This window comes from Pseudoxanthomonas sp. SGT-18 (assembly GCF_003931645.1).
In the GTDB taxonomy this organism is placed as follows: Bacteria; Pseudomonadota; Gammaproteobacteria; order Xanthomonadales; family Xanthomonadaceae; genus Pseudoxanthomonas.
In genome coordinates this window covers 1-54129 of the sequence record NZ_RRYJ01000013.1, presented here as the reverse complement: position 1 = coordinate 54129, position 54129 = coordinate 1, and the positions used below count along the sequence as shown (strand labels likewise).

Annotated in this window: 59 protein-coding genes (1 of these 59 only partly in view); 34 read left to right on the top strand and 25 right to left on the bottom strand. The window is 71.1% G+C overall.

Features of this window, described 5'->3' with window-relative positions; translation table 11 throughout:
- The 6 genes from EIM47_RS14970 to EIM47_RS14945 all read left to right on the top strand — a co-directional run.
- Positions 1-385 carry the 3' end of a response regulator gene (locus EIM47_RS14970; protein ID WP_019397307.1) on the top strand. 440 nt of this gene lie to the left of the window's left edge, so 385 of the gene's 825 nt are visible here — the last part of the coding sequence; the start codon falls outside the window, past its left edge; the stop codon is at positions 383-385.
- Between the two features lie 33 nt (positions 386-418).
- Positions 419-1159: a uracil-DNA glycosylase gene (gene ung, locus EIM47_RS14965; RefSeq protein ID WP_019397306.1), complete on the top strand. Its 741-nt coding sequence runs from the start codon at positions 419-421 to the stop codon at positions 1157-1159.
- A 97-nt stretch (positions 1160-1256) separates the two neighbouring features.
- Complete coding sequence (locus tag EIM47_RS14960; RefSeq protein ID WP_019397305.1) at positions 1257-1631, top strand: hypothetical protein; 375 nt, start codon at positions 1257-1259, stop codon at positions 1629-1631.
- Positions 1628-2341, top strand: a complete 714-nt coding sequence (locus tag EIM47_RS14955; RefSeq protein WP_125077358.1) for a pirin family protein — start codon at positions 1628-1630, stop codon at positions 2339-2341. Before EIM47_RS14960 ends, EIM47_RS14955 begins: the two co-directional genes overlap by 4 nt.
- Positions 2342-2521: 180 nt before the next feature.
- A complete protein-coding gene (rpoH, locus tag EIM47_RS14950; protein ID WP_019397303.1) occupies positions 2522-3400 on the top strand; it encodes an RNA polymerase sigma factor RpoH in 879 nt (292 codons plus the stop codon).
- 126 nt (positions 3401-3526) lie between these two features.
- Entirely contained in the window at positions 3527-4150 is a 624-nt protein-coding gene (locus EIM47_RS14945) for a trimeric intracellular cation channel family protein (RefSeq protein ID WP_019397302.1), read from the top strand.
- Positions 4151-4159: 9 nt separating this feature from the next.
- On the opposite strand, the gene EIM47_RS14940 is transcribed toward EIM47_RS14945, so the two are convergent.
- A complete protein-coding gene (locus tag EIM47_RS14940; protein WP_026010226.1) occupies positions 4160-5452 on the bottom strand; it encodes an NAD(P)/FAD-dependent oxidoreductase in 1293 nt (430 codons plus the stop codon).
- A gap of 23 nt (positions 5453-5475) precedes the next feature.
- Complete coding sequence (locus EIM47_RS14935; RefSeq protein WP_019397300.1) at positions 5476-6786, bottom strand: MFS transporter; 1311 nt, start codon at positions 6784-6786, stop codon at positions 5476-5478.
- An 89-nt stretch (positions 6787-6875) separates the two neighbouring features.
- Here EIM47_RS14935 and EIM47_RS14930 point away from each other — a divergent pair, with 89 nt between their 5' ends.
- Positions 6876-7628, top strand: a complete 753-nt coding sequence (locus tag EIM47_RS14930) for an NYN domain-containing protein (protein ID WP_125077357.1) — start codon at positions 6876-6878, stop codon at positions 7626-7628.
- Between the two features lie 13 nt (positions 7629-7641).
- Here the strand turns inward: EIM47_RS14930 and EIM47_RS14925 are convergent, their stop codons facing one another.
- Positions 7642-9867, bottom strand: a complete 2226-nt coding sequence (locus tag EIM47_RS14925) for a primosomal protein N' (RefSeq protein WP_026010225.1) — start codon at positions 9865-9867, stop codon at positions 7642-7644.
- A gap of 445 nt (positions 9868-10312) precedes the next feature.
- On the opposite strand from EIM47_RS14925, the gene EIM47_RS16035 reads away from it, so the two are divergent.
- A complete protein-coding gene (locus tag EIM47_RS16035; protein WP_240626254.1) occupies positions 10313-11662 on the top strand; it encodes a hypothetical protein in 1350 nt (449 codons plus the stop codon).
- 3 nt (positions 11663-11665) lie between these two features.
- On the opposite strand, the gene EIM47_RS16130 is transcribed toward EIM47_RS16035, so the two are convergent.
- Positions 11666-12781: a DUF3667 domain-containing protein gene (locus EIM47_RS16130; RefSeq protein ID WP_261793090.1), complete on the bottom strand. Its 1116-nt coding sequence runs from the start codon at positions 12779-12781 to the stop codon at positions 11666-11668.
- A gap of 64 nt (positions 12782-12845) precedes the next feature.
- Here EIM47_RS16130 and EIM47_RS14910 point away from each other — a divergent pair, with 64 nt between their 5' ends.
- Both EIM47_RS14910 and sppA read left to right on the top strand, forming a co-directional pair.
- On the top strand, positions 12846-14240 hold the full coding sequence (locus EIM47_RS14910; protein WP_028915171.1) for an MATE family efflux transporter: 1395 nt from the start codon (positions 12846-12848) through the stop codon (positions 14238-14240).
- A 70-nt stretch (positions 14241-14310) separates the two neighbouring features.
- Complete coding sequence (gene sppA / locus EIM47_RS14905; protein ID WP_028915170.1) at positions 14311-16218, top strand: signal peptide peptidase SppA; 1908 nt, start codon at positions 14311-14313, stop codon at positions 16216-16218.
- 21 nt (positions 16219-16239) lie between these two features.
- Here the strand turns inward: sppA and EIM47_RS14900 are convergent, their stop codons facing one another.
- Complete coding sequence (locus tag EIM47_RS14900; protein WP_125077356.1) at positions 16240-16464, bottom strand: hypothetical protein; 225 nt, start codon at positions 16462-16464, stop codon at positions 16240-16242.
- 43 nt (positions 16465-16507) lie between these two features.
- Here EIM47_RS14900 and EIM47_RS14895 point away from each other — a divergent pair, with 43 nt between their 5' ends.
- Positions 16508-17284 carry an SDR family oxidoreductase gene (locus tag EIM47_RS14895; protein ID WP_125077355.1) on the top strand — a complete coding sequence of 259 codons (777 nt, stop codon included), beginning with the start codon at positions 16508-16510 and terminating at the stop codon, positions 17282-17284.
- Positions 17285-17296: 12 nt separating this feature from the next.
- Here the strand turns inward: EIM47_RS14895 and EIM47_RS14890 are convergent, their stop codons facing one another.
- From EIM47_RS14890 to EIM47_RS14875, 4 genes are all read right to left on the bottom strand, one after another.
- A complete protein-coding gene (locus EIM47_RS14890; RefSeq protein WP_026010609.1) occupies positions 17297-18037 on the bottom strand; it encodes an endonuclease/exonuclease/phosphatase family protein in 741 nt (246 codons plus the stop codon).
- A 110-nt stretch (positions 18038-18147) separates the two neighbouring features.
- Entirely contained in the window at positions 18148-18957 is an 810-nt protein-coding gene (locus EIM47_RS14885) for a thiol:disulfide interchange protein DsbA/DsbL (protein ID WP_028915168.1), read from the bottom strand.
- A gap of 39 nt (positions 18958-18996) precedes the next feature.
- Positions 18997-19644, bottom strand: coding sequence for a thiol:disulfide interchange protein DsbA/DsbL (locus tag EIM47_RS14880; RefSeq protein ID WP_125077354.1), 648 nt, complete (start codon positions 19642-19644; stop codon positions 18997-18999).
- Positions 19645-19766: 122 nt separating this feature from the next.
- Positions 19767-20555 (bottom strand): c-type cytochrome, encoded by a 789-nt coding sequence (locus EIM47_RS14875; RefSeq protein ID WP_019399010.1) that lies wholly within the window; start codon positions 20553-20555, stop codon positions 19767-19769.
- A gap of 147 nt (positions 20556-20702) precedes the next feature.
- Here EIM47_RS14875 and yihA point away from each other — a divergent pair, with 147 nt between their 5' ends.
- Positions 20703-21305: a ribosome biogenesis GTP-binding protein YihA/YsxC gene (gene yihA, locus EIM47_RS14870; RefSeq protein WP_019399011.1), complete on the top strand. Its 603-nt coding sequence runs from the start codon at positions 20703-20705 to the stop codon at positions 21303-21305.
- Positions 21306-21321: 16 nt separating this feature from the next.
- On the opposite strand, the gene EIM47_RS14865 is transcribed toward yihA, so the two are convergent.
- Both EIM47_RS14865 and EIM47_RS14860 read right to left on the bottom strand, forming a co-directional pair.
- A complete protein-coding gene (locus tag EIM47_RS14865; RefSeq protein ID WP_125077353.1) occupies positions 21322-22017 on the bottom strand; it encodes a VIT family protein in 696 nt (231 codons plus the stop codon).
- A gap of 99 nt (positions 22018-22116) precedes the next feature.
- Complete coding sequence (locus EIM47_RS14860; RefSeq protein ID WP_125077352.1) at positions 22117-23970, bottom strand: glycoside hydrolase family 13 protein; 1854 nt, start codon at positions 23968-23970, stop codon at positions 22117-22119.
- 248 nt (positions 23971-24218) lie between these two features.
- Between EIM47_RS14860 and EIM47_RS14855 the strand changes: the two genes are divergently transcribed.
- Positions 24219-25598 carry a glutamate--cysteine ligase gene (locus tag EIM47_RS14855; RefSeq protein WP_125077351.1) on the top strand — a complete coding sequence of 460 codons (1380 nt, stop codon included), beginning with the start codon at positions 24219-24221 and terminating at the stop codon, positions 25596-25598.
- Positions 25599-25631: 33 nt separating this feature from the next.
- Here the strand turns inward: EIM47_RS14855 and EIM47_RS14850 are convergent, their stop codons facing one another.
- Together EIM47_RS14850 and EIM47_RS14845 are read right to left on the bottom strand one after the other, a co-directional pair.
- Entirely contained in the window at positions 25632-26054 is a 423-nt protein-coding gene (locus EIM47_RS14850; protein WP_125077350.1) for a hypothetical protein, read from the bottom strand.
- 124 nt (positions 26055-26178) lie between these two features.
- A complete protein-coding gene (locus EIM47_RS14845; RefSeq protein ID WP_125077349.1) occupies positions 26179-27420 on the bottom strand; it encodes an HD-GYP domain-containing protein in 1242 nt (413 codons plus the stop codon).
- A gap of 134 nt (positions 27421-27554) precedes the next feature.
- Between EIM47_RS14845 and frmR the strand changes: the two genes are divergently transcribed.
- The 5 genes from frmR (at position 27555) to EIM47_RS14820 (ending at position 31217) form a co-directional block, all read left to right on the top strand.
- The gene (gene frmR / locus EIM47_RS14840; protein ID WP_019399016.1) at positions 27555-27830 is read left to right on the top strand and encodes a formaldehyde-responsive transcriptional repressor FrmR; all 276 of its coding nucleotides are present in this window, start codon (positions 27555-27557) and stop codon (positions 27828-27830) included.
- Positions 27831-27889: 59 nt separating this feature from the next.
- On the top strand, positions 27890-28999 hold the full coding sequence (locus EIM47_RS14835; protein WP_125077348.1) for an S-(hydroxymethyl)glutathione dehydrogenase/class III alcohol dehydrogenase: 1110 nt from the start codon (positions 27890-27892) through the stop codon (positions 28997-28999).
- Positions 29000-29002: 3 nt separating this feature from the next.
- Entirely contained in the window at positions 29003-29704 is a 702-nt protein-coding gene (locus EIM47_RS14830) for an NAD(P)H-binding protein (RefSeq protein ID WP_019399018.1), read from the top strand.
- Between the two features lie 12 nt (positions 29705-29716).
- Positions 29717-30568, top strand: coding sequence for an S-formylglutathione hydrolase (fghA, locus tag EIM47_RS14825; protein ID WP_019399019.1), 852 nt, complete (start codon positions 29717-29719; stop codon positions 30566-30568).
- A gap of 82 nt (positions 30569-30650) precedes the next feature.
- Positions 30651-31217, top strand: coding sequence for a hypothetical protein (locus EIM47_RS14820; protein WP_083852434.1), 567 nt, complete (start codon positions 30651-30653; stop codon positions 31215-31217).
- A gap of 3 nt (positions 31218-31220) precedes the next feature.
- On the opposite strand, the gene EIM47_RS14815 is transcribed toward EIM47_RS14820, so the two are convergent.
- The 4 genes from EIM47_RS14815 to EIM47_RS14800 form a co-directional block, all read right to left on the bottom strand.
- Positions 31221-31898 (bottom strand): ATP-binding protein, encoded by a 678-nt coding sequence (locus EIM47_RS14815; RefSeq protein ID WP_125077347.1) that lies wholly within the window; start codon positions 31896-31898, stop codon positions 31221-31223.
- Positions 31899-31911: 13 nt separating this feature from the next.
- A complete protein-coding gene (locus EIM47_RS14810) occupies positions 31912-32250 on the bottom strand; it encodes a hypothetical protein (RefSeq protein WP_125077346.1) in 339 nt (112 codons plus the stop codon).
- A gap of 67 nt (positions 32251-32317) precedes the next feature.
- Positions 32318-33259 (bottom strand): DegV family protein, encoded by a 942-nt coding sequence (locus tag EIM47_RS14805; protein WP_125077345.1) that lies wholly within the window; start codon positions 33257-33259, stop codon positions 32318-32320.
- 85 nt (positions 33260-33344) lie between these two features.
- Complete coding sequence (locus EIM47_RS14800) at positions 33345-33971, bottom strand: 2-hydroxychromene-2-carboxylate isomerase (RefSeq protein ID WP_019399024.1); 627 nt, start codon at positions 33969-33971, stop codon at positions 33345-33347.
- A gap of 134 nt (positions 33972-34105) precedes the next feature.
- Between EIM47_RS14800 and EIM47_RS14795 the strand changes: the two genes are divergently transcribed.
- On the top strand, positions 34106-34642 hold the full coding sequence (locus tag EIM47_RS14795; RefSeq protein WP_125077344.1) for a DUF924 family protein: 537 nt from the start codon (positions 34106-34108) through the stop codon (positions 34640-34642).
- 59 nt (positions 34643-34701) lie between these two features.
- On the opposite strand, the gene grxD is transcribed toward EIM47_RS14795, so the two are convergent.
- Positions 34702-35628: a Grx4 family monothiol glutaredoxin gene (gene grxD, locus EIM47_RS14790; RefSeq protein WP_019399026.1), complete on the bottom strand. Its 927-nt coding sequence runs from the start codon at positions 35626-35628 to the stop codon at positions 34702-34704.
- 62 nt (positions 35629-35690) lie between these two features.
- Here grxD and EIM47_RS14785 point away from each other — a divergent pair, with 62 nt between their 5' ends.
- Positions 35691-36467, top strand: a complete 777-nt coding sequence (locus tag EIM47_RS14785; RefSeq protein ID WP_125077343.1) for a polysaccharide deacetylase family protein — start codon at positions 35691-35693, stop codon at positions 36465-36467.
- A gap of 44 nt (positions 36468-36511) precedes the next feature.
- Here the strand turns inward: EIM47_RS14785 and EIM47_RS14780 are convergent, their stop codons facing one another.
- From EIM47_RS14780 to EIM47_RS14770, 3 genes are read right to left on the bottom strand one after another with little or no spacing between them, the layout of a single operon-like run.
- The gene (locus tag EIM47_RS14780) at positions 36512-37183 is read right to left on the bottom strand and encodes a class I SAM-dependent methyltransferase (RefSeq protein WP_026010615.1); all 672 of its coding nucleotides are present in this window, start codon (positions 37181-37183) and stop codon (positions 36512-36514) included.
- Between the two features lie 29 nt (positions 37184-37212).
- The gene (locus tag EIM47_RS14775) at positions 37213-37848 is read right to left on the bottom strand and encodes an SGNH/GDSL hydrolase family protein (RefSeq protein WP_028915157.1); all 636 of its coding nucleotides are present in this window, start codon (positions 37846-37848) and stop codon (positions 37213-37215) included.
- 2 nt (positions 37849-37850) lie between these two features.
- Complete coding sequence (locus tag EIM47_RS14770; RefSeq protein WP_026010616.1) at positions 37851-39122, bottom strand: pyridoxal phosphate-dependent aminotransferase; 1272 nt, start codon at positions 39120-39122, stop codon at positions 37851-37853.
- A 172-nt stretch (positions 39123-39294) separates the two neighbouring features.
- On the opposite strand from EIM47_RS14770, the gene rsgA reads away from it, so the two are divergent.
- From rsgA to EIM47_RS15725, 6 genes are all read left to right on the top strand, one after another.
- The gene (gene rsgA, locus EIM47_RS14765; RefSeq protein WP_019399031.1) at positions 39295-40404 is read left to right on the top strand and encodes a ribosome small subunit-dependent GTPase A; all 1110 of its coding nucleotides are present in this window, start codon (positions 39295-39297) and stop codon (positions 40402-40404) included.
- A gap of 59 nt (positions 40405-40463) precedes the next feature.
- Positions 40464-41705, top strand: a complete 1242-nt coding sequence (locus EIM47_RS14760) for a flavohemoglobin expression-modulating QEGLA motif protein (RefSeq protein WP_125077342.1) — start codon at positions 40464-40466, stop codon at positions 41703-41705.
- A 173-nt stretch (positions 41706-41878) separates the two neighbouring features.
- Positions 41879-44173 (top strand): NADP-dependent malic enzyme, encoded by a 2295-nt coding sequence (locus EIM47_RS14755; protein WP_125077341.1) that lies wholly within the window; start codon positions 41879-41881, stop codon positions 44171-44173.
- 222 nt (positions 44174-44395) lie between these two features.
- Positions 44396-44626, top strand: coding sequence for a hypothetical protein (locus EIM47_RS14750; RefSeq protein ID WP_125077340.1), 231 nt, complete (start codon positions 44396-44398; stop codon positions 44624-44626).
- A 46-nt stretch (positions 44627-44672) separates the two neighbouring features.
- Positions 44673-45137, top strand: coding sequence for a hypothetical protein (locus EIM47_RS14745; protein ID WP_028915152.1), 465 nt, complete (start codon positions 44673-44675; stop codon positions 45135-45137).
- A 44-nt stretch (positions 45138-45181) separates the two neighbouring features.
- Entirely contained in the window at positions 45182-45322 is a 141-nt protein-coding gene (locus tag EIM47_RS15725; protein ID WP_019399036.1) for a hypothetical protein, read from the top strand.
- A gap of 106 nt (positions 45323-45428) precedes the next feature.
- On the opposite strand, the gene EIM47_RS14740 is transcribed toward EIM47_RS15725, so the two are convergent.
- Positions 45429-45842, bottom strand: a complete 414-nt coding sequence (locus tag EIM47_RS14740) for an STAS domain-containing protein (RefSeq protein ID WP_019399037.1) — start codon at positions 45840-45842, stop codon at positions 45429-45431.
- A gap of 763 nt (positions 45843-46605) precedes the next feature.
- Here EIM47_RS14740 and aceE point away from each other — a divergent pair.
- Positions 46606-49296: a pyruvate dehydrogenase (acetyl-transferring), homodimeric type gene (aceE, locus tag EIM47_RS14735; protein WP_019399038.1), complete on the top strand. Its 2691-nt coding sequence runs from the start codon at positions 46606-46608 to the stop codon at positions 49294-49296.
- Between the two features lie 80 nt (positions 49297-49376).
- Here aceE and EIM47_RS15720 read toward each other — a convergent pair whose 3' ends face one another.
- From EIM47_RS15720 to EIM47_RS14725, 3 genes are read right to left on the bottom strand one after another with little or no spacing between them, the layout of a single operon-like run.
- On the bottom strand, positions 49377-49901 hold the full coding sequence (locus EIM47_RS15720) for a hypothetical protein (RefSeq protein ID WP_164514627.1): 525 nt from the start codon (positions 49899-49901) through the stop codon (positions 49377-49379).
- Complete coding sequence (locus tag EIM47_RS14730; protein WP_019399039.1) at positions 49870-50082, bottom strand: hypothetical protein; 213 nt, start codon at positions 50080-50082, stop codon at positions 49870-49872. The genes EIM47_RS15720 and EIM47_RS14730 overlap by 32 nt, the downstream gene beginning before the upstream one ends.
- Positions 50083-50104: 22 nt before the next feature.
- Positions 50105-50368: a helix-turn-helix domain-containing protein gene (locus tag EIM47_RS14725; RefSeq protein WP_019399040.1), complete on the bottom strand. Its 264-nt coding sequence runs from the start codon at positions 50366-50368 to the stop codon at positions 50105-50107.
- A 229-nt stretch (positions 50369-50597) separates the two neighbouring features.
- Here EIM47_RS14725 and EIM47_RS14720 point away from each other — a divergent pair, with 229 nt between their 5' ends.
- From EIM47_RS14720 to EIM47_RS14690, 7 genes are all read left to right on the top strand, one after another.
- Positions 50598-51068 carry an Rrf2 family transcriptional regulator gene (locus EIM47_RS14720; RefSeq protein ID WP_019399041.1) on the top strand — a complete coding sequence of 157 codons (471 nt, stop codon included), beginning with the start codon at positions 50598-50600 and terminating at the stop codon, positions 51066-51068.
- Positions 51058-51951: an NAD(P)/FAD-dependent oxidoreductase gene (locus EIM47_RS14715; RefSeq protein WP_019399042.1), complete on the top strand. Its 894-nt coding sequence runs from the start codon at positions 51058-51060 to the stop codon at positions 51949-51951. The genes EIM47_RS14720 and EIM47_RS14715 overlap by 11 nt, the downstream gene beginning before the upstream one ends.
- Before the next feature lie 85 nt (positions 51952-52036).
- Positions 52037-52249: a ParD-like family protein gene (locus EIM47_RS14710; RefSeq protein ID WP_019399043.1), complete on the top strand. Its 213-nt coding sequence runs from the start codon at positions 52037-52039 to the stop codon at positions 52247-52249.
- Entirely contained in the window at positions 52246-53013 is a 768-nt protein-coding gene (map, locus tag EIM47_RS14705) for a type I methionyl aminopeptidase (protein WP_125077339.1), read from the top strand. The genes EIM47_RS14710 and map overlap by 4 nt, the downstream gene beginning before the upstream one ends.
- 34 nt (positions 53014-53047) lie before the next feature.
- Positions 53048-53428, top strand: a complete 381-nt coding sequence (locus tag EIM47_RS14700) for a DUF3817 domain-containing protein (RefSeq protein WP_125077338.1) — start codon at positions 53048-53050, stop codon at positions 53426-53428.
- Positions 53425-53850 carry a CopD family protein gene (locus EIM47_RS14695; RefSeq protein ID WP_083852436.1) on the top strand — a complete coding sequence of 142 codons (426 nt, stop codon included), beginning with the start codon at positions 53425-53427 and terminating at the stop codon, positions 53848-53850. Before EIM47_RS14700 ends, EIM47_RS14695 begins: the two co-directional genes overlap by 4 nt.
- A gap of 41 nt (positions 53851-53891) precedes the next feature.
- A partial coding sequence (locus EIM47_RS14690) for a glutathione S-transferase N-terminal domain-containing protein (protein ID WP_205948733.1) occupies positions 53892-54129 on the top strand: 238 nt, incomplete at its 3' end.

The following is a 54129-nucleotide window of genomic DNA, read 5'->3' as shown; positions in this document are numbered from 1 at the left end:
CAGCCGGGTGGTGGCCGAGGCCACCAAGCGCATGCTCGAGCGCCAGCAGCTGGAGGTGGTGCACGTGCTCACCGCCGAGGAGGCGTTCGCGCTGCTGACCGCCGAGTCGCTGGGCCGGGTGCCGCGCATCGACCTGGTGCTGACCGACGTGACCCTCAAGGGCGAGCTGAGCGGCCGCGACGTGGTCGAGCGCATCCGCATCGACTTCGACTACGGCAAGCGCCGCCTGCCGGTGCTGGTCATGACCGGCGATGCCAACCGCCACAACCAGTCCGAGCTGCTGCGCGCCGGCGCCAACGACCTGGTGCAGAAGCCGATCGAGGAACGCCTGCTGGTCACCAAGGTGCTGTTCCAGCTGCGCCTGGCGCGGCTGGAAGACCGCTAGCGGCGCGCCGCGCGGCAGGAGATGCAGTCCCCCATGGCCGACGAACCCGTCATCCGCCTCGAGCCGTCCTGGAAGGCGCGCATCGGCGACTGGCTGCTGCGCCCGGAGATGCGCGAGCTGTCGGCGTTCCTGCGCCAGCGCAAGGCCGCCGGGGTGCAGGTGTATCCGCCCGGGCCACGCCTGTTCGCCGCGTTCGACGCCACCCCGTTCGACCAGGTCAAGGTGGTGATCCTGGGCCAGGATCCGTACCACGGCCCGGGCCAGGCCCATGGCCTGTGCTTCTCGGTGCTGCCGGGGGTGCCGGTGCCGCCGTCGCTGGAGAACATCTTCAAGGAGATCGGCGACGAGCTGGGGCTGCCGCGCCCGGACCACGGCTGCCTACTGCCCTGGGCGCGGCGCGGGGTGCTGCTGCTCAACGCCGTGCTGTCGGTGGAACAGGGCCGTGCCGGCTCGCACCAGGGCAAGGGCTGGGAAGGCTTCACCGACCACGCCATCGAGACCCTGGCGCGCGAGCGCGAGGGCCTGGTGTTCATGCTCTGGGGCAGCTACGCCCAGGCCAAGGGCCGGATCATCGATTCCCGCCGCCACCGGGTGCTGAAGGCCCCGCACCCCTCGCCGCTGTCGGCCTATCGCGGCTTCTTCGGCTGCGGCCACTTCGCCGCGGCCAACGAGTACCTGGTCCGCCGCGGCCAGGCACCGGTGGACTGGTCGCTGCCGCCGCGGGCCGAGGTCGAGGTCATGCTGCGGGCCGAAAAGTCATCGGTAGAACAATAAGTATTCCATTGGCGGGTTTATCCCGCCGGTGAAAGCAATCATGCTGGCCGCCATCCGGAGCCCCGCTTTCCCCGCGGGGCATCCCCACGAGGCCGCCATGCACCATCTATATGCACTGCTCGCGCGCATCGCCCTGGCCCTGGTGCTGGGCGGCGAGGCCTGGGCCATGCTGGCCGATGCCGGCGCCCTAGCGGGGCTGGCCGGCCTGGCTGCCGCCTTGGCGCTGCTGGCCGGCGCCTGGACCCGGCCGGCGGCGCTGGCGCTGGCCGTCCTCGTGCTGGCGCCGGCCCTGGGCGTGCCCGCCCCGGGCGAACCGCAACAGGTGATCGAGCTGGCGCGCAGCCTGTTCCTGGGCGGCGGCCTGGTGCTGCTGGCGGCGCACGGCGCCGGCGATTTCAGCTTCGATGCCTGGCGCCGCGCCCGCGCCAGCCAGGCCCATCCTTCCCGCCTGCACCCCGGAGGTGCCCATTGATCACCCTGCGCCCGGCCCGCGAACGCGGCCACGCCAACCACGGTTGGCTGGACTCCTGGCACAGCTTCTCCTTCGCCGGCTATTTCGACCCCGAGCACGTGCACTGGGGCCCGCTGCGGGTGATCAACGAGGACCGGGTCGCCGGCGGCCAGGGCTTCGGCACCCACGGCCACCGCGACATGGAGATCATCAGCTACGTGCTGGAGGGCGCGCTGGCGCATCGCGACTCGATGGGCAACGTCGAGCGCATCCTCCCGGGCGAGGTCCAGTGCATGAGCGCCGGCACCGGGGTCACCCACTCCGAGTTCAACCCGGACCCGGAGCGGACCACCCACTTCCTGCAGATCTGGATCCTGCCCGAGCGCACCGGGATCGCCCCCGGCTACGAGCAGAAGCGCTTCGCCCCGGAGGAGAAGCGTGGCCGCCTGCGCCTGCTGGTGTCCCCGGACGGGGCCGAAGGCTCGCTGCGCATGCACCAGGACGCGCGCCTGTACGCGGGCCTGTTCGACGGCGCCGAGCAGGCGCGGCTGGCCCTGGCCCCCGGGCGGCTGGCCTACGTCCACCTGCTTCGCGGCGCCGCCACCGTCAATGGCCAGCGCCTGGCCGCCGGCGACGCCCTGCGCTACCGCGACGAGGCGGAGGTCCGGATCGAGGCCGGCGAGGGCGCCGAGGTCCTGGTGTTCGACCTGCCACCGCTGCCGTCGGAGTGAGACCGGGGTCGCATCCGGGGAACTCACGGCCCCGTGGCGGAGTCTGGGGCATGCTTCCCGGCTCGTCCAAGTGCCTGTTTTTCCTTGCGATTCGCTGAACGGAATCGTTCCACCACCGCAATGCTGGGGAACCAGTCCCGGCGTTAGCAGTCCAACCCCCCGATTGCTAAGATGCCTGCCATGACCCAGACCATCCGTTCCACCGCGCTCGTCGCCAACAACCTGCCGGTTCCCAGCCCGCTCGGCTCGCTCGACGCCTACATCAGCGCCGTGCACCAGATCCCGGTGCTGAGCGTGGAGCAGGAACAGGCGCTGGCGCGCCGCTACCGCGACCAGAACGACCTGGATGCCGCGCGCGAACTGGTGCATTCGCACCTGCGCTTCGTGGTGCACGTCGCCCGCGGCTACAACGGCTATGGCCTGCAGCTGGGCGACCTGATCCAGGAAGGCAACATCGGCCTGATGAAGGCGGTCAAGCGCTTCGACCCCGACCTGGGCGTGCGCCTGGTCAGCTTCGCCGTGCACTGGATCCGCGCCGAGATCCACGAGTTCATCCTCAAGAACTGGCGCATCGTGAAGGTCGCCACGACCAAGGCCCAGCGCAAGCTGTTCTTCAACCTGCGCAAGGCCAAGACCCGCCTGGGCTGGATGAACGCCGCCGAGGTCAGCGCGGTGGCGAAGGACCTCAACGTCTCCGAGCGCGAGGTGCTGGAGATGGAGGCGCGCCTGTCCGGCCGCGACATCGGCTTCGACGCGCCCGTCGACGAGGACGAGGACCACGCCCTGCCGTCGCCGGCCGCCTACCTGGTGGCGCACGACGAGGATCCCTCGCAGGCCTACGAGCGCGAGGACAGCGAAGGCCACCAGCTGGAACTGCTGCGCGAGGGCCTGGCCAACCTCGACGCGCGTTCGCGCGACATCATCGCCCGCCGCTGGCTGGACGACGAGAACAAGGTGACCCTGCAGGAGCTGGCCGACGAGTACGGCGTGTCCGCCGAGCGCATCCGCCAGATCGAGGCCAACGCCATGAAGAAGATGCGCGCGCTGCTGGCGGCCTGAAGCCGCCAACCAGCGCGCCACGCCGACGGCCCGGGTTTCCCCGGGCCGTTTTGTTTGCGCGGCGCCGGCATGACACCGCCGCCGGCCGCTGCGATGCTTCCCCTGGATCCCGGGACCTGACACGCCGTGAGCCTGCTCCTGCTGCTGTTCGACCTGCTCGGCACCTTCGTGTTCGCCCTCAGCGGCGGCACCCTCGCGGTGCGCTACCGCCTGGACGTGTTCGGCGTGCTGGTGCTGTCCTGCGCCGCGGCGGTGTCCGGCGGCCTGGCGCGCGACGTGTTGATTGGCGCACAGCCACCGGCGGCGCTGGCCGACTGGCGCTACCTGGCCGTGGCGATGCTTGCCGGCGTGGTGACGTTCTACCGCCACCAGGCCATCGAGCGCATGCGCAACCCGGTGCAGGTGTTCGATGGCGCCGGCCTGGCCCTGTTCGCGGTGCTGGGTACCAGCAAGGCACTGGACTACGGGCTCTCGCCATTTGCCGCGACCCTGCTGGGCATGCTCAGCGGCATCGGCGGCGGCGTGGCCCGCGACGTGCTGGTGGCGCGCATCCCGGTGGTGCTCAAGGCCGAGCTGTACGCGGTGGCGGCCCTGGCCGGCGGCGGCGTGGTCGCGCTGGCCGATGTGTTCGACCTGCCGCGTACGCCGGCGATGGCGGTGGGCGCGCTGGTCTGCTTCGGCCTGCGCTACATGGCCATCCGCCACGGCTGGCATCTGCCGGCGGCGCACCTGCCCGACGACCGCGGCTGAGGAGGAACGCTACGGCGGCGGTGGCGCGCCGGGTTCGCCGCCAGGCTCGCGGCCGAGGATGATCCGCGCCGCGCGCTGGTGGCTCCAGTAGGCCCAGGCCCAGTTGAGCAGCACCACCAGGCGGTTGCGGAAGCCGATCAGGAAGAACACGTGCGCGGCCAGCCAGAACCACCAGGCCAGCACGCCCGATAGCCGCAGGCCGTGGATGTCGACTACCGCGGCCATGCGCCCGATCGTGGCCAGGTTGCCGAAGTCGCGGTAGCGGAACGGCCGCGCGGGCACGCCCTGCAGCCGCGCCTGGATCGCGCGGGCGACATGCCGGCCCATCTGCTTGGCCGCCGGCGCCACGCCCGGTACCGGCGAACCGTCGGCCTGTTTCACCGCGGCCAGGTCGCCGGCCACGAAGATCTCCGGATGGCCCGGTACCGACAGGTCCGGCCCGACCGGCACGCGCCCGGCGCGATCCAGCGGCACGCCCAGCGAGCGCGCCAGCGGCGAAGCGGCCACGCCGGCGGCCCAGACGATGGTGCGTGAACGCACGTAGGTGTCGCCCAGCCGGTAGCCGCCGGCGTCGATACCGGTCACCGGCACGCCGGTGCTGACTTCCACGCCCAGCTTCTCCAGCTGGCGCCGCGCCTTCTGCGAAAGCGCCTCGGGGAAAGAGGCGAGCACGCGCGGTCCGGCCTCGATCAGGCGCACGCGCGCGCTGGCCGGATCGATGTTGCGGAACTGGTCGCGCAGGGTATGGCGCGCGATCTCGGCCAGGGTGCCGGCCAGCTCCACCCCGGTCGGCCCTCCGCCGACGATGGCGAATTCCAGCCAGGCCGCGCGCTCGGCCGGATCGTCGCAGGCCTCGGCGCGCTCGAACGCCAGCAGCAGCTTGCGCCGCAGTTCCAGCGCATCGTCCAGCGACTTCAGGCCCGGCGCGTGCCTGGCCCACTGTTCGTTGCCGAAGTAGGCGTGGGTCGCGCCGGTGGCCAGCAGCAGGTAGTCGTATTGCAACCGGGTTCCATCGGCGAGGGCGACGCAGCGCGCCTGCGGATCGATCGCGTTGGCCTCGGCCAGGCGGATCTCCACGTTGCGCTGGCGGCGCAGGATATGGCGCAGCGGCGCGGCGATGTCCGGTGCCGAGAGTCCCGCCGTCGCCACCTGGTACAGCAGCGGCTGGAACAGGTGGTGGTTGCTGCGGTCGACCAGGGTGATGCGCAGCGGCGCCCGGGCCAGCGCGCGGGTGGCCCAGAGCCCGGCGAAGCCGCCTCCGATCACGACCAGATGGGGGCGATCGGGAGGGGCTGCGCTCATGGGGGCTCCGGTGGGGTGGGCCGTCAGGCGGGATCCTGGTCGATGCGCGAATGCCGCCGGGTATCGGGCATCCACAGGTACACCAGCAGCGAGCATGCAATGCAGGCGGTGACGTACCAGTAGAAGCCGCGCTCGATGCCGTGCTGCTTGAACCACAGGGCGATGTATTCGGCGCTGCCGCCGAAGATCGCCACGGTCAGCGCGTAGGGCAGGCCCACGCCCAGGGCGCGGACCTCCACCGGGAACAGCTCGGCCTTCACCACCGCATTGATCGCGGTGTAGCCGCTGACCACCGCCAGCGCCAGCAGTACCAGCCAGAACGCCTCGCCGGCGGTCTGCACCGTCTGCAGGCGGTCGAGGATCGGCACGGTGAGCAGGGTGCCGAGCACGCCGAAGGCGATCAGCACCGGGCGCCGGCCGATGCGGTCGGACAGCGCGCCCACCAGCGGCTGCAGCAGCATGTACACGAACAGCGTGCCGGCGTTGACCCGCGCCGCGCTCTCGCTGGAAAGCCCGGCGCTGTTGACCAGGAACTTGTGCACGTAGGTCGTGTACGTATAGAAGGCCAGGGTGCCGCCCATGGTCAGGCCGACCACGCTCAGCAGCGCACGCGGGTGCCGCAGCAGCAGGCGCAGCGTGCCCTGGCGGCGCTGGTGCGCCGGCGAGCCGTCGGCCTCGCTGCGCACGAACGACTCGGTCTCGAGCATGGTCCGCCGCAGCCATAGCGCCGCCAGCGCGGCCAGGGCACCGATCGCGAACGGGATGCGCCAGCCCCAGGCGCGCAGCTGCTCCGCGTCGAGCAGCTGCTGCAGGGAAAGCAGCACGCCCAGTGCCAGCAGGTGGCCCAGCACCAGGGTCACGTACTGGAAGCTGGACCAGAAGCCGCGGTGCTCGCGGCTGGCCATCTCGCTGAGGTAGGTGGCCGAGGTGCCATACTCGCCGCCGACCGAAAGGCCCTGAAGCAGCCGCGCCAGCACCAGCAGCACCGGCGCGGCGATGCCGATGCTGGCGTAGCCGGGGGTCAGCGCGATCAGCAGCGAGCCGCTGCACATCATCCATACCGAAAGCAGCAGCGCGGCCTTGCGCCCGTGGCGGTCGGCGTAGCGTCCCAGCAGCCAGCCGCCCAGCGGCCGCATCAGGAAGCCGACCGCGAAGATCGCCGCGGTCTTCAGCAGCTGGCTGGTGCGGTCGCCGCCGGGGAAGAACACCTCGGCGAAGTACAGCGAGAACGCCGCGTAGACGTACCAGTCGTACCACTCCACCAGGTTGCCGACCGAGCCGCTGAAGATGCTGCGCAGGCGCCGGGCGGGGGTGAGTTCGCGGGTCGCGGCCATGGGCGGATGATGGCACGGCGGGCGCCGCGTTGGCGGCGTGGCGATCCCCCCTGTGCCAGACTGCCGCCGGTCCACATCGAGGCGCCGCCATGGCCGAACCGGAAAAACGCATTGCCCTGCTGATCGACGCCGACAACGCGCCGGCCTCGAAGATCGACCTGGTCCTGGCCGAGGTGGCGCGCCACGGCGTGGCCAACGTGCGCCGCGCCTACGGCAACTGGAAGAGCCCCAACCTCAAAAGCTGGGAAGCGGTGCTGCACGAGTACGCGATCCGGCCGATCCAGCAGTTCGCCTATTCCAGCGGCAAGAACGCCTCGGACATGGCCATGGTGATCGACGCCATGGACCTGCTGTACGCGCGCAACCTCGACGGCTTCGCCATCGTCTCCAGCGACGCGGACTTCACCCCGCTGGTGATGCGCCTGCTGACCGACGGCATGAAGGTCTACGGCTTCGGCGAGAAGAAGACGCCGTCGCCCTTCGTCAATGCCTGCTCCAAGTTCACCTACGTCGAGGCCCTGGGCACGCCGGCCGCCGACAACGGCCAGGCCAGCTCCACCGCGCCGAAGGACCCGCAGGAACTGCGCAACGACGCGCGCCTGGTGCAGATGCTGCGCAGCGCGGTGGATGCCGGCAGTGGCGACGACGGCTGGACCCGGCTGGACGTGGTCGGCAGCCAGATCGGCAACCAGGCCTCGTTCGACCCGCGCAACTACGGCTACCGCAAGCTCTCGGACCTGGTGAAGGCCACCGGCCTGTTCGAGATGCGCGAGGAGGGCAAGACCCTGTGGGTGCGCGACAAGCCCCGCCGCCGGGCCCCGGCCCGGAAGAAGGCCGGCTGAGCCGGCGCCGCGCTCAGTACAGGTCCACCGGGTCCACGTCCAGCGACCAGCGTGCGCGACGCGCTTCCGGCAGCGCATACAGCGCCGGCAGCGCGGCATCCAGGCAGGCATGCAGGGCGCCGCGCCGCGCCGAGGACACCAGCAGCTGCATGCGGTAATGGCCGGCGCGGCGCGCCATCGGCGCGGTGATCGGACCGTGCAGCTCGACCTCCGGGGCCTTGCCGCCGGCGAACGCGGCGTCCTCCAGCACGTGCCGCGCCGCGCGCAGGAACGCGCTGGCGGCCTCGACCTGGCCGGCCTCGGCGCGCAGCATCGCCAGGTGCGCATAGGGCGGGAACGCCGCGGCCTCGCGCTGGACCAGCTCGGCCGCGGCGAAGGATTCGTAGCCGCCGTTGATCAGCGCGTGCAGCAGCGGATGGTCGGGGTGGTGGGTCTGCCACCACACCTCGCCGGGCTTGCGCGCACGGCCCGCGCGGCCGGCGACCTGCACCAGCAGCTGGGCCAGCTTCTCGCCGCCGCGGAAGTCGGAGGAGAACAGGCCCTCGTCCACGCCGACCACCACCACCCGGGTGAGGTTGGGCAGGTCGTGGCCCTTGGCCAGGATCTGGGTGCCGACCAGGATGCCGGGCTTGTCGCCCAGTTCGGCCAGCAGCTTCTGCAGGCCGTCGCGGCGCGCGGTGGTGCCGCGGTCGATGCGCAGCACCGGCCAGCCGGCGAAGCGTTCGGCCAGCAGCTCCTCCAGGCGCTCGGTGCCCACGCCCTGCGGCTGCAGCGCCAGGCTGGCGCAGTCCGGGCAGGCCAGCGGGCGCGACTGGCGGTGGCCGCAGTGGTGGCAGACCAGGCGCCCGCCGCCGGCGTGCACGGTCATTGGCGTGGACTGCACCTCGGTACTGCAGCGCGGGCAGTGCGCGCTCCAGCCGCAGTCGTGGCACAGCAGCACCGGGGCGTAGCCGCGACGGTTCTTGAATACCAGCACCTGGCCGCCGTCCTTGAGCGCGGCCTCGACCATCTGCAGGGTCTCCGGCGCCAGCCCGGCCTGCAGCGGGCGCTTGCGCACGTCGAGGATGCGCACGGCCGGCGGGCGCGCATCGCCGGCGCGGCGGCGCAGGCGCAGGTAGCCGTAGCGGCCGGCGCAGGCGTTGTGCAGGGTTTCCAGCGAGGGCGTGGCGCTGCCCAGCAGCACCGGCACGTCCAGTGCCTTGCCGCGCACCAGGGCGAAGTCGCGGGCGTGGTAGCGGATACCGTCCTGCTGCTTGTAGCTGCCGTCGTGTTCCTCGTCGACCACGATCAGCCCGGCCTCCGGCAGCGGGGTGAACACCGCCGAGCGGGTGCCGACGATCACCCGCGCCTCGCCGCGCCAGGCCGCCGCCCATACCCGCGCGCGCTCGCCATCGGCCAGGCCCGAGTGCAGCGCGTGCACCGGTACGCCCAGGCGGGCGCGGAAGCGGGCCAGGGTCTGCGGGGTCAGGCCGATTTCCGGGACCAGCACCAGCGCCTGGCGGCCGCGGGCCAGGCATTCGGCGATGGCGTGCAGGTAGACCTCGGTCTTGCCGCTGCCGGTCACGCCTTCCAGCAGCACCGGGCTGAAGCCGCGCGCGGCCCGCAGGGTGGAGATCGCCTCGGCCTGCTCGGGGTTGGGCTCCGGGCCGGGCTGCGGCGCCGGGGCCATGGCGCTGGCCGGTACCGCGACCCGTTCCACCAGGCCGCGCTTGAGCAGCCCGCGCGCGGCCTCGCGCCAGCCGTCGATCTCCAGTGCCAGGCGGTCCTCGTCCACCGGGCCGTCCTGCAGCAGGGCGGCCAGCCGTTGCGGGCGGGTGCCGCGGCGCAGGCCGGCACTGGCGGTGCGCCCGGCCTCGGTCAGCTGCCAGGCCCAGGCATGGGTGTCCGGCAGCGGCTCGCCGCTGCGCAGCGCGCTGGGCAGGGCGGTGGCCAGGACCTCCCCCAGCGGGGCATGGGTGTAGCGCGCCAGCCAGCGCAGGGAGTCCAGTAGCTCGCCCTGCAGCAGCGGCTCGGGGTCGAGCACGGCCAGGGCCTGGCGCAGGCCGTCGCCGACCTCGGCCGGCCCGACCGCGGCCACCACCCCGACCAGCTCGCGCTGGCCGAACGGCACCCGTACCCGCCGGCCCACGTCGCCGGCGCCGGCGACCGTTCCCGCCGGGGGCAGGTAGTCGAACAGGCGCGGCAGGGGTACCGGCAAGGCGACCCGGAGGCAGTCTGCCGTGGGAGCGGGGAGGGACATGGCGGAAGTCTAAGCGGCCGGGCCGGGTCCCGGTTTGCTGCCCTGCGGCGGATTGCTAGCGTTACCCTTCTAAAGGCCACGTAACTCACCGCCCTGACAGGGGAAACGCCGTTATCCACACGAGCTGTGGATAACCTTGTGCATGAGGCTCTGGCTTCACGCCGCAAATGCGGCCAGAACGGGCACTCGCTCAGGTTGGTCAAAAAAACGCCATCTGAAAAAGTGCTTGTAAATCATGGGTTTGGCCGTGGAACAAGGGTGAAGGTTTGCGGTGCGTCATATCGCCTTGACACGCAAGCCTGTGCGCGCTTGCGCTGTGCACAACCGATCTGGCGCAGGCCGCATAAACACTGGGGGGAGCGCCTGATCGGGCATCCGTCAAGGCGCCATGGCGCGGCCGGGGCGCATATCATCGCGGGCCTGTCGACGCTCCACGGGATCAGAATTGCACCCCCACACCGACGTACCGCCGGCGCTGGCCGCCTTTCTCCGGGGCAGCGAACGCCGCGCATGGGTGTTCCTGTGGCTGCAGGGCGGTGACCCGGACGCGGCCGACCACGCCCTGGCCGGTGCCAGCCGCACGTTTAAGGCCGAGGCCGGGCAGTTGCCGATGGCCGAGTGGCCCGCCCGCTTCTGGCGCTTGCTGGCGACCTGCCCGCTGGAAGCCGGCTCCGGCCACTGGCCGGGTGAACTGGAGGTGCTGGCCGGCCCGGCCCCGGCCGACCGCCGCGCCCTGCTGCTGCGCCTGGCCGGCGGCCTGGACGAGGAGCCGGCCGCCGACGCGCTGGGCATCCCGCTGGAGACCTATCGCGAGCGCCTGGCCGCGGCCTGCCCGCGCGATGCCGCCGGCGAGGTGGACGTGGCCGCCTGGCACCGCCTGGCCCAGGCCATCCAGCACGCCGCGCGCGAACTGCCGGAGAGCCGGCTGGAGCGCATCGCCGCCCTGCGCCAGACCGCGCTCGCCGGCGCGGGCAGCCCGGAGGCCCCGGCCGCCGCGTCGCCCGAGCGCCCGGCGCCGCGGCGTGCCCGGCGTCGGTCGCGGTGGTGGCCGGCGCTGCTGCTCGTGCTGCTGGCCCTGCTGGCCGGTGCCGCGCTGTGGTGGTGGCGACAGCCGGGATCGCCGTTGCCGCCGGCCGCGGACGCCGACGGCGGGCCCGCGGTGGATGACCTGCGGGTGCACGATCCCGGCCCGATCCTGGTCGAACCGCTGCCGGATCCCGGGCCGCCGGCGGTGCCGGCCGAGCCGATGCCGCGGCCGCTGGAGGAACTGCCGGCCGACCCGGTGGTCGCGGACCTGGCGCTGCTGGCCTGGTATGCCGCCGGTGCGCCGGAGTCGCGGATCGAGCGCGAGGAGGACGGGCTGGCGCCGGTGCAGGCGCCGACCGCGCCGGAAGGCGGGCCGCCGCCGCAGCAGGCCTGGGCCGGGCTGCCGGCGCACGAGCAGGCGCGGCTGCGCGAGGCCGGCGCGCGCTTCCTGTCCCTGCCGCCGGACGAGCAGCAGCGGCTGCGGCAACGCTTCGCCGCGCTGGACGGCATGGAACGCCGCGGCTGGCTGTTCGGCCCGGAGCTGGGCAACGACTGGCCGCGGCTGCAGCCGTGGCTGGGCTACGTGCCGGAGGAGGAACGCGTGCGGCTGCTGCAGGTCCTGCGCGGCATGGACGGGGCGCAGCGCGCGCAGCTGGCCGAGGTGCTGCGGCGGCAGTCCCCGGCCGGCCGGATCGAGCTGCGCCGCGAGTTGCTGGCGTTGCCGCCGGCGCGGAGCGGCTCCTGGCTGGAGGAGGCGGCGCGGCGCTGAGCGCTACAGCCGCACCAGGCTCAGCAGCAGCACCACGACCGCCGCCAACAGCATCATCACCGAGTAGACCGTGCCGATCGCGCCGAAGCGCAGCAGGGTCGCCACCCAGCCGTCGCCGTAGACCCGCTTCTGCATCAGCAGCAGGTAGGTCGGCATCCACAGCCACAGCGCCAGCGCGACCATGCCCATGCCGGCGGCCACCAGCGGCACGAAGGTGCTGGTCCAGTCCGCCAGCAGCGACAGCAGCATCTCCCCGAGCAGGGCCAGGCACAGGAAGGCGTGGCTGTAGAGCGCCACCACCAGGTGCTCCAGGTACACCCGGCCGCTGCCGAGGTAGGCCAGCTTCAGCAGCAGCGCGAACACCGGTACCAGCAGGAACAGCGCGGTGGGCACGCTGCCGAGGAAGGCGTTGGTCAGCAGGTCCGGATCATCCTGCAGGCGCTCGGCGTTGCGCGCCATGCGCGCGCCGATCCGCTCGATCCAGGTGCTTGGCTCGCGCCGGGTTTCGGCCTGCGGCGTGGCCTGGGCCGGGCGCGGCGCGGGCGTGCCGCCGAGCGCCCGCACCCGCGCGTCGGCCTGCGCGTGCAGCCCGGCGATGGTGCGGTCCATGCCGACCCGCGCCGGCTCCAGGTAGGGCGGCAGCGCCTCGCGCGCCTCCTCCAGGTCGGCCACGCGCTGGCTGCGGATGCGCTCGACTTCCTCCACCGTGGTGGCTTCCTCCAGCGAGCGGTCGATCGCCTCCACCGACAGGTTCGGGCCCTGGCCGTCCGGCTCGTCGCCCAGGTGGATCACCAGGCGGCCGACGAAGAAGGTCAGCACGCACAGCACCACGAACAGCCGCATCGGCGCCACGTAGGGCGCGCGCCGGCCCTGCAGGTAGTCCAGCGCCAGGCGCCCGGGCACCAGCAGCCGGCGCAGGGTCAGGAAAATGCGCCCGTCCAGGTGCCAGAACGATTCGAACACCTCCTCCACGGCATGGGCGAAGCTGCGCACCGGGTTGTGCGCGTGCTGGCCGCAGTGGTGGCAGTACTCGCCGTGGAGCTCGGTGGAACAGTTGGCGCAGGCGCGCGGATGGCCTTCGTGCACGGCGTGGTGGCGTGGCGTGGGGAGGGGTAACATAGCCAGCCCGCGGAGCCCGGTGCCAGTGCCCCCGGCACGACCGCAGCTTCCCCGCCGATCCCCCATGTCCGCATCCTCCCCGCCGGGGCGCCGCCTCGGCCCGGAGCTGCTCGCCACGATCACGCTCGCCCTGCCGCTGGTGCTGGGGCACGTGTCCACCGGCCTGATCAGCTTCGTCGACAACGTCATCGCCGGACGCCACGGCACCCTGACCCTGGCCTCGGTGACGGTCGGGACCGCCCTGCTGTGGCTGCCGATGATGGTGCCGATCGGGACCCTGATCGCGCTCACCGCCTCGGTCTCGCAGCTGGACGGCAGCGGCCGCCGCGACGCGATCGCGCCGCTGTTCCGCCAGGCGCTGTGGCTGGGCGCGGGCCTGGGACTGCTGATGTTCGCGTTCCTGAGCCTGGCGCCGCTGGCGCTGGCCGCGTTCGGCATCGCCCCGGAAATCGTGCCCGGCGCCACCGCCTTCGCCCATGCCATCCGCTGGGGCGTGCCGGCGCTGATCCTGTTCTTCTGCATGCGCTACCTCAGCGAGGGCCTGCACTGGACCCTGCCGACCATGGTCCTGGGCTTCGCCGGGCTGGGCGTGCTGGCGCCGCTGGGCTACGTGCTGACCTTCGGCCTCGGCCCGCTGCCGGAGATGGGGCCGGCCGGCCTGGGAGCGGCCTCGGCGGTGGTGATGTGGCTGCAGGCGCTGTGCTTTGCCGGTTACCTGGCGCGCTCGCGCCGGTTCGCGCCGCTGGGGCTGTTCGCGCGCTTCGATCCGCCGCGCTGGGCCGACATCCGCGGCCTGCTCGCCACCGGCCTGCCGATCGGCGTGACCGTGCTGATGGAAGGTGGCCTGTTCATCGCCACCGCGCTGCTGATCGCGCGCCTGGGCGAGGTGCCGGCGGCCGCGCACCAGATCGCGATCAACGTCTCGGCGCTGTGCTTCATGGTGCCGATGGGCCTGGCCGAGGCGACCACGGTGCGGGTGGGGCGCGCGCTGGGTGCCGGCGACCCGATGGGCGTGCGCCGCGCCGCGCGTGCCGGATACACCATCGTCCTGGCCACCCAGGCCTGCTCGGCGCTGGTGATGCTGCTGGGGCACGACGCGATCGTCGCCATCTACACCCGCGACGCGGCGGTGGCCGCCACCGCCTCGGTGCTGCTGCTGTACGCGGCCACCTTCCAGTTCCCGGACGGCGTGCAGGTGATGTCCGCCGGCGCCCTGCGCGGGCTGCGCGACACCCGCGTGCCGATGTTCCTTGCAATGGTCTCGTACTGGGGCATCGGCATGCCGCTGGGCGCCTGGCTGGGCCTGGGCCTGGGCCGCGGCCCGCAGGGCATGTGGACCGGCCTGATCCTGGGCCTGACCGCCGCCGCGGTGCTGATGGGCTGGCGCCTGCACCACAGCCTGCGCCGCCTGCCGCCGCCGGTGGCCGCGCCCTCCGGCACGGTTACTTCAGGCGCATGAATACCCCCGGCGGCACCGTTATGCTGTCCCCTAATCGCCACCGGACCGACGTCCCCTGCCGGAGCTCCCGATGATCCCACCCCCGCTGCCCCGCCCCCGCAACCCGATCGCCACGTTCTTCGTGGGGCTGTGGGACGTGATGAACTTCGTCCGGCGGCTGGTCCTCAACCTGCTGTTCTTCGGGCTGCTGTTCCTGTTCCTGCTGGTCTTCGTGGTCGCGGTGGGCCGCGGTGGCGGCGGCGCACAGCCGATGCAGGAGCGGACCACCCTGGTGCTGGCGCCGCAGGGGCGGTTGGTGGAGCAGTACACCACCGACCCGGTGAGCCGCGCGCTGGGCCGGGCCCTGGGCGGCCAGGACGCCGGCGAGGTGCAGCTGCGCGACCTGCTGCGGGCGATCGAGGCCGCGCGCGGGGACGACAAGATCGAGCGCGTGCTGCTGCGCCTGGACGGCCTGCAGCCGTCCGGCTACGCCTCGTTGCGCGAACTGGCCGCGGCGCTGGCCAGCCTGCGCGAGTCGGGCAAGCAGGTGGTGGCGTTCTCCGAGAACCTGGGCCAGGGCCAGTACCTGCTGGCGGCGCAGGCCGACGAGGTCTACCTGGACCCGATGGGCAGCCTGCTGCTGCAGGGCATCGGCCGCTACCGCCAGTACTTCCGCCAGGGCCTGCAGGACAAGCTGGGCGTGGACGTGCACCTGTTCCGCGTGGGCGAGTACAAGTCCGCGGCCGAGCCCTACGTCCTCGATGCCGCCTCGGCCGAGTCCAAGGAAGCGGACCTGTTCTGGATGAACGACATCTGGGGCCGCTACCTGGATGACGTGGCCGCGGCGCGCAAGCTCGACCGGGCCGAGCTGGCCGCGCAGATCGACCAGCTGGCCGCGGGCATCGAGGCGGCCGGTGGCGACGTCGCCCGCCACGCGCTGGAACTGAAGCTGGTCGACGGGTTGAAGACCCGCCAGGAAGTGCTGGACCTGCTGGCCGAGCGCGGCGTGGCCGACGAGGACGAGGACCTGGGCTTCCGCAACATCGGCCTGGGCGCCTACCTGCAGCACCTGGACCGCAAGGCCCTGCCGCTGGACAAGCGCCCGCAGGTGGCGGTGGTGGTGGCCGAGGGCGAAATCATCGGCGGCGACCAGCCGGCCGGCCGCATCGGCGGCGAATCCACTGCCGCGCTGCTGCGCCAGGCGCGCGAGGACGACGACGTCAAGGCCGTGGTCCTGCGGGTGGATTCGCCCGGTGGCGAGGTGTTCGCCTCCGAGCAGATCCGGCGCGAGGTCGCGCTGCTGAAGCAGGCCGGCAAGCCGGTGGTGGTGTCGATGGGCGACCTGGCCGCCTCCGGCGGCTACTGGATCAGCATGGACGCCGACCGCATCTACGCCGACCCGTCCACGATCACCGGCTCGATCGGCATCTTCGGCCTGGTGCCCAACTTCACCCGCACGCTGGACAAGATCGGCGTGCACACCGACGGCGTCGGCACCACCCGCTACGCCGGCGCGTTCGACGTCACCCGCCCGCTGGACCCGGACGTGGCGCGGGTGATCCAGGCGGTGATCGACAAGGGCTACGCCGACTTCATCGGCAAGGTCGCCGAGGCGCGCCAGCGCAAGGTCGAGGAAATCGATGCGGTGGCCCGCGGCCGGGTGTGGAGCGGCGCCCAGGCGCTGGAGCGCGGCCTGGTCGACGCGATGGGCGGGCTGTCGGACGCGGTCGCCGACGCCGCCACCCGCGCCGGGCTGGAGGATGGCAAGTTCCGCCTGCGCTACGTGGAGAAGGATCCCTCGCCGCTGGCGCAGTTCATGGCCGGCCTGGCCGGCAGCCGCCTGGCGGCCGCGCTGCTGGACGACAGCGCGCTGGCGCGCGCGCTGCTGGCGCGCACCATGCCGGAGGCCGAGGCGCAGCTGCGCTTCGTCGAGGAAGCCATGCGCGACCGCGACGGCGCGCCGGTGAAGTCGCTGGCCTACTGCTTCTGCGGCCTGTAGCCCGGCGGGCCGCGGCCGGCGTCAGTCGTCGGCCGTGGCCGCCGCGGCGGCGGCATCGCGCCGGGCCGCGGCGTCCTGCAAGGCCTGGTCGGCCGCGCGCGCTTCCTGCGGCGGGGCCTGCATCGCATCGCGCAGGGCGGTGGCCCGCGGCTCGGGCGGCCGCTCGGGCTGCGGCGGTTCGGGCCGGCACGCGGCCAGTCCCAGCAGGACGACGGCTGCGGCCAGGCGGCTCGGTTGGCTTCGCATTGTTCGCTCCCGGTGGCAGGGACCGCAGGCTATCCTAGCGCCCATGAGCACGAACCGCTGGCGACTGGATGGACAGCTGGCCCTGGTGACCGGCGCGAGCGCCGGCATCGGCCTGGCGATCGCGCACGAGCTGGCCGCGCTGGGCGCGGACCTGCTGCTGGTGGCGCGCAACGAGGATCCGCTGCAGGACGCCTGCGAGGAGCTGGAGGAGCTGTACCCGCAGCAGTCCTTCCATGGCATGGCCGCGGACGTGGCCGACGACGAGGACCGCCAGGCGATCCTGGACTGGGCCGAGGACCACGGCGACGGCCTGCACGTCCTGGTGAACAACGCCGGCGGCAACGTCACCCGCCCGGCGGTGGACTACACCGAGGACGAGTGGCGCGCGATCTTCGAGACCAACCTGTTCTCGGCCTTCGAGCTGTCGCGCTACGCGCACCCGCTGCTGGCGCGCCACGCCGCCTCGTGCATCGTCAACGTCGGCAGCGTGTCCGGCCTGACCCACGTGCGTTCCGGCGTGGTCTACGGCATGACCAAGGCGGCCATGCACCAGATGACCCGCAACCTGGCCTGCGAATGGGCCGCCGATGGCATCCGGGTCAACGCGGTGGCGCCGTGGTACATCCGCACCCGGCGCACCTCCGGCCCGCTCTCGGACCCGGACTACTACGACCAGGTGCTGGAACGCACCCCGATGCGGCGCATCGGCGAGCCGGAGGAAGTGGCCGCGGCGGTCGCGTTCCTGTGCCTGCCGGCGTCCTCGTACGTCACCGGCGAGTGCATCGCGGTGGACGGCGGCTTCCTGCGCTACGGGTTCTGAGGCGGCGCGCGCTCAGGTGCGCAGGCTGCGCTCGGGCACCTCGATTTCCATCGCCAGCGCCAGGTGGTCGGAGAAGGCCGCCGGCAGCGCCTGTGCCCCGGCGCAGCGCAGTTCGCCGCTGACCAGGATGTGGTCGATCGCGCGCTGCGGCTTCCAGCTGGGGAAGGTCGGCACGATGCACTCCGGCGGGCGCAGGCTGGTGTTGCGGTAGAGCACTTCCATCTCCGGCACGTCGGGCAGGCAGTTGAAGTCGCCCATCAGCACCGCGTTGGGATGGTCCTGCAGCAGTTCGGCGATGAACGACAGCTGCGCCAAGCGCGACCTGGCGCCGAGGGACAGGTGCGCCACCGCCACGGTCAGGCCCTCGCGGCCGTCGCCGAAGTGGCCCAGCAGCACGCCGCGGCCGCGGATCCGGCCGGGCAGCGGGTAGTCGCTGATGCGCACCGGCTCGAGCTTGCTCAGCAGGCCGTTGGCGCTGGAGGCCACGCCGCCGACGCTGCGGTTGGGCTGGTGGGTCCAGTAGTGGAAGCCGGCGCGCTGGGCCAGGTAGTGGGTCTGGTTGGTGAAGCCCGAACGCAGGCTGCCCGGGTCGGCCTCCTGCAGGCCGACGATGTCGTGCTCCGCGGCCAGTTTGGCGATCGCATCCAGGCTGGTGCGCTTGCGCCCGGCCGGCAGCGCGTGCGACCAGCTGCGGGTCACGTAGTCGCTGTAGCGGCGGGTGCTGGAGCCGGCCTGGATGTTGGCCGACAGCACCCGCAGCCGGCGCGTGGGCGGCGCGCCGGCCTCCAGCATGGTGCCCCCCGGCTCGCCGGGTGCCAGCTCGGGGAGGGGAGGCGTGTCCATGCGCGAAACCATCGGGGCGCTCAGCGCGCCCCGCCGCGCTCCTGCGCGACCAGCCACTCGGCGGTGGCCAGCATCTTCTCGAAGCCGTACTGGTCGGCGTTGATCGTGTACTTGCCGGCCACCACCAGCGCCGGGGTGCCCTCGATGCGCGCGCGCGCGGCGAACTGGCGGGCGCGGTTGAGCTTGGCCTCCACGCCGAAGCTGTTGAAGGTATCGGCGAAGCGCTTGGCATCCACGCCGTACTGGGCATAGAACGGGGCCAGCTCGGCGGCACCGACGTTGGCGTTCACCGGCAGGCTGCGCTCCAGGTGGATGGCACGGAAGGTCGCCGCGTGGGTCTTCGGCAGCACGCCCAGGGCCTCGGCGGTGTAGAAGGCGCGCGCGTACGGGGTCCAGTAGCCACCGAACGCGCCCGGCACCAGGACCAGGTTCACGTCGGCCGGCTGGCGCTTTGCCCAGGCCTCCAGGATCGGGTCGAAGTTGGCGCAGTGCGGGCAGGTGTAGCCGAACACCTCGGCCACCTCGATCTTGCCGGCCACCGGCTGGAACGGCTGGCCGTTCTCGATCACCTGGTAGTCCACCCCGGCGACCGGGGCCGGACCGGAGGGTGCGGCCGGGGCCGGCGCCGCGGGAGCGGCGGCCTCGCCGCCGTCCGCCGCTTCCGTGGCCGGGTCAGCGCCAGCGTCCACCGCCGGCTCGGCGGCGGCGTCGCCCGCCGGGGCCTCGGTGGCCGGGGGCGCGGGCTGGCTGTCCTGCGGGGCGGCATCCTGGCCGGAGCAGGCCGCCAGGCTGGCCAGCAGGAGCAGGGTCAGGAAGGGGCGGATATTCATTTCAGGTCTCCAGGGAGGATGAGGATCGGCCAGCGGCCGTCAACGGGAAGTCTGGGATCGCATGGCGGCACGTTCGCGCGCGACCAGGGCCCCGGCGATGCGCAGCATGTCGTCGAAGTCGCGGCCGCGCACCCGGTAGCGGCCGTTGACCACCAGGCTCGGGGTGCCTTCCAGGTCGATCGTGCGGATCCAGGCGCCGGCCTTGCGCACCTGCTCGCCGACCTGCGGGTCGGCCAGCGCGGCGCGCAGCCGCTCCGGGTCGACGCCGAAGTCCTTGAAGAACTCGCCCAGTTCCTGCGGGGTGGGGTTGCGCGGCAGGCTGTGGCGCTGGTGCAGGGCCTCGAACAGCGCCGGGTGGCTGCGCGTGGCCACGCCCAGCTGCCGCGAAGCGTAGTAGGTGCGCGCCCAGGCGTCGCTGGCGCCGCCGAAGGCCGCCGGCACCTGCACCAGGTCCACGTCCGCCGGCAGGCGCCGCTTCCACTCCTGCAGCCGCGGCTCGAAGCTGGCGCAGTGCGGGCAGGTGTAGGCGAACACCTCGGCCACCTCGATCCGGCCGGCGCGCGGGTCAAGCGGGCCGGCCTCGATGCGCACGTAGTCCACGCCTTCCTGCAGCTCCGGGGTGGCCGCCGGCGCGGCCGGCACCCGGGCCAGGAAAAGCAACAGCAGTCCGGTGAGCAGGGGCTTCATCGCGGGCTTCCTCGCGGCGCCGGTTGGGCGCCTGGCGGAAATAAAGACGCCGGCCTCGGGGGCCGGCGCAAGGTAATCAGAGAGGGACCACGCTTACTCCGACCGCGGCCGGTGGCGGAAGTTCACTGCCGGCCGGCGGCCCCGGCGGCGGCCACGTCGTCGGCGCGGTCGTGCAGGCCCTGCAGGTAGCTGGACAGGGCGCCGATCTCCTCGTCGGTCAGCTTCGAGGCGACCTTGGCCATGATGTTGAACAGGGCCGGGTCGCGCTCGCTGGTCACGCCGGCGCGGAACTCCTCCAGGCGGCGGGCGGTGTACTCGGACATCTGGCCGCCGACGTGCGGGTAGGCCGGGCCCGGGTTGCCGGCGCCGCTGGGGCCGTGGCAGGCCATGCAGGCGGGGATGCCGCGCTCGGCGTCGCCGCTGCGGTACAGCTTCTCGCCGACCTCGTAGAACTTCATGCCGGCGTACGGGCCGGTGGTGATCTCGGCGTCGTCGGCCACGCCGGCGCCGGACTTCTGCCGGGCGAAGTAGGCGCCGACGTCGCGCATCTGCTGCGGGGTCAGGGACTGGGCGAACGGCACCATCACCGCGGCCAAGCCGCTGTGGCGCTCGCCGCTGGCGAACAGGGCCAGCTGGCGGGCGATGTAGCGCTCGCTCTGGCCGGCCAGGCGCGGGTACATGGGATCGGACGGGTTGCCGTCGGCGCCGTGGCAGGCCGCGCAGGTCGTGGCGGCGGTGGCACCGGCCTCGGCATCGCCCCAGTGGGTCTTGCTCAGGTCCACCTCCAGCGGCTGTTCCTGCACCGGCTCGTTGTCCGGGATCGGCACCACCGTGGTCTGTGCAGCGTAGGCGGCGACGGCGGTGACCGCGACGGCCAGTCCGGCAAGGGCGATAACGCGAGCGTGGCGCATGCTAGAGCTCCGGGAACCCGATTCGGCGCGGCCTGGACGGCCGCGAAACGTCGGGATTATCCCCGCGCCGGGCAGCGACGGTCAACGAAACCCCCGCCCGGACCGCGCCCGGCCCCGACCCGGGGCCGGGCATGCGATCCTATGCCCATGTCCAATCCCCTCGAGAAGGCCCGCTACCTGGGCTCGGCGCACACGCCCGCGCAGCTGCCGCCGGATGGCGGCTTCGAAGTGGCGTTCGCCGGCCGCTCCAACGCGGGCAAGTCCAGCGCGCTCAACGCCCTGACCCGGCAGAACGCCCTGGCCCGGGTGTCCAAGACCCCCGGCCGCACCCAGCAGCTGGTCTATTTCGAGGTCGCGCCGGAGCGTTACCTGGTCGACCTGCCCGGCTACGGCTACGCCAAGGTGCCGATGGAGATGAAGGCGCACTGGGAGCGCTTCCTCGACGGCTGGTTCCGCAGCCGCCAGGCCCTGCGCGGGCTGGTGGTGGTGATGGACATCCGCCATCCGCTCAAGGACTACGACCGGCAGATGATCGACTACGCCATCGCCCGCGGCCTGCCCGCGCACGCGCTGCTGACCAAGGCCGACAAGCTCGGCCGTGGCCAGCAGGCGCAGGCGGTGGCCGCGGTTCGGCGCGAGCTGGCCGCGGCCGGTGCCGGCCAGGTCGGGGTGCAGGCGTTCTCCAGCGAGAGCAAGCAGGGCGTGGACGAAGCCCGCGCGGTGGTCGCCGGCTGGCTGGAACTGGCCTGAGCCGGGACTGCGCCGGCTAGACCGGCACGTCGAACAGCCCGCCGATCAGGTGCGCCGCGGCCATCGCCGCCGCGCCCCAGAACCCCACGCGCAAGGCGCCGCGCAGCAGCGGCGCGCCGCCCATGTGCGCGGCCCAGGCCCCGGACAGCAGCAGGCCCACCAGGGTGGTCGCGGTGACCACCAGGCCGGTGCTGGCCGGCGGCGCCAGGATCGTGGCCAGGATCGACAATGCCGCGCCGGCGCAGAACGCCGCCGCCGAGGCCCCGGCCGCCTGCACCGGGCGGGCGCGCAGGCTCTCGCTGATGCCCAGTTCGTCGCGTGCGTGCGCGGCCAGGGCGTCGTGGGCGGTCAGCTGCTCGGCGACCTGGCGCGCCAGCGCCGGTTCCAGCCCGCGTGCCTGGTAGATCCGCGCCAGCTCCTCCAGCTCGGCCTGCGGGTCCTCCTGCAGCTCGCGCCGCTCGATCGCCATGTCCGCCTGCTCGGTATCGGCCTGCGATTGCACGGACACGTACTCGCCGGCGGCCATCGACATCGCCCCGGCCACGGTCGCGGCGATGCCGGCGGTCAGGATCGCGCCTGGCGCCGCGCCGCTGGCGGCCACGCCCACCACCACGCCGGATACCGAGACGATGCCGTCGTTGGCGCCGAGCACGGCCGCGCGCAGCCAGCCGGCGCGGTGGCTGCGGTGGAGTCCGGGGTTGCGGCTGGTCATGGGATGCGCGGGTCCCAGGTGGCGTCGGGCGCATTGTGGGCCAGCGTGCGGACCCGTGGCGGAACGCGACCCGTTCGCAGGTGCCTCCCCGGCGCGGCCCTACTCGAGCTCGAGCACCAGGGGCGCGCGCGGCGGCAGGGTCAGGACGTCGCCGAGCCCGAGCCGTTGCCCGGTGAGCACGTCGCGCCCGCCCCGCGCGCTGCCGAGCGCGCCGGCAAAGCGGGCAAGCGCCAGGGGCGTGGCCGCGTCGTTGCGGTTGAGCGCGACCATGACCCGCTGGCCCTCGTGCTCGCGGAAGTACACGTAGACGCCGTCCTCCGGCGCGTAGTGCACCAGCCGGCCGTGGTGCACTGCCGCCGCGCCCTTGCGCCAGTTGAACAGGCGGCGCACGAAGTCCTGGATCTCCCGCTGCTCCGGCGACAGGCCCTCGCCGGTGAAGGCGCTGGCCGGGTCGCCGTCCCAGCCGCCCGGCATGTCCGCGCGCAACAGCCCGTCGTGGCGCTCCTTCGGCCCGCGCAGCAGCACCTCCGAGCCGTAGTAGAACTGCGGGATGCCGCGGGTGGTGGCGACGAACGCGATGGCGAGCTTCCACAGCCCGAGGTCGCCGTCGACATGGGCGAGCAGGCGCGTGGTGTCGTGGTTCTCCGCGAACACCACCAGCGCGTCGGGATCCGGGTACAGGAAGTCGTTGGCCAGCGCCTCGTACACCGGCATCCAGCCGCTCTCCCAGGTGTCTGGCCGCAGCAAGGCCTCGCGCAGCGCGGTGTGCACCGGGAAGTCCATCATGCTGGTCATGTGCGGCACGTGGCCGCTGGCGTTGGCCTTGCCGCGCTGCCAGTGGGCGACGATGGCCGGGTTGTCGCTCCATTCCTCGCCGACCATGGCGAAGTCCGGGTACTCGTCCATCACCGCCCTGGCCCAGGCGCTGAGGAAATCCGCGTCGGCGTAGCCGAAGGTGTCCTCGCGGATGCCGGCAAGGCCCGCGTATTCGATCCACCACAGCGTGTTCTGGATCAGGTAGCGGGCCACGTGCGGGTTGCGCTGGTTGAGGTCGGGCATGGCCTCGACGAACCAGCCGTCGGTGAAGCCGGCGCGGTCCTCCGGCGCGGCGTGCGGATCCTGGATGGTGGTGCGGCGGTGGTTGGTGGGAACGAAGCGCCCGCCGTGGTTGATCCAGTCCCGGCCGGGCAGGTCGCGCATCCACCAGTGCCCGGCGCCGATGTGGTTGAGCACCACGTCCATGACCAGGCCGATGCCGCGTTCGCGGGCCTCGCGCGCGAGCGCGCGGAAGTCCTCGTTGCTGCCGAAGCGCGGGTCGATCCGGTACAGGTCGGTGATCGCGTAGCCGTGGTAGCTCTGCTGGTCCTGGTCGTTCTCCAGCAGTGGCGTCGGCCAGAGCATGGTGAAGCCGAGGCCCGCGATGTAGTCCAGGTGCCGGCGCAGGCCGGCGATGTCGCCGCCGTGGCGCCCGTAGGGATCGGCGCGGTCGGCCGCCTCGCGCATCCCGGGCACGCTGTCGTTGGACGGGTCGGCGTTGGCGAAGCGGTCCGGGGTGACGAGGTAGATCGCGTCGCGCGCGTCGAAGCCGCGCGGCGGCGCGGGTTCGCGCGCGTCCAGGCGCCAGGGATGGGAGGCCACGACGGCGTCGCCGTCGAGCAGTTCGATCGCCATCCCGCCCGGGGTGGCGTCGTCGTCGATCGCCACCGTCACGAACAGGTAGTTGGGGCTTTCCAGCGCCGCGGTCCCGAGCACGCGCACGCCCGGGTGGCGGATGCGCGCCTGCAGCGCCGCGATGTCGCGTCCATGCAGCATCAGTTCGACTTCGGCGTGGCGCATGCCCACCCACCAGTTCGCGGGCTCGACCCGCGACAGCGTGGCCGCGTGCAGCGGGGCCAGCCAGGCCAGCAGCAGGCAGGCGAGCAGTGCGACCGGCCTCGTGGCGTGCGTTCCCATCGTCCAGTCCCCTACGTCCAGGTTGGCCCGAGGCTAGCGGCGCGGTCGCCGCGGGGGCAATGCGCGCGGCGATGAATTCGTATGCATGGCGCCCGGGCGGCGCCCGCGTCGCGCGCGCCGGTGGCACGCCCGCGTTCCAGCGCCGGAATGCCCGCGTTCCAGCGCCGGAATGCCCGCCGGCCCCGCGGTCCCGCATAATGCGCTGCGGCCGTGGCCGCACCCATGGCGTCCCCCTTCCGAGCCAGCGCATGTCCAGCCCCAGCCACGCAGGCGATACCCCGATCACCCGTCGCGACCAGCTGGCCGGCGCGCTGGCCTCCGGCGAGAAGCCGCGCGAGGCGTGGCGCATCGGCACCGAGCACGAGAAGTTCGGCTTCCGCCTGGACGACCTGCGGCCGCCGGCGTTCGACGGCGAGCGCGGGATCGAGGCGCTGCTGGCCGGGCTGGCCCGGTTCGGCTGGCAGCCGGTGCGCGAGAGCGTGGACGGGCAGCCGGAGCGGGTGATCGCGCTGGTACGCGACGGCGCCTCGGTGACCCTGGAGCCGGCCGGGCAGCTGGAGCTGTCCGGGGCACCGCTGGAGACCATCCACCAGACCTGCGTCGAGCTGGGCACCCACCTGGACGAGGTGCGCCAGGTCGCCGACGAGCTGCAGCTGGGCTTCCTCGGCATGGGCTTCCAGCCGAAGTGGCGGCGCGAGGACATGCCGTGGATGCCCAAGGGCCGCTACCGGATCATGCGCGCCTACATGCCGAAGGTCGGCGGCCTCGGCCTGGACATGATGACCCGCACCTGCACCGTGCAGGTCAACCTGGACTTCGCCTCCGAGGCGGACATGGTGAAGAAGTTCCGGGTGTCGCTGGCGCTGCAGCCGGTGGCCACCGCGCTGTTCGCCGATTCGCCGTTCAGCGAGGGCCGGCCCAACGGCTTTCTCAGCTACCGCTCGCACATCTGGACCGACACCGACCCGGACCGCACCGGCATGCTCGACTTCGTGTTCGAGGACGGCTTCGGCTACGAGCGCTACGTCGACTACCTGCTCGACGTGCCGATGTACTTCAGCTACCGCGACGGCACCTACGTCGACGCCAGCGGGCAGAGCTTCCGCGACTTCATGCAAGGCCGCCTGCCGGCGCTGCCGGGCAAGCTGCCGACCCTGCGCGACTGGTCCGACCACATGACCACCGCCTTCCCCGAGGTGCGGCTGAAGAAGTACCTGGAGATGCGCGGCGCCGACAGCGGCCCGTGGGCGCGGCTGTGCGCGCTGCCGGCGTTCTGGGTCGGCCTGCTGTACGACGACGCGGCGCTGGACGCGGCCTGGGACCTGGTCAAGGACTTCACCGGCGAGGAGCGCCACGCCCTGCGCGACGGCGTGCCCAGGCACGCGCTGAAGCTGCCGTTCCGCGGCGCCACCGTGCGCGAGCTGGCGCTGGCGGCGCTGGAGATCTCCGCCGCCGGCCTGCGCCGGCGCGCCGCGCGCAATGCCGACGGCATCGACGAATCGCGCTTCCTCGACACCCTGATGGAAATCGCCGAGTCCGGGCTGACCCCGGCCGAGCGCAAGCTCGAACTGTTCCACGGCCCGTGGCAGGGCGACATCGACCGGGTGTTCGCCGAATTCGCCTACTGAAGGCGGGGCGGGCCGTGGAGGCCCGCGCCGCGCTTACCTGCCTGCATCTAGCGCGGGCAGGGCCAGGCCGGGCTCGTGCCGGCCCGGAAGCACGCCGGCATACGGCTGGCCGAAGCGGCCGCCGGCCACGTCGAAACGGTGCCCGATCCGCCGCTGCGGATCGGCCGGGTCCTGGTAGTCGACCGTGCACAGCTGCAGGCTGCCGTCCTGGTCGAAGTAGGAGGCGATCTCCGGGAACGCGGTATCGGCCGGGAGCAGGGCGGCGGCTTCGCGCAGGCACAGGTCCGCGCCATCGAAGCGGCCGGCCTGGCCGCGCGCCGGCGCCGGGGCCGGCAGCGGCGTGGCCGGCACGGGGGCGCGGCTGGGCGGCGTGTTGCTGCCGGCGGCGAAGGCCAGCGCCGCGGCCGCGCCGCACAGGAACGGGAGGACGGATGGTGGGCGGGGGGAATCGCTCACGGTTGCTCCATGCAGTGTGGCGGTCGGGGGAGCAACGACTATAGCGATCCGGCGAAGGTTGCTCAGGCAACCTGGCGGAACACTTTCTTGCGCATTGGCGAACGCCCGCGCGCGGGCGCGGCGGTCAAGGCGCCCACAGCTTGTGCAGGTCGCGGAAGCCCCATTCGCGGGGCGATTCGATCCCGGTGATGCGCTCGCTGCAGCCGGGCGCCGACAGGTCCACGTCGGCGAGCAGCAGGTGCGAGCGCAGCCGCGCCGAATAGAACACCCGCACCAGCGGCCGGGTGAGGTCGCCCGGCCGCTGGTCCAGCACCACCGCCAGGCGGTCGCTGGACAGCCGCACCAGGCTGCCGGCCGGATAGATGCCGAGGCTGGCGATGAAGGCCTTGAGCACGACCGGGTCGAAGTGGCCCTTCCACGAGGCCATCCGCCGCAGCGCCTCGGCCGGATCCCAGCCTTCCTTGTAGGGGCGGTTGGAGGTGATCGCGTCGTACACGTCGCACACCGCGCTCATCCGCGTCAGCAGCGGCAGCTGCGCGGCCGCCAGGCCGGCCGGGTAGCCGGTGCCGTCCATGCGCTCGTGGTGGTGCAGCACCATGTGCAGGATCCGGTCGTCGTGCTCGCCGCCCTCGCGCAGCAGGCGCGCGCCATGCTCCGGGTGGGTGCGCATGACCTCCATCTCCTCCGGCTCCAGGCGCCCGGGCTTGTTGAGGATCTCCAGCGGCACGCAGGCCTTGCCCAGGTCGTGCAGCAGGCCGCCGACGGTGGCGGCCTGGCAGGCCTGTTCGTCCAGGCCCAGCTGGCGGGCAAGCGCGGACATCAGCGCGCCGACCGCCACCGAGTGCAGGTAGGTGTAGTCGTCGGCGGTCTTGAGCCGGGCGATGCCGATCAGCGCGCCGGGATGGCGGCCGACCGAGGCGGAGATCTCCTGCGCCAGCGGCAGCACCGAGGCGGCATCGACCATGCGCCCCATGCGCACTTCCTGGAACATCGCCTCCACCGCCTCGCGGCCCTCCTGGCAGATGCGGCGCGCCCGGGTCAGTTCGGCGTCGAGGTCGACCTTCGGCGCCACCCTCGCGCCGCGCGGGCCAGGATCTTCCTCCGCGCCGGCGGTCGTCCCGGCGGCGCCGGGAGGCGGCGTGGGTTCCGCGGCGGGTTCCGCGGCCGCTTCGGCCGGGTCTTCCTCCGGCAGGCTGCGCTCCGGGTCGATGTCCACCGTCTCGATCCCGCTGCCCTGCAGGCGCTCGATGTCGCGCGCGGTGGCGAGGAACGAGGTCCGCCAGAACGGATGCTTGAGCCAGGCGCCGTTGACCCGCTGCACGTACATGCCCGGGCGGAGCTGGTGGACGGGGATGGTGCGCTGCATCGTGGACCGGCGGCTCTGGGGGGACAGGGTGCCGGGGGCCATATCGGCCGGACGTGGCCTGGCTTGAGCACCGCGGCGGCTCGCCGGCCGGCGGCCTGGCTGATACTATCCCCCAGTATCAGAGGAGGCCGGCCATGCCCCACAGTCCCGAGGAAAAGCGGCGCGTGCTGGCCCGCGTGCGCCGCATCCGCGGCCAGGCCGAGGCGCTGGAGCGCGCGCTGGAGGCCGGCGCCGACTGCGCCCCGGTGCTGCAGCAGATCGCCGCCATCCGCGGCGCGGTCAACGGGCTGATGTCCGAGGTGATGGAGGCCCATATCCGCGAGACCTTCGGCCACGCCGCCGGCTCGGACGAGCAGCGCCAGGCGCGGGTCGCGGAGATGACCGCGCTGGTGCGTTCCTACCTCAAGTGATTCCCCCTCCGCCGGAGCGCCGGCGGATCCGTTCGTCGCCGTCCCAAAGGAGTTTCCCCATGAAGTCCCGTGCCGCCGTCGCCTTCGCCGCAGGCCAGCCGCTGCAGATCGTCGAGATCGACGTCGCCCCGCCCAGGGCCGGCGAAGTGCTGGTGAAGATCACCCATACCGCGCTGTGCCATACCGACGCCTTCACCCTCTCCGGCGAGGACCCGGAAGGCGTGTTCCCGGCGGTGCTGGGCCACGAGGGCGCCGGCATCGTGGTCGAGGTGGGCGAGGGCGTGACCTCGGTCAAGCCGGGCGACCACGTCATCCCGCTGTACACCGCCGAGTGCGGGCAGTGCCTGTTCTGCAAGAGCGGCAAGACCAACCTGTGCGTGGCGGTGCGCGCCACCCAGGGCAAGGGCGTGATGCCCGACGGCACCACCCGCTTCTCCTACAACGGCCAGCCGATCTACCACTACATGGGTTGCTCGACCTTCTCCGAGTACACCGTGGTCGCCGAGGTCTCGCTGGCCAAGGTCAACCCGCAGGCCAACCCGGAACACACCTGCCTGCTGGGCTGCGGCGTGACCACCGGCATCGGCGCCGTGCACAACACCGCCAGGGTGCAGGAAGGCGATTCGGTGGCCGTGTTCGGCCTCGGCGCGATCGGCCTGGCGGTGATCCAGGGCGCCCGGCAGGCCAAGGCCGGCCGCATCATCGCCATCGACACCAACCCGGCCAAGTTCGAACTGGCGCGGCAGATGGGCGCCACCGAGTGCGTCAACCCGAAGGACCACGACAAGCCCATCCAGCAGGTGATCGTGGAGATGACCGGCTGGGGCGTGGACCACAGCTTCGAGTGCATCGGCAACGTCGAGGTGATGCGCGCGGCGCTGGAATGCGCGCACCGCGGCTGGGGCCAGAGCGTGATCATCGGCGTGGCCGGCGCGGGCAAGGAGATCAGCACCCGTCCGTTCCAGCTGGTGACCGGCCGCAAGTGGATGGGCACCGCCTTCGGTGGCGTGAAGGGCCGCAGCCAGCTGCCGGGCATGGTCGAGGACGCGATGGCCGGCAAGATCGAGCTGGCGCCCTTCATCACCCACACCCTGCCGCTGGAGCGGATCAACGAGGCCTTCGACCTGATGCACGAGGGCAAGTCGATCCGCACCGTCATCCACTATTGAGCGATGCAGCCGGCGGGCGCCAATGCCATGGCCACCGGCGCGAGGATCGCGCTGGTGGCCGGTGCCAGCGGCCTGGTCGGGCGCGCGCTGCTCGCGCGCCTGTGCGCCGATCCGCAGGTGGCCGCGGTGCACGCCCTGGTCCGCCGCCCGCTGCAATTGCGGCACCCGAAGCTCCAGCTGCACGTGGTCGACTTCGCGCGCCTGCCGCCGTTGCCGGCAGCCGGCGAGGCCTACCTGGCACTGGGCACCACCATTGCCGTGGCCGGCACGCGCGAGGCGTTCCGGGCGGTGGACTTCGACGCCAGCCTGGCGGTGGCGCGCGCGGCGCTGGAGGCCGGCGTGCGCCGCATCGGGCTGGTCAGCGCGATGGGCGCCAATCCCCGGTCGCCGGTGTTCTACAACCGCACCAAGGGCGAACTGGAGCAGGCGCTGGCCGCGTTGCCGCTGGATGCGCTGGTGGTCGCGCGGCCGGCGCTGCTGCTGGGCGACCGCGCCCGCCTGGGCCAGCCGCATCGCCGCGGCGAGCACCTGGCCGCGCGCCTGGACCGCTGGTTGCGTCCGCTGCTGCCGGGGCAGCTGCGTGCCATCACCGCCGAAGACGTCGCTGCCGCGCTGGCCGCTGAAGTGCCGCGCGCAAGCGGCCACACCATCCTCGGATCGGCGCGCATGCAGGGCGCATCCGCCGCGCCGCACCGGAACGCATAAGGAGAGGTAACCATGGAACGCATCGAACACCGCGCCTGCTTCGGAGGCTGGCAGGACGTCTACCGCCACGCGTCGTCCGTGCTCGGCTGCACGATGAGCTTCGCCATCTACCTGCCGCCGCAGGCGGCCGAACGCCGGGTGCCGGTGCTGTACTGGCTGTCCGGCCTGACCTGCACCGAGCAGAACTTCATCACCAAGGCCGGCGCGCAGCGCTACGCGGCCGAGCACGGGATCGCCATCGTCTGCCCGGACACCAGCCCGCGCGGCGAGGACGTGGCCGATGCCGAAGGCTACGACCTGGGCAAGGGCGCCGGCTTCTACCTCAACGCCACCCGCGAGCCCTGGGCGCGCCACTACCGCATGCACGACTACGTGGTGCACGAGCTGCCGGCGTTGGTCGAGGCGCAGTTCCCGGTGACCGGCGAACGCGCCATCAGCGGCCATTCGATGGGCGGCCACGGCGCCTTGGTCTGCGCGCTGCGCAATCCCGGCCGCTACCGCAGCGTCTCGGCGTTCTCGCCGATCGTCGCGCCCAGCCAGGTGCCGTGGGGCGAGAAGGCGTTCGGCGCCTACCTGGGCGCGGACCACGCGGCCTGGAAGCAGTGGGACGCCTGCGAGCTGCTGGGCGGCGCCGCGGAGAAGCTGCCGCTGCTGGTGGACCAGGGCGCGGACGACGAGTTCCTCGAGCTCCAGCTGCGCCCGCAGCTGCTGCAGGCCGCGGCCGCGGCGGCAGGGCATCCGCTGACCTTGCGCATGCATCCGGGCTACGACCACAGCTACTACTTCATCGCCAGCTTCATCGGCGAGCACCTGGCGCACCATGCCGCGGCCCTGCGCGGCCAGGCCGGGGTGCCGCGCGGCTGAGCGCGCCGGCGCCGCAGCATGACCCCCGCGGCGGCCGTGTGGCATGGTTGCGCCACATGGACGCCGACCAGGGGGGAGACGCATGCGGGGCAGGAGTCATTACGGGTATGCACTGGCGGTGGCGCTGCTGGCCACGGCCGCCGGCGCGGCCGCGGCCGAGGGCGGCGCCGCGCCGCAGCGCACGGTGGCCGGCGCGCAGGAATTCCTGCGCCAGGTGCTGCCGGGCAACCGCTATCTGTCGACGATGATGAGCGAGGTCCTGGCCAAGGCCCGCCGCGACGGCCTGCGCGCCGAGTTCGAGCCGCTGCCGCCGATCGTCGACGCCGACCCGGTGGCGCACTGCCGCTCCTACCTGATCGGCGAGATCGCCAACACCTGGCTGACCGTGCGCGACCCGGCCACCGGCGAGGCGACCGAGGCCGGCTTCGCGGCGATGGCCGGCGACGACCACGTCGGCAGCCCGGATGGCCTGCACTTCGGCTCGATCCGCGCCCTGCGCCAGGACGGCTCGCGCGTGTACCTGCGCTTTGCCGGCGAGCAGCACGACGCGGTGCTTCACCTGGAAGGCAGCGAGATGGCTTCGCGGGTGCACGCGGCGCTGGACTTCCTGCGCCGCGAGTGCGATCCGGCCGCGGCCACGGGCTTCTGAGCGTCACTCCCGCAGCGCGAAGTCGGTGCGCGCGAAGCGCACGGCTTCGATGCTGTCGCCGGCGTGCTCCAGCTCCAGCGGCGTGGCGAACATCGGCCCGGCCCAAACGCAGGTGTGGAACTCGCCGTTCTCGCCGCACGGATCCACTCCCGCCGGCAGTTCCTCGAGCAGGGCCGCATCGAAGGCGCGGCCGCGGAAGCGCGCGTCCAGTTGCTGCGTATCCACGCAGCACACCCGCGCGCGCAGGCCGGCGTCGAGCATGCGCCGCGCCAGCAACGCGGTGTCGAAGCGGAACAGCGGGGTGAGCAGCTCCCAGTCCAGGCTTTCCAGCTGCTGCCGGCGCCAGGCGCGGATGTCCTCCAGGAACAGGTCGCCGAAGGCCATGGTGCGCAGCCCGGGCCAGCGCCGCGCGGCCGCGTCCAGCGCGCCGGCCATGGCCGCGCCGTAGGCCGCGTTCTCGCAGGCCGGCGGCAGTTCCACCTCCAGCAGCGGCAGGCCGGCGGCCGCGGCCTGCGCGCGCAGTACCTCCACCCGTACTCCCTGCATCGAAGCGCGGCCAGCGCTGACGGTCGACAGCAGGCCGACCACCTGGTGGGTGGCCGACTGCCGCAGCATGTGCAGGGTCCAGGCCGCGTCCTTGCCGCCGCTCCAGGCCAGCAGGACCGGGATGCGTGCCGCCATCGCCGTGGCAGGCTCAGCGCACGTCGCGCAGTTCCCAGCGCGAACCGGCCAGCAGGCGCAGGCGGTGGCGCAGGATCTCGCCGGGCAGGGAGGTGGTGGCGGTGAGGTAGACCGACATGTCCTCGCGCCGGCCTTGGACCGTGGCCTGCGGATCGGTCGCGCCCAGCGCCGGGTCCACCTCGTCCGGTTCCGGCTGCATCTGCCGCCAGCGCTCGAACAGCGCCGGCGAGCGCAGCGCATCCTGCAGCTGTTCGGCGAAGGCTTCGTAGCCGTTGGCGGTGAACGACAGCGACGGCTCGCTGCCGCGCGCGGCGGCCGGCTCGGGCAGGCGGATCACGTAACGGACGGGCATCGGCGGCTCCTGCGGGCGGGAGCGGACAATCTAGCAGCGCCGGCGCGAAGCGGCCGTGGCCGCCGGCTCAGCCGAAGCTGGCGTCGGTGGAGGCGTAGGCCACCGCCACCGCGCCCTTGCCCACGTTCACCATGCCGGTCAGGCTCATCATGCTCTCGAACACCTCCACGCCGTGGTCCAGGCAGGTGTCGAGCAGGCGGGCGTAGCCGGGCAGGCCGTGCAGCTCGGCCAGGTCGCCGCCGTAGCAGACGCTGACGGTCGGGGTGAGCAGGCCGCTGCGCACGCGCTGGCAGGCCATCTCGAACATCTTCTCGGTGGCCGCCTCGAAGCCCTTCACCCGGCCCACCGGCTCGGTGGTGCCGCGCCAGGCGCGGATCACCGGCTTGATGTCCAGCGCCGAGCCCAGCGCGGCGCTGAGCAGGCCGACGCTGCGGTCGCCCTTGGTGCGGGCGCGGTTGCGCAGGTAGTACAGGTCGCGCGGGATCATGAAGCCGCAGGTGTGCTGCGCCAGTTCCTCCAGCCGCGCGCGCATCTGCGCCACGCCGGCGCCGGCGGCGCGCATGCGCACCGCCTCCACCGCGGTGATCGCCTGGCCGACGAACAGGTTGAGCGAGTCGATCACCCGCAGCGCGAACGGGGTGGTGATCCCGGCGGCCTGGCGCACCGGCTTGTACTCGTTGAGGATGGCGTAGCTGGCCTGCAGCGCGTTGTCGTGGATCTGGCTGCGCAGGCGCGAGATGGTCAGGCAGAAGACGTGGTCGTAGTCGATCACCAGGCGCTGCAGGAACAGGTCGCGGATCTGTTCCACGCTCAGCGGCGTGGTCTCCGCCTCGTGGCCGCGCTCGGCCACGTGCGCGTGCAGGAAGGCCAGGGTGGCCTTCTCGTCGCGCCGGTCCTCGAGCACGGCGTTGCCGATGCGGACCGTGATCGGCATGACCACGATCCCGTGTTCGCTGATGAACGAGGCCGGCAGATCGCAGGCCGAATCGACGACTATCCCTATGCGCATTGGGCCCTCCCAGACGTCCTGCACGCGGAGCGGCGTGAACCCTATCGCAGAATCCGGCGGCTTGCGACTGCCGGAAGCGGGGTGTTCAGCGCTTGCGCAGGATCCCCACCGGCAGCTTCCCGATCTCCGCCAGAGGGCCCTCGCGCAGCAGTCCGGGGTCCTCAAGCACCGCCAGCATGAGCTCGTGGCTGTCGTTGCCCCAGAACAGGCCGCCGTCCACCTCCAGCGTGGGCACGCCGAACACGCCGGCCGCCAGGGCTGAATCGGTCAGCTCGCGCAGCTTCTGCTTCACCGCGGGCGCCCCGATCGCCGCGGCCACGTCCTCGATGCCGAGCCGGCGCCCGGCCTCCGCCAGCGCCGCCGGGCTGCCATCCAGGCCCTGGCGCCAGATCGCGTCGAAGATCGCGTCGATCGCCTCGGGGCGGATGTTTGCCGCAACGCACAAGCGCAATGCGGGCAACGGATTGAACGGATGCGCCAGCGGGAACACCAGCGGCACCCCCTCGCGCCGCGCCTGCCACAGCACCTGGCGGTAGATGAATTCGCGCTTGCGTGGGATTTCCGCCGGCCCCAGGTTGCCCAGCGCGGCCAGCACCGCGCCGAACACCACCGGCACCGGCTGCACCCGGCCCGCCTGCACCAGCGGCCGCATCTTCTGCCAGTGCAGGTAGGAGAACGGGGAGACGAAGTCGAAGTACCAGCGTGGCGTCATCGGGCGGCTCCTGCGGGACGTGCGCATGATGATGCCGGCAGCAGCGCCCGGCGCCACGCTGCGTTGCCGCGGTGCTGTCGCCGCGTGCATGGCCGATGGCGCATGCTCGGGGGGCGACGACCGAGGAGGATGCAATGGCAAGCGCGGGCGAAGTGGTGGAGTTCTGGCGCCAGGCCGGGCAGCAGGCGTGGTTCAACGGCGGCGGGGCGTTCGACCGCCAGTGCGAGGCGCGCTTCCTGCAGGCGCACCTGGCGGCGGCGCGCGGCGAGTGCGAGCACTGGCTGGGGACGGCGGAAGGGGCCCTGGCCCTGCTGATCCTGCTCGACCAGATCCCGCGCAACGTGTTCCGCGGCAGCGGCCACGCCTTCGCCACCGACGGCCTGGCGCGGCACTACGCGCTGCGCGCGCTGCAGGCCGGCCACGACCGGCAGGTCGAACCGGCGCTGCGCGCGTTCTTCTACCTGCCCCTGGAGCACTCCGAGGACCCGGCCGACCAGGACCATTCGGTGGAACTGTTCACCGCCCTCGGCGACAAGCTCTACCTGGACTACGCCATCGCCCACCGCGAGGTGATCGCGCGCTTCGGCCGCTTCCCGCACCGCAACCGCGCCCTGGGGCGCACCAGCACGCCGGAGGAGCAGGCCTGGCTCGACGCCGGCGGCGGGTTCTAGCGGCGGCGCAAACGGAAAAGGGCGGCCGGGGCCGCCGCCAGCTGGCTGGCGCCGCGCGCTCAGTAGCGCGGGATGCCGCCGTCGACTTCCTGTGCCCAGCGGTCGATGCCGCCTTCCACGTTGAACACCGCGGTGAAGCCCTTGGCGCGGAACTCCTCCGCGGCCTGCGCGCTGCGGCCGCCGTGGTGGCAGATGAAGGCCAGGCGGGTGTCCTTGGGCAGGGCTTCCAGCGCCGGGCGGCCGTCGCCGTCCAGGGTGCGGTGCGGCACCGGCAGCGAGGCGATCGCGCGTTCCTCGGGCGGACGCACGTCCACCAGCACCAGCTCGCCGGTGCCGACCTGGCGCTCGGCCTCGGCCGGGGTGATCGCCTGCACCGGCTTGGGCGCGTTGGGGTTGTCGATGGCCAGGCCCTGGCCGCGGAAGTCGTCCACCCAGTCGATGGTGATGCCGTTGGCGCGGCGCGCGCTGGACAGGTCGAACTGGATGCGCAGGCCCTGGGTTTCCACCGCGATGGCGCTGTCGTTGCGCGGCACGATCTGGAAGCGCGGCTGGAAGCGCGCGTCGATCGACAGCGCCAGCGCCGCGCCCGGCTCGCTGGCCAGGGCGCCGCGCAGCTTCTCGGCGGCGGCCTCGGTCACGGTGACCTGCGGCGGGGTGCGGTCCGGCGCGGGCAGGCCCAGCATCTGCGACAGCTCGCCGCTGGAGGCCAGCTGCTCGATGATGTCGCTGCCGCCGACCAGCTCGCCGTCGATGTACAGCTGCGGGATGGTCGGCCAGTTGCCGTAGACCTTGATGCCCTCGCGGATCTCCTGGTCGGCCAGCACGTTGACGTGGGCGTACTCCACGCCCAGGTCCTCCAGGATGCCGCTGGCCTTGGCCGAGAAGCCGCACTGCGGCATGCCCGGCTGGCCCTTCATGAACAGCACGACGCGGTTGGCTTGCAGCAGCGACTCGATGCGCGAACGCAGGGCGGGATCCAGGGACATGCGGGGGCTCACCACGGATTTTTCAGGGGCCTGCATTCTACGCCGCGTGGCATGATGCGGCGATGAGCCGCCCGGCAACACTGCATCGCACCCCGCACCGGCCGCATGCCTGGCTGGCCTGGCTGGCCGCCTCGCAGCTGGCGGTGGCGGGGCTGTGGTGGGTGGCCGGCTGGCGCTGGGGCCTGCCGGCCCTGCTGCTGTCGCACGCGGCCTTCATCGTGCCGGTGTTCCTGCCGCGGGCCACGCTGTACGCGCCGGCGCTGTCGCGCCTGCCGGGCGACGAACGCCAGGTCTGGCTGACCATCGACGACGGCCCCTCGGACGACACCCCGGCGATCCTCGACGCGCTGGACCGCCACGGCATGCAGGCCACCTTCTTCCTGGTCGGGCAGCGCGCCCAGGCGCGGCCGGAGCTGGTGCGCGAGATCCTGCGCCGCGGCCACGGCGTGGCCAACCACACCTGGAGCCATCCGCAGGCCTGGTTCTGGGCGCTCGGCCCGCGCGCCATGGCCGCGCAGGTGGAACGCGCCCAGGCCGTGCTCGGCGAACTGGCCGGGCAGCCGCCGCGCTGGTTCCGCGCGGTGGCCGGCCACACCAATCCGTTCCTGGCCGCGCCGCTGCGGCGGCTGGGGCTGGCGCGCGCGGCCTGGAGCGTGCGCGGCTACGACGCGGTGGACGGCGACGTGGTGCGGGTGCTGCAGCGGCTGCAGCGCGGGCTAGGCCCGGGCGCGATCGTGCTGCTGCACGAGGGCGCGCCGCACGGGCGCAGCGTGGAGATCGTCGAGGCGGCGCTGTGCCTGCTGCGCGAGCAGGGCTACGCCAGCGTCATCCCGGAGTGAGCGCCCGGCCGCCGCCGTCGCGGGCGGCGGCGGCCGGCGAGGGCTCAGTCGCGCGTGGCGACGACCAGCCAGTTGTTGAACGGGGTGTCGCCGGCCAGCGGCGAGAACTCGCTGCGCAGGCCGGCGGCGTCGAAACGCTTCCTCAGCATGTCCGCGTCCGGGTAGTGGATCGGCGCGGCGTTCATCCAGCCCACCAGGCGCGCGAACACGTCGGTGGTGCGGGTGATGCGGGCGCGGCGGCTGCCGTCGTCCAGGCCGGTGCGGATCACCAGCTTCGCGCCCGGCTCGAGCATGGCGACCATGGCGTCGACCACCTCGGCCTGGCGCTGCGGCTGCAGGAACTGCAGCACGTCCAGGATCGCCACGCTGCCGCGGTGCGGCGGCAGCGCCTGCGACAGGTCCAGCGCCTCGAAGCCGGCGTCGACCAGCCCGGCGCGGGCGGCGGCGCGGCGCGCCGAGGCGATCTTGCGGTGGTCGTTGTCCACGCCGAAGTAGCGCAGGGCGATGCCCTCGTGCTGCAGGGCGTGGGCCAGCAGGCCGATGCCGCAGCCCAGGTCCAGCAGCGGGCCGGCGGCGTCGCGCAGGGCCGCGCACACGCCCGGGTACAGCGGGTCGCTGCGCAGCTTCGCCCGGGCGTAGTAGTAGTGGTAGCGGTTGCCCAGCAGGGTGCCGGGCAGGAAGCTGCTGGCGATACGCGCAGCGGTGTCCCGCGACAGCGGTCGCGGCTGGGGTCGGGGCATCGCGTTCACGGGGTACTCCTGCCTTGCAGGATGGCGCGGGCGGCCGGCAATGCCAGCCGTGCCCACAGGGTATACAGGGCGGCCGAGGGGTGCAGGCCGTCGTCGGCCAGCATGCCAGGCTCGGCGCCGCGTGCGCGGCTGACCGGGCCGATGTCGACCCAGTGCGCGCCCGCGCGCGCGGCTTCTTCCCGGCAGATGGCGTTGAAGGCGTCGATCTGGGTGGCGACCAGGGCGCGGTCGCGGCCCTGGGCGAAGGCGAACGGGGTCACGCCCCAGTCCGGGATCGCCAGCACCAGCACCCGCGCCGGATCGCCGCCGGCGAAGCCGGCCGCGCGCCGCAGCAGGGCGGCGAAGCGGGTGCGGAAGCCATCCGGCTCCAGCCCGCGGTACTGGTCGTTCACGCCTGCCAGCAGGCTGACCAGGGCGTGGTCGGCCGGGATCGGCGCCTGCGCGTGGGCGGCATCGATGCCGGCGTCCAGCTCATCCGTGGTCCAGCCGGTGGTGGCGATGATCCGCGGCTGGCCCACGTCCAGCCCTTCGGCGCGCAGCAGCGCGGCCAGCTGCACCGGCCAGCGCCCGTCCGCCGCGATGCCTTCCCCGATCGTGTAGGAATCGCCCAGGGCGAGGAAGCCTTGCGCCACGCTTACGCCGCCGCGTTCCGCGCCTTCAGCGGCACGACCTTGGTGTTGAGCTCGGCGCGCCGCGACAGCGCCCGGTCGATGCGCGCGAACACCTCGCGCATCAGCCCGGCTTCCGGCAGCAGGGTCACGCGGAAGTGGTCGCGGTAGGGGACGTTGAAGCTGCTGCCCGGCACGATCAGCACGTCCTCGGTCTCCAGCAGCTCCAGTGCGAACTGGTGGTCGTCGAAGCCGCGCGCGGCCGCGCCCACCACCGAGGGGAAGGCGTACAGCGCGCCCTTGGGCTCGATCAGGCGCAGGTGCTCGCTGGCGGCGCAGGCCTCGACCACCGCGCGGCGGGTCTCGTACAGGCGTCCGCCCGGGGCGCACAGCGCGCTGATGGTGTCCGGACCGTTGACCGCCGCCTCGATCGCGTACTGGCCGCCGACGTTGGCGCACAGGCGCAGGCCGGACAGCAGGTCCAGCGCATTGCGGTACTCGGCGGTGCGGGCATGCGAACCGGTGAGGACCGCCCAGCCCACGCGCCAGCCGCAGGCGCGGTGCACCTTGCTCAGGCCGGAGAAGGTGATGCACGGGTGGTCGCCGGCGATCGGCGCGGTCGGCACGAACTCGGCGCCGTCGTACAGCACCTGGTCGTAGATCTCGTCCACCAGCAGCAGCAGGTTGTGGCGGCGGGCGATGTCCACCAGCCGCTCCAGCAGCGCGCGCGGGTACACCGCGCCGGTGGGGTTGTTCGGGTTGATCAGCACGATCGCGCGGGTGCGCGCGGAGACCAGCGCCTCCACCTCCACCGGGTCGGGCATGAAGCCGTTCTCCGGCGTGCAGCGGTAGTACACCGGGCGGCCGTCGTTGAGGATGGTGGCGGCCGACCACAGCGGGTAGTCCGGCGAGGGCACCAGCACCTCGTCACCCGGGTTGAGCAGGGCGCGCAGGGTCATGTCGATCAGTTCGGACACGCCGTTGCCCACGAACACCCGCTCGGTATCCACGTGCGGCGCGCCGCGCTTGCGGTAGGCCGCGGCCAGCGCCTCGCGCGCGGCCGGCAGGCCCAGCTGGTGGGTGTACGGGTCGGTGTTGTCGATGTCGCGGATGATCGCCTGCTGCAGGTGCTCCGGCGCGCGGAAGCCGAATGCGCCCGGGTTGCCGATGTTGAGCTTGATCAGCTTGCGTCCTGCTGCCTCGAGCGCATGCGCTCGCCGGTTGAGCTCGCCGCGGATCTCGTAGCGGACTTCCGACAGTCGCTCGCGCACCGCGAGCGTTTTTTCAGTGGACGGCATGGCAGGGCCCAGCGGGCGTGGCAAGGTCTGGCATGGTATCGAAAAAAACGCCCCCCGGTGGGACCGCAAGCCCAGTCCTGGCGGCCGTTTCGGTCGAAACGGAAGCTGGCAGCGCCAGCAACCCGGCGCGCCGCCACTGCCGCCAACCGGCCGGGCACTACAATGCCTGCCGATGAACCTCCCCGGACCCGACTACACCGCCCTGCAACGGATTGGCTGGCCCTGGGCCGGCCCGCCCGAGGACCCGGCCTGGCAGGCCCTGTTCCAGGCGCATCCGCAGGCCCGCCCGGCCCGGGTCAGCGAGCAGCACCGCACCGGCTACGTGCTGGCCGACGCGCCGGACGCCGGCTTCCGCGCCGAGTCACCGCCGGAATGGATGCGCCGCCCGGTGTTCCGCCCCGATGGCGTGCCGGCGCACGAGCGCGCCGCGGTCGGCGACTGGGTGCTGCACGACGGCCGCCGCATCCTCGCCCTGCTGCCGCGGCGCACCGCGATCAAGCGCGCCGCCGCCGGCGAGCACTACCAGCAGCAGGTGATCGCGGCCAACGTCGACACCGCCTTCGTGGTCTGCGGCCTGGACGCGGACTTCAACCCGCGCCGGATCGAGCGCTACCTGCTGCTGGTCGGCGGCGGCGGAGTGCAGCCCGTGGTGGTGCTGACCAAGGCCGACCTGGAAGGGGCCGATCCGGAAGCCGCGCTGGAAGCGCTGGCCGGCGTGCGCGCCCAGGGCGTGCCGGTGCTGGCGCTCAACGCCCGCGACGGCGGCGCCGCGGCACAGCTGGCGCCGTGGCTGGCGCCAGGCCTGACCGTGGTCCTGGTCGGTTCCTCCGGCGCCGGCAAGTCGACCCTCACCAACACCCTGCTGGGCGAGGAGCGGATGAAGACCGGCCAGGTGCGCGCCCACGACTCGCGCGGCCGCCACACCACCACCTACCGCGCGCTGATCGCGCTGCCCTCCGGCGCCTGCCTGGTCGACACCCCCGGCATGCGCGAGCTCAAGCCCACCGGCGAGGAGGAGCTGGCCGACGGCGGGTTCGGCGACATCGAGGAGCTGGCCACCCAGTGCCGCTTCAACGACTGCAGCCACCGCAACGAGCCCGGCTGCGCGGTGCTGGCCGCGATCGAGGCCGGCACCCTGGACCCGAAGCGCCTGGCCAACTACCTCAAGCTGCGCGAGGAGGTGGCCGGTGCCGCCGCGCGCCTGGCCCAACGCCTGGCGCAGAAGAACGAGGCCCGCGGCCCCGCCGGGCGCAGGCGTCCGGCCCCGCGCCCGCGGCGCTAGCCGGGTTTGCGGTACGGTGCGGGCGGGGCACCCGGGCCCCATGCGCCGCCGAGCCGCCGATGACCGACGCCATCGCCCGCCATGCCGCACTGGACCGGCGCCTGGTCCGGGCTGCGCGCGGCATCCGCCTGCTCGGCCTGGCCAGCTGGCCGGCCGCGGTGCAGCACGCCTTCCTGGCCGCCTGGCGCCAGGGTCGGGCGGTGCTGCCCCGGGTCGAGTACCCGAAGTTGGACTTCGCCGCCGCCCGCACCGAACTGCGCGCGGTGGCCGCCGCCGCCGACCCCGGCCACCCGCTGGGCATCTACCTGCGCGAGTCGGCCGCCAGCTGGGAGCGCGCGGCGCGGCTGCTGGAGGCGCTGGGCACGGCCCGGGCCGGGGCCGAGGCGGTGGCCCTGTTCGGGCGTCCGGACGATCCGCTGCCCGGCGACGGCCCCACCACCCGCGAGGCCGCGCACCACTTCATCCAGATCGCCGGCGAGCTGGACCACGAGCTGTTCTCCCCGGCCGAACAGGTGCCCGTCTCCGCGACCGCGCTGGCGCTGCAGCTGCAGGGCGACCTGGACGAGTTCTTCGGCCGGCGCGTGGTCCAGGTCGAACTGGACCCGGAGCTGATCGCCAAGGCCGCCGCCGGCGCCACCCGCATCCGCCTGCGCGCCGGCGCCGCCTTCAGCGACTACGACCGCCGCCAGCTGTTCCACCACGAGGCCCTGGTGCACTCGCTGACCGCGCTCAACGGCCGCAACCAGGAGGTGCTGCCGAGCCTGGCCCTGGCCTCGCCGCGGGTCACCGCCACCCAGGAGGGCCTGGCCACCCTGGCCGAGCTGATCACCGGCAGCATCGACATCGGCCGGATGAAGCGCATCAGCCTGCGCACCGAGGCGGTGGCCATGGCCCTGGACGGCGCGGACTTCCTGCAGGTATTCGGCTACTTCCTCGGCGCCGGGCAGGGCGAGGAGGAGAGCTTCGCCTCGGCCCAGCGCGTGTTCCGCGGCGTGCCGCTCTCCGGGGGCTGCGCCTTCACCAAGGACACGGTGTACCTGCGCGGCCTGGTCGGCGTGCACACCTTCTTCCGCCTGGCCCTGCAACGCGACCGCCTGCGCCTGTGCCGCTGGCTGCTGGCCGGCAAGATGACCCTGGACGACGTGGTCCGCTTCGAGCCGCTGTTCGCCGACGGCACCCTGGAGCCGCCGCAGTGGCTGCCGCCATGGATCGAACGCGCCGGCGGCCTGGCCGGGCTGCTGGCGTTCTCGCTGTTCGCCAACCGCATCCGCATCGACCACATCGGCGAAGGCCTGCGCTGAGGGCGCTGGCCAACGCTGTCATGCCGCAAGCGCCGCGCCGATACGCCGATTGCTGCACTGCATCGAAGCACGTGCGTCGCGCCGGCGCCGCTGCGGCCGCGATTGCAAGGGGGGTCGCTGCGTCGCCGGAGGGCTTAGAATCGAGCCCCCTTGTGCCGCGCCGAACCCGATCGATGTCCGAACAGGAAGATTTCAAGCAGGCTGCCCTCGACTACCACCGCTTCCCGCGGCCCGGAAAGATCAAGGTCTCGCCGACCAAGGCCATGCTCACGCAGCGCGACCTGGCCCTGGCCTATTCGCCGGGCGTGGCCCACGCCTGCGAGGCGATCGTCGCCGACCCGAAGCAGGCCAGCGAGCTGACCGCGCGCGGCAACCTGGTGGCGGTGGTCTCCAACGGCACCGCGGTGCTGGGCCTGGGCAACATCGGCCCGCTGGCCGGCAAGCCGGTGATGGAAGGCAAGGGCGTGCTGTTCAAGAAGTTCGCCGGCATCGACGTGTTCGACATCGAGATCGACGAGACCGACCCGGACAAGCTGGTCGACATCATCGCCTCGCTGGAGCCGACCTTCGGCGGCATCAACCTGGAGGACATCAAGGCGCCGGAGTGCTTCATCGTCGAGCGCAAGCTGCGCGAGCGGATGAACATCCCGGTGTTCCACGACGACCAGCACGGCACCGCGATCATCGTCGGCGCCGCGGTGGTCAACGCCCTGCACGTGGTCGGCAAGAAGATCGAGGACGTGAAGCTGGCCACCACCGGCATGGGCGCGGCCGGCATCTCCTGCGTGGACATGCTGGTCTCGCTGGGCCTGCGCCCGGAGAACATCCTGGCCTTCGACCGCGGCGGCGTGATCCACACCGGCCGTGCCGACCTGGACCCGGACAAGCGCCGCTACGCGCGCGACACCGACGCCCGCACCCTGGAGGAGATCGTCGCCGGCGCCGACATCTTCCTGGGCCTGTCGGCCGGCGGCATCCTCAAGCCGGAGATGGTCGCCACCATGGCCGAGCGCCCGATCATCCTGGCGCTGGCCAACCCGTATCCGGAGATCCTGCCGGAGGAAGCGCGCCGCGTGCGCCCGGACGCGATCATCGCCACCGGCCGTTCGGACTACCCGAACCAGGTCAACAACGCGCTGTGCTTCCCCTACCTGTTCCGCGGCGCGCTGGACGTCGGCGCCACCGGCATCAACGAGGCGATGAAGGTCGCCTGCGTGCACGCCATCGCCGCGCTGGCGCGCAAGGAAGCCTCCGACCTGGGCAGCGCCTACGGCGACGAGATCCCCAGCTTCGGCCCCGACTACCTGATCCCGCGCCCGTTCGACCCGCGCCTGCTGGTCGAGCTGTCCTCGGCGGTGGCGCAGGCGGCGATGGATTCCGGCATCGCCCAGCGCCCGATCGAGGACATGGCCGCCTACCGCGAGAAGCTCGGCCAGTTCGTCTACCGCTCCAGCCTGATGATGAAGCCGGTCTACGACCGCGCCCGCTCCGACCTCAAGCGCGTGGCCTACGCCGAGGGCGAGGAGGAAGTGGTGCTGCGCGCGGTGCAGACCGTGGTCGACGAGGGCCTGGCGTTCCCGATCCTGATCGGCCGCCCGGAGGTGATCGAGACCCGGATCAAGCGCCTGGGCCTGCGCATCCGCCCCGGCGTGGACGTGGAGATCACCAACCAGGACGACGACCCGCGCTTCAATGAGTACTGGCAGCACTACCACGCCCTGACCGAGCGTCGCGGCGTGACCGTGGCCGCGGCCAAGACCCTGATGCGTTCGCGCACCACCCTGATCGGCGCAGTAATGGTCGCCCGTGGCGAGGCCGATGCGCTGCTGACCGGCATCGTCGGCCGCTTCCACAAGAAGCTCGGCTACGTGCGCAGCGTGATCCCGCTGGAGCCGAAGGTGCAGTCCACCTCGGCCATGACCGGCGTGATCAACCAGCAGGGCGTGTTCTTCTTCGTCGACACCCACGTCCAGGACGACCCGACCGCCGAGCAGATCGCCGAGGCCACGCTGCAGGCCGCGTTCCGCATGCGCCTGTTCGGCATCGAGCCGAACGTGGCCCTGCTGTCGCACTCCAACTTCGGCAGCCACGAGTCCAAGGACGCGCAGAAGATGCGCCAGGTGCGCGAACTGCTGCGCAGGCGCAGCCCGCGTCTGAACATGGACGGCGAGATGCAGGGCGACACCGCCTGGGACGAGGTGCTGCGCGGCAAGATCATGCCCAACAGCACCCTCAAGGGCCGCGCCAACCTGTTCGTGATGCCGAACCTGGAAGCGGCGAACATCGCCTACAACCTGGTGCGCGTGTTCACCGACGGCGTCGCCATCGGCCCGATCCTGATGGGCATCAGCAAGCCGGTGCACATCCTCACCACCAGCGCCACCCCGCGCCGCATCCTCAACATGACCGCCATCGCCGCGGTCGACGCGCAGATCCGCCAGCAGCTGGAGCGGGGTGGGGGGGATTGAGCCCCGCTGGCGTGCATGGCGACGGGTGCCGCGCATTCGGGCAGGCCGTCGCCGTCCACACGCCAGCCTGCCGACGCGACGGATCGGGTCGGAGTTTTCTGACCCGAGATTCAGGGCGTGGGCTCTGGCGGCGCCTTGCCGGATATGAAAAATAGCGATGGCCGGCAGGGGCCGGCCGTGCGGGCCAGGGGTGGTCCGCACGCAGAATCCAAGGAGTGGATGATGCGTATCTTGAAAGTCGACGAAGTCCCGTATGTTTGCGGGGGCATGAAGATGGCGGGCGAGGTCTGCAAGGGCGACCTCTGTGCCAAGGTCAGCGTCGAAGGTGATCCTGGCAATCTGGGGAAGACCCTGACCAACATTTACGATGGTCTGGTGGATTTCACCGCCCACGTGATGTTTACCGTGGCGGATGCGTACCGGTCCCTCCGGGATACCTTCCGCGGTGAGTAATGACCAGGGGCGCGGATTGCCGCGCCCCTGCCTCTGAGAGCAGTGCATGAACTATCTGCCGCTCATCCTGATTCTGGACTATCTCGCAAGCTTGCTTCTTGGCCTGTTGTGCCGCGACTTGTTGGCTGGCCCGGTGAATCCTGCCAGGTTCCTCGAGCTGCCTAACCTGCTTCCCGTGATCCTGGTGATGCCGTTCCTTGAAACGGCCCTCATTCATTCGCTTCTTGTCGAGGCGAGCTTGAAGCTGGGCAGGGGGAAGCCCGTGGCCCTCTATGTAGGCGGTGCCTTGGCCGGGCTTGTCTTCTTCGTCCTGCACCTTGTGATGAATGGCCCTTTCAATGGCCTGGTGTACGGACTGCCCGGAGGTATATCCCTTTCGGTCATGTATTGCCTGGCACGCAAGGACGGGGCAAAGGTCGCCTTCTTCCATACATGGATGCTGCATCTTGCATCCAATGCCCTGCTTGTCCTGTCGGTGGCGTACTACGGGATGACATTGGGGGGCGCGTGAAACATGCGTGCTCGCGTGATGGACGTACACATTCGGTTGCCGCTATGAAGACCAGGAACAGTCTGCCGCTGATGCTGTTCGCCTTCCTTGCCTTCGCTTGGACATGGCATAACCGCGCAAGCCTGATGACGATTGCCCACGCGGCGTACGACACCCACGTCAAGCTTTCGCAGGAGTGCAGCTAGACCGTCGTGGCTGCAGCGAGGTGGGCAGGTTCGGTGTTCTGCCGGCCCGGATAACGCAGCGCAGGCAGGGAAGCAACGGAACGGGACGGCGCTGAGGGCCGAGGGATCAGCCGTCCGCGCCGGCTTCCGGCGCGTGCGCCGCCACCTTGGACACCAGTCGGCGCTGCATGACGTCGAAGTACGCGTCGGCCTCCTCGTAGGAGGCAAACACCTCCTCGACCGGTACCGCCTCGACCACGTCGAGGACTTTCCGCACCTGGGGTTGCGGGTTGACCAGCAGCACGGCGCGATGGCGGGCGGCGAGGGCGCGGCGCACCCGCTCGAGCGAACGGATGCCGGCGCTGTTGATGTAGTTGAGGCCTTCCAGGTCCAGCACCACCGACGACACCCGGTCGTCGGCCAGCAGCGGATCCAGCGCCTGGTCCAGCTCCGGATAGCTGCCCGCGTCCAGGCGGCCGCTGACGGCAATGCGCTGGACGCCGTTGTGCGGCGGGGTGGGGTCGATCCTGAGCTGGCTCATTGCGTCGGTCTCCAGTCCCGCAGGGATACGGCGGCCTGCGGAGGCGCCCCGGGGGGCAGGCTGCCAGTACTGGATCGTATGGGGGCAGATGCAAAGGCCACGTGGTGATCGGAGGCTATGCCTGAACGGTTCTTCAGGCACCCGGCGGCGGTGGGACCATGCCGCAGTCCCTCCAGCGACCAGGTCGCCGGCATTGCAGGCCAACCTGCCCGGGTGGGCTCCCACAGCGGCATGGTCGCGGTCGACGCTTTCGTCCCGGCTCCTACCCGCCGGGCGCGGGAGCAACCCGGCAAGCATGTGTCCGGCGGCACCCGCATCGGCGCTGGATCAGGCGTGCCTCCGCATCGCCCGCCCGGCACGGCCAACGCCCATCGATCTGACCTGGATCAGGGCCATCAGTCGCGACCCCGTATAGATATGTAGGGCCCCGACCCCACACACGGTCGTTTGCTGGCGTTTTTTGCGACGCAACAAAACCTGCTCCGGCTGCGATCCGGTGGGCGTGCAGCGCGTCGCCCGGCAACAGCCCTGTCAGCCGCGGCCGCCACTGGTTGCAACGGAGACTATCCGCCAGACGTGCCGCCAGGCGGGCCTTGTTGCGGTCCGGCGGCCTGTCTCCCCCTCGCAATTCACACCGGTGAAAAAGCCTGTCCCACCGCACATACGCACCCGTAGCGAAGCGGCCGGTGCCACCCGTGCGGTAAACTCCGGGGTCCACAAGAACGTCACGCCGCGGCCCCCCACGCGCGGCAATGGGAGTGATATGAACTGGCTGAACGATGTGCTGCACAACGATCCGGATCCGGTAGAGACCCGCGAGTGGATCGAATCGCTCAAGGCGGTGATCGACCGTGACGGCCCGGAGCGTGCGCATGCACTGCTGGAGGACATGGTCGAGCTGACCCGCCGCTCCGGCGCGTTCCTTCCGTTCTCGCCCACCACCGAGTACGTCAACACCATCCCGCCGCACCAGGAGGCCAAGAGCCCGGGCAACGCGGAGCTGGAGTGGCGCATCCGCTCGATCATCCGCTGGAACGCCATGGCGATGGTCGTGCGCGCCAACCGCAAGCCGGGCGACCTGGGCGGCCACATCGCCTCCTTCGCCTCGGCGGCGACCCTGTACGACGTGGGCTTCAACCACTTCTGGCGTGCCCCGTCCGACCACCACCCGGGCGACCTGCTCTACATCCAGGGCCACAGCGCCCCGGGCATCTACGCCCGCTCGTTCCTGGAAGGCCGCATCAGCGAGAGCCAGCTGGACAACTTCCGCATGGAAGTCGACGGCCGCGGCATCTCCTCCTACCCGCACCCCTGGCTGATGCCGGACTACTGGCAGACCCCGACCGTGTCCATGGGTCTGGGCCCCCTGGCGGCGATCTACCAGGCCCAGTTCATGAAGTACCTGGAGCATCGCGGCCTGATCGAGCCGTCCGACCGCAAGGTCTGGTGCTTCCTGGGCGACGGCGAGACCGACGAGCCGGAGAGCCTGGGCGCCATCGCCCTGGCTGGCCGCGAGGGCCTGGACAACCTGATCTTCGTGGTCAACTGCAACCTGCAGCGCCTGGACGGCCCGGTGCGCGGCAACGGCAAGATCATCCAGGAGCTGGAAGGCGTGTTCCGCGGCGGCGGCTGGAACGTCATCAAGGTCCTGTGGGGCAGCTACTGGGATCCGCTGCTGGCCAAGGACACCGACGGCGTCCTGCGCAAGCTGATGATGGAAACCGTCGACGGCGAGTACCAGAACTGCAAGGCCTTCGGCGGCGCGTATACCCGCGAGCACTTCTTCGGCAAGTACCCGGAGACCCGCGCCATGGTCGCCAACATGTCCGACGAGGACATCTGGCGCCTGAACCGCGGCGGCCATGACCCGCACAAGGTCTACGCCGCCTACCACGCCGCGGTGAACACCAAGGGCATGCCGACCGTGATCCTGGCCAAGACGGTCAAGGGCTACGGCATGGGCAGCGCCGGCGAGTCGCTGAACCCGACCCACCAGACCAAGAAGCTGGACGACGACGCCGTGCGCGCGTTCCGCGACCGCTTCAACATCCCGATCAGCGACAAGCAGCTGGCCGAGGCCGAGCAGGTTCCGTTCTACCACCCCGGCGAGGACTCGCCGGAAGTGCAGTACCTCAAGGAGCGCCGCGCCGCGCTGGGCGGCTACCTGCCGCAGCGTCGCCGCAAGGCCAGCAAGTCCTTCGCCGTGCCCGGCCTGGACAAGTTCGAGCGCCTGCTCAAGTCCAGCGGCGACCGCGCCTACTCCACCACCATGGCCTTCGTGCAGACGCTCAACATCGCCCTGCGCGACAAGGAGATCGGTCCGCGCCTGGTGCCGATCGTGGCCGACGAGGCCCGCACCTTCGGCATGGAAGGCCTGTTCCGCCAGATTGGCATCTACGCCCCGTTTGGCCAGAAGTACAAGCCGGTCGACGCCGACCAGCTGATGTACTACCGCGAGGACCAGTCCGGCCAGGTGCTGCAGCAGGGCATCAGCGAGCCGGGCGCGATCGCGTCGTGGATGGCCGCCGGCACCAGCTACTCGGTGTCCGACGTGCCGATGCTGCCGTTCTACATCTACTACTCGATGTTCGGCTTCCAGCGCGTGGGCGACATCGCCTGGCAGGCGGCCGACATGCGTACCCGCGGCTTCCTGCTCGGCGGCACTTCCGGCCGCACCACCCTCAACGGCGAGGGCCTGCAGCACGAGGACGGCCACAGCCACCTGCTGGCCGGCGCCATCCCGAACTGCCGCAGCTACGATCCGACCTTCGGCTACGAGGTCACGGTCATCATGCAGCACGGCATGAAGGCCATGCTCGAGGACCAGATCGACGAGTACTACTACATCACCCTGATGAACGAGAACTACACCCATCCGGAAATGCCGGAGGGTGCGGCCGAGGGCATCATCAAGGGTATGTACCTGCTGAAGGACGCCGGCAAGCCCAAGAAGGGCGAGCTGCGCGTGCAGCTGATGGGCTCGGGCACGATCCTGCGCGAGGCCATCGCCGCCGCCGAGCTGCTGGACAAGGACTTCGGCGTCACCGCCGACATCTGGTCCTGCCCCAGCTTCAACGAGCTGCGCAAGGAAGGCTTCGCCACCGAGCGCTGGAACCGCCTGCATCCGGAGGAGACCCCGCGCAAGCCGTACGTCACCCAGCTGCTGGAGGGCCGCCAGGGCCCGGCCATCGCCGCCACCGACTACGTGCGCGTGTTCGCCGACCAGATCCGCGGCTTCGTGCCGATGAGCTACACCGTGCTGGGGACCGACGGCTTCGGCCGCTCCGACACCCGCGCCAACCTGCGCCGCTTCTTCGAGGTGGACCGCTACTACATTGCCCACGCGGCGATCGCGGCCCTGGCGAAGGAGGGCAAGATGACCGGCAAGGACGTGGCCAGGGCGATCAAGCTGTACAAAATCGACCCGGAGAAGGCGAACCCGATCGGGGTTTGACCCTTTATTAACAGGAGCTAGAGCAAGAAGGCGGCCCGAAGGGCCGCCTTTTATTTGCGCTGTGTAGGGGTAGGGTATCTCTAATTTTTCCCCCATTCTCTCCAGTTGCTTTTCGTGCCAGATTTTGGGGTGTGTGGGGTGGTCTCAGGTGATTTCTGTACATTTCCATGAGGAGCTAGCTGCCGTGGTTCTGGCGCCGGATTCTGATGCTCTTCCGGAATGGGTGAAGTTATAGTGGCAGTTGTGTCGCCTGCAGGGACATATATTGCAATGGCGCGACCTACCTTGCTGTGCTGAGCTGCGGAGTATCCAAAACCGGAGACAAAAGCCCTATTCCCATTAATTGTGGCGTTTGCAACGCCGCTGCCTATCGAGCCGGTGTACTGCGTGTCTATGCCTTGCAAGAGGATGCCGTTCGCACCGAGCTCCGCGGCCTCATATTTCAGGCGCTTCATAACCTTGTTTATTCGGATTTGGGCGGAGAATCCATTTGCGTCGATATCGGATGCTTCCAGTAGTGCTACTGTTTCATATTTTGTAGGCGCTTCCAGATAAATTTTGACATCCTTTGGGTCAATCGCTCGGCGCGCATTTCCGACGAGCACGGATGATGACGCGCACGCTGTGAGAGCCAGGCCCAAGAAACCTATGGCCATACTGCTTGAGCCAGGCGATCGCCTCATCGAGATGGCGGCTGATCTCGGCTTTCTGCTCGGGTGGCAGCGCGGCGAGTTGGGCCACCGACATCGCGGCGATGTCGGCGGGGTAAAGGGTCAAATCGCTCATCGCCCCCCCCCCCCCCCCCCCTTCAGCGCGCCACGCGCTCGGAGGTCGAGTCGTGCAGGGCGCCACGCTCGAACTCGATGACCGACTCCAGGGGGTAGCTGACGCGCTTGGACAGCTTCAGGTAGCGCGGGCCGCGACCTTCGCTGCGCCAGCGCTGCAGGGTCTTGGGGCTCAGGCCCCAGCGCTGCGCGAGCTCGTTCTCGTTGAGGCCCCGACGGTCGCCGGGAGACAGACTATTGATCGCATCGACCGGCGACCGGGTGATGGTGCTTGCCGTTGTCGGCATGGAAGCCTCCTATGACGCTGTTGAGGAACAGGTGTCATTGCAGGCTTCGGGTGGCGAACATACGAGGGACGCAATGGCGAACCACGCGGGAACTTCTGGTTCGCCGATGCGTTCCGGCGTGCCTTTGAGCATCACGCAGGAAAGCCAGCGTCCACTTCACGCCCTTCCAGGTTGATCAGGCGAAGTTCGTTGCTTGACAAAAGGCATATCATGCAACTCATAATGTTGCATGACGAAAAATAGCCAACTCTCGGACGTTTTGCATGTCCTCCTGCATATGGCGCAAGCCGAAGGGCCCGCGACCTCGGAGTTGCTTGCCGCGGCCATGCAGACGAACCCCGTCGTGCTGCGCCGCTTGATGGCCGGGCTCAGGGACAAGGGCTTCGTCCGATCATCCAAAGGCCACGGCGGCGGCTGGGTGCTGTCCTGCGCGCTGGAGGCGGTCACGCTGCGCAGCGTTTACGAAGCGCTCGGCGAGCCATCCCTCGTCTCGCTGGGTTTCCGGGAGAACCACCCGCAGTGCCTCGTCGCACAGGCGGTCAACGAAGCCTTGGGCGTGGCGGTGCAGGACGCCGAGCGATTGCTGCTGGAGCGACTCGGTGAGGTGACGCTGGCCGATCTCGCCAGCGACTTCCGGCGACGCTTGAAGGCTCATCGCCATGCCCCGCACCGGCTTGTGGAGCACGTCCATGAAGGTTGATTTCGCGGTCATCGGTGGCAGCTATGCGGGGCTGTCCGCCGCGCTTCAGCTCGCCAGGGCGCGCCGCGACGTGCTGGTGGTCGATGCCGGACAGCGCCGCAACCGCTTCGTTGACGAGGCGCAAGGGCATTCGCATGGATTCCTCACGCGCGACGGCCAGTCCCCGGGCGCGATGGCGGCCGAGGGCCGCAGCCAGTTGCTGCGCTACCCGAACGTGCGCTGGCTGGACGCTCTGGCCGAGGAGGCGCGTCGCGGCCCGGATGGCCGCTTCGAGTTCTGCGTCTCAGGCCAAGTGGTCAGCGCCGGTCGATTGATCCTAGCCATTGGCGTGCGCGACGAGCTGCCACCGGTGCCGGGCCTGGCCGAGCGCTGGGGCCGCAGCGTATTCCATTGCCCCTACTGCCATGGCTACGAGTTGGACGCCGGGCCCATCGGCATCGTGGCCGCGTCGCCGATGGCGCAGCACCACGGCCTCATGCTGCCCGACTGGGGCAAGCCGACACTGTTCCTCAACGACGCCTATGCGCCGACGCCAGAGGATCTGGCCGCGCTCGCCAGGAGGGGCACGCGTGTCGAATCAACGCCCATCGAGCGCATCGAAGGCGAGGCTGACGTGGTGCTGGCAGACGGACGCATCCTGTCGATGAATGGCCTGTTCACCCAGACACGAGCCCACCTCAGCAGCCCTGTGGCGCAACAACTGGGCTGCGAGATCGAGAAAGGTCCGCTGGGCGAGTTCATCAAGGTCAACGCTGCACAGGAGACGAGCGTGCCAGGGGTCTTCGCCTGTGGCGATGCCGCAAGAGCGGCGGGCAGCGTGGCGTTGGCCGTGGGCGACGGCGCACTGGCGGGCCTGGCCGCGCATCGCTCGACGCTGTTTTGACGGGCGCGGGCAGGCCTGCGGCTCCCTTGCGTCGCAGTCAGAAAAGTATATGATGCGTATATGTTTCGTATAAAGTGGACGGCATATGGGCATCGTGAACATCGACGACGATTTGCATGACCAACTGCGCAAGGCCAGCGCGGTGTCGTGCCGGTCGATCAACGCGCAAGCGGCCTTCTGGATCCGGATCGGCATGCTGTGCGAAATGAACCCGACACTGAGCTTCAACGACATCGTCACGCGTGAACTGCGGGCCGCGGGTGTAGTGGCGCAACCCATCAAGATGGGTTCGACATGACCAAGCGACCCGAAGAAATCGCGCTGATGGCGGAGTCGGGCCGACTGCTGGCGCTGGTGTTCGACTATCTCGATCGGCTGAACCTGATCGGCATGTCGACCCTGCAGGTCAACGATCTGGTCGATGCATTCATCGTCCACGAGCTCGTCGCGCGCCCGGCCAGCAAGGGGCAATACGGGTACGCCTATGCGCTGAACGCCTCGCGCAATCATGTGGTCTGCCATGGCGTTCCTTCTGCCGAAGACATCTTGCAAGACGGGGACATCGTCAATTTCGACATCACACTGGAGAAGAACGGCTACATCGCCGATTCCAGCAAAACCTATCTGGTGGGCGAGGTGTCGCAGCCGGCGCGGCGGCTCGTGCACGTGGCTTATGAGGCGATGTGGAAAGGCATTCAGGCCGTGCGCCCAGGTGCCACGCTTGGCGACGTGGGCCACGCCATCGAGCGACATGCCCGCAGGAATGACTATTCGATCGTCAGGGAATACTGTGGCCACGGCATCGGTCGTGAGATGCACGAGGCGCCACAAGTGCTGCACTGGGGCAAACCGCGAACGGGGCTAGTACTGCGCGAAGGGATGGTGTTCACCATCGAGCCGATGGTGAATCAAGGACGGCGCACCGTTCGAACCGAGGAGGATGGTTGGACGGTGGTCACCTGCGATGGGCAATTGTCGGCTCAATTCGAACATACCGTTGCCGTCACGGCTCACGGTGCCCGGGTCCTGACCTTGCGGCCCGGTGAGAAATGCCCGACGTGACTTTCATGAATGCAAGCCTTTCATGAGAAACCACATGGTCAAAGACGGACAAGCAGAAAAGGACCCGCGTCATCCACATGAACCCATCGCGGCTCTTGAGAGCCAGCAACTGAAGCGCCTTGAGATGGCCTCGATCATCGAGGCAACAACGCTGGTTCTTTTGGTGTTCGTTGCGGTCCCTCTGCGCTATCTCTGGGGCTGGCCGTATGGCTCGAAGTTCCTCGGGCCCATACATGGGATCGCATTTCTGGCGTACATCTGGACGGTACTGCAAACCGTGTCCGGCGGCGGCTGGCATGGCCGTGAAGTGGCTCGATTGTTTCTGGTCGCGTTTGTGCCATTCGGCGGGTACGCCAATCTCCGGTGGCTGCGCGAACGGGCGAAAACGCTCGCCGATGGCAAGGAGGCTCGATGAGCTTGGCAGCGATTTACCCTTATTTGGTGGCAGCACACGTCACGGCGGTGGTATTTCTGGTGGGCGGCTTGCTTGCGCAAGAACGGATGGTGAACGCCATCTCGCTGTCACCACCAGAAGAACAAGCGGGGATGTTGGCCGCGCTGCAGCGTTTTGAACGTACCGTCACCACGCCCGCATTGCTGTTGACCTGGATCTTCGGATTGTCATTGGCGCTCGGCGCGGGATGGCTGTCATCCCCATGGCTGATCGTCAAGCTGATCTTCGTCGTCGCCCTATCGGCGTTTCACGGCGTACGTTCCGGTCGAATACGACGTTGCCTTCGAACTGGAGCATCTGTAGAGAAAATTCCTGGTGCTGAACTCGGCATCGTCGTTGCGATGTTGGTCATCGCCATCTTGGCGATCGTGAAGCCGGCCTAGAACTGCTATTCACCAGTCGCCCCGCCAAAGAAGGAACTGCGATGGACACGTATCGCCTCCATTACTTCCCCGAGTCAGGCAACAGCTACAAACTGGCGCTGATGCTGACGCTCTGCGGCCAAACCTTTGAGCCCGTCTGGACGGATTTCGGCTCGCGCGTGACGTGGACGCCGCAGTGGCGGCGCACGGTCAATCCGATGGGTGAAATTCCGGTGCTGGAGGTCAATGGCCGCAAATTGACGCAGACAGCGCCAATCTTGCTGCAGCTTGCGGCCCAGT

Coding starts and splice junctions, on each gene's coding strand:
- ung (WP_019397306.1), top strand. CDS start 419: ATGGCCGACGAACCCGTCATCCGCCTCGAGCCGTCCTGGAAGGCGCGC.
- EIM47_RS14960 (WP_019397305.1), top strand. CDS start 1,257: ATGCACCATCTATATGCACTGCTCGCGCGCATCGCCCTGGCCCTGGTG.
- rpoH (WP_019397303.1), top strand. CDS start 2,522: ATGACCCAGACCATCCGTTCCACCGCGCTCGTCGCCAACAACCTGCCG.
- EIM47_RS14940 (WP_026010226.1), bottom strand. CDS start 5,452: ATGAGCGCAGCCCCTCCCGATCGCCCCCATCTGGTCGTGATCGGAGGC.
- EIM47_RS14935 (WP_019397300.1), bottom strand. CDS start 6,786: ATGGCCGCGACCCGCGAACTCACCCCCGCCCGGCGCCTGCGCAGCATC.
- EIM47_RS14930 (WP_125077357.1), top strand. CDS start 6,876: ATGGCCGAACCGGAAAAACGCATTGCCCTGCTGATCGACGCCGACAAC.
- EIM47_RS14925 (WP_026010225.1), bottom strand. CDS start 9,867: ATGTCCCTCCCCGCTCCCACGGCAGACTGCCTCCGGGTCGCCTTGCCG.
- EIM47_RS16130 (WP_261793090.1), bottom strand. CDS start 12,781: ATGTTACCCCTCCCCACGCCACGCCACCACGCCGTGCACGAAGGCCAT.
- EIM47_RS14910 (WP_028915171.1), top strand. CDS start 12,846: ATGTCCGCATCCTCCCCGCCGGGGCGCCGCCTCGGCCCGGAGCTGCTC.
- sppA (WP_028915170.1), top strand. CDS start 14,311: ATGATCCCACCCCCGCTGCCCCGCCCCCGCAACCCGATCGCCACGTTC.
- EIM47_RS14900 (WP_125077356.1), bottom strand. CDS start 16,464: ATGCGAAGCCAACCGAGCCGCCTGGCCGCAGCCGTCGTCCTGCTGGGA.
- EIM47_RS14895 (WP_125077355.1), top strand. CDS start 16,508: ATGAGCACGAACCGCTGGCGACTGGATGGACAGCTGGCCCTGGTGACC.
- EIM47_RS14885 (WP_028915168.1), bottom strand. CDS start 18,957: ATGAATATCCGCCCCTTCCTGACCCTGCTCCTGCTGGCCAGCCTGGCG.
- EIM47_RS14880 (WP_125077354.1), bottom strand. CDS start 19,644: ATGAAGCCCCTGCTCACCGGACTGCTGTTGCTTTTCCTGGCCCGGGTG.
- EIM47_RS14875 (WP_019399010.1), bottom strand. CDS start 20,555: ATGCGCCACGCTCGCGTTATCGCCCTTGCCGGACTGGCCGTCGCGGTC.
- yihA (WP_019399011.1), top strand. CDS start 20,703: ATGTCCAATCCCCTCGAGAAGGCCCGCTACCTGGGCTCGGCGCACACG.
- EIM47_RS14865 (WP_125077353.1), bottom strand. CDS start 22,017: ATGACCAGCCGCAACCCCGGACTCCACCGCAGCCACCGCGCCGGCTGG.
- EIM47_RS14860 (WP_125077352.1), bottom strand. CDS start 23,970: ATGGGAACGCACGCCACGAGGCCGGTCGCACTGCTCGCCTGCCTGCTG.
- EIM47_RS14855 (WP_125077351.1), top strand. CDS start 24,219: ATGTCCAGCCCCAGCCACGCAGGCGATACCCCGATCACCCGTCGCGAC.
- EIM47_RS14845 (WP_125077349.1), bottom strand. CDS start 27,420: ATGCAGCGCACCATCCCCGTCCACCAGCTCCGCCCGGGCATGTACGTG.
- frmR (WP_019399016.1), top strand. CDS start 27,555: ATGCCCCACAGTCCCGAGGAAAAGCGGCGCGTGCTGGCCCGCGTGCGC.
- EIM47_RS14835 (WP_125077348.1), top strand. CDS start 27,890: ATGAAGTCCCGTGCCGCCGTCGCCTTCGCCGCAGGCCAGCCGCTGCAG.
- EIM47_RS14830 (WP_019399018.1), top strand. CDS start 29,003: ATGCAGCCGGCGGGCGCCAATGCCATGGCCACCGGCGCGAGGATCGCG.
- fghA (WP_019399019.1), top strand. CDS start 29,717: ATGGAACGCATCGAACACCGCGCCTGCTTCGGAGGCTGGCAGGACGTC.
- EIM47_RS14820 (WP_083852434.1), top strand. CDS start 30,651: ATGCGGGGCAGGAGTCATTACGGGTATGCACTGGCGGTGGCGCTGCTG.
- EIM47_RS14815 (WP_125077347.1), bottom strand. CDS start 31,898: ATGGCGGCACGCATCCCGGTCCTGCTGGCCTGGAGCGGCGGCAAGGAC.
- EIM47_RS14810 (WP_125077346.1), bottom strand. CDS start 32,250: ATGCCCGTCCGTTACGTGATCCGCCTGCCCGAGCCGGCCGCCGCGCGC.
- EIM47_RS14805 (WP_125077345.1), bottom strand. CDS start 33,259: ATGCGCATAGGGATAGTCGTCGATTCGGCCTGCGATCTGCCGGCCTCG.
- EIM47_RS14800 (WP_019399024.1), bottom strand. CDS start 33,971: ATGACGCCACGCTGGTACTTCGACTTCGTCTCCCCGTTCTCCTACCTG.
- EIM47_RS14795 (WP_125077344.1), top strand. CDS start 34,106: ATGGCAAGCGCGGGCGAAGTGGTGGAGTTCTGGCGCCAGGCCGGGCAG.
- grxD (WP_019399026.1), bottom strand. CDS start 35,628: ATGTCCCTGGATCCCGCCCTGCGTTCGCGCATCGAGTCGCTGCTGCAA.
- EIM47_RS14785 (WP_125077343.1), top strand. CDS start 35,691: ATGAGCCGCCCGGCAACACTGCATCGCACCCCGCACCGGCCGCATGCC.
- EIM47_RS14770 (WP_026010616.1), bottom strand. CDS start 39,122: ATGCCGTCCACTGAAAAAACGCTCGCGGTGCGCGAGCGACTGTCGGAA.
- rsgA (WP_019399031.1), top strand. CDS start 39,295: ATGAACCTCCCCGGACCCGACTACACCGCCCTGCAACGGATTGGCTGG.
- EIM47_RS14760 (WP_125077342.1), top strand. CDS start 40,464: ATGACCGACGCCATCGCCCGCCATGCCGCACTGGACCGGCGCCTGGTC.
- EIM47_RS14755 (WP_125077341.1), top strand. CDS start 41,879: ATGTCCGAACAGGAAGATTTCAAGCAGGCTGCCCTCGACTACCACCGC.
- EIM47_RS14750 (WP_125077340.1), top strand. CDS start 44,396: ATGCGTATCTTGAAAGTCGACGAAGTCCCGTATGTTTGCGGGGGCATG.
- EIM47_RS14745 (WP_028915152.1), top strand. CDS start 44,673: ATGAACTATCTGCCGCTCATCCTGATTCTGGACTATCTCGCAAGCTTG.
- EIM47_RS15725 (WP_019399036.1), top strand. CDS start 45,182: ATGAAGACCAGGAACAGTCTGCCGCTGATGCTGTTCGCCTTCCTTGCC.
- EIM47_RS14740 (WP_019399037.1), bottom strand. CDS start 45,842: ATGAGCCAGCTCAGGATCGACCCCACCCCGCCGCACAACGGCGTCCAG.
- aceE (WP_019399038.1), top strand. CDS start 46,606: ATGAACTGGCTGAACGATGTGCTGCACAACGATCCGGATCCGGTAGAG.
- EIM47_RS14730 (WP_019399039.1), bottom strand. CDS start 50,082: ATGAGCGATTTGACCCTTTACCCCGCCGACATCGCCGCGATGTCGGTG.
- EIM47_RS14725 (WP_019399040.1), bottom strand. CDS start 50,368: ATGCCGACAACGGCAAGCACCATCACCCGGTCGCCGGTCGATGCGATC.
- EIM47_RS14720 (WP_019399041.1), top strand. CDS start 50,598: ATGACGAAAAATAGCCAACTCTCGGACGTTTTGCATGTCCTCCTGCAT.
- EIM47_RS14715 (WP_019399042.1), top strand. CDS start 51,058: ATGAAGGTTGATTTCGCGGTCATCGGTGGCAGCTATGCGGGGCTGTCC.
- EIM47_RS14710 (WP_019399043.1), top strand. CDS start 52,037: ATGGGCATCGTGAACATCGACGACGATTTGCATGACCAACTGCGCAAG.
- map (WP_125077339.1), top strand. CDS start 52,246: ATGACCAAGCGACCCGAAGAAATCGCGCTGATGGCGGAGTCGGGCCGA.
- EIM47_RS14700 (WP_125077338.1), top strand. CDS start 53,048: ATGGTCAAAGACGGACAAGCAGAAAAGGACCCGCGTCATCCACATGAA.
- EIM47_RS14695 (WP_083852436.1), top strand. CDS start 53,425: ATGAGCTTGGCAGCGATTTACCCTTATTTGGTGGCAGCACACGTCACG.